Here is a 57671-nt window from a genome sequence, read left to right on the forward strand (position 1 = left end):
TTCTTCCCTGGCAACAGAGCTTTACGATCCGAAAACCTTCATCACTCACGCGGCGTTGCTCCGTCAGACTTTCGTCCATTGCGGAAGATTCCCTACTGCTGCCTCCCGTAGGAGTCTGGGCCGTGTCTCAGTCCCAGTGTGGCCGTTCACCCTCTCAGGTCGGCTACGCATCGTCGCCTTGGTGGGCCATTACCCCACCAACTAGCTAATGCGCCGCAGGCCCATCCTCAAGTGGCAGATTGCTCCGCCTTTCATTATTTCACCATGAGACAAAATAAATTATCCGGTATTAGCTACCGTTTCCGGTAGTTATCCCAGTCTTGAGGGCAGGTTGCCTACGTGTTACTCACCCGTCCGCCGCTAACCATCAGAGGAGCAAGCTCCTCATCAAGTCCGCTCGACTTGCATGTATTAGGCACGCCGCCAGCGTTCGTCCTGAGCCAGGATCAAACTCTCCATTAAAGGATTTTTCGAGCGGACACTTCCTGAATGACTTCAAGAAAATTTCCAACCTTCCAAATCAATTTAAAGAGCGATTCGCTCATTTAGAAAAACTGACGAGAATTAAAAATTCTCATTCATGATCTTACCGAAGTAAGATCGGTTTAACTCACTCGTTGTTCAGTTTTCAAAGGTCAACTTTTCAGTGTCACCAGCGAATCTCGTTCGCCTCAGCAACTTTTATATCATAACATGTTTCGTTTTGCTTTGCAAGAGTTTTTTTTAAAAGTTTTTTTGAAGTCTATCTCTTTTAAATTCCTCTTCCGCAGCCGCTCAATCTATCGTTTCGCGACTGGATTTATAATATACCATACGACGAAAAGTATAATCAACACATAAAATATTCCAATTATAAAATAAGACAAGCGTTTCCGCCTGCCTTATTTTATTTAGCTCAATGTGTATCTACCGTTTGATCCAAGGATTTTTCCGCTTCGGCTTGCTAATCTGTTTACGTGTTTTTTTAGTCACAGATTTAGCCTTTACTTTAATTTCTTCCTCGCGTGACACTTTTGCCTCAGCTTGAAAGCCCTCCAATCTATCTTCATTGGAATCCATGTTGGCAACATCTGCGCTGTTTATTGATATACCATTATCAAAGGCAGGTTCGGCTTTTAAGACATCAATAGATTTCTGTTCATCCTGCCTGCCGTGACAACCACAGTCTTTTTCCGGATATCCCATAGTATGCTCTTTCCAAGGCATTGGGTATCCCATACTTCCATAAGGCATTGGGAATTCCATAGCTCCATGAGGCATTGCTGAACTCCCCATCGTTTCTGCCGTACCCTCTGCCCCTTGGGACCAAGGATAAGACTGATGCGTCCCACCATAGCTAGGCATTGTTGGATAATGCCCATGGTCACCATGATGGTGATGATAGTGATGTGAATGATGATGCGGGTACATTGGATTCCAGTTTGGAGGGTCCGCCATAACCTGCTGTTCGCCATAAGGAGTCGGCATTTCAGTTCCACCATGACATCCGCAAGGCATTTTTTCAGGTTTATACCCCATTCCCATTACAGCTTCATAGGAGGTGTGGGGTTGCTGCATTTCAACTTGCGTTGGGTAAGTGGTATAGGATGGTGTCCCTGTCATATATGGCTCTGTTATAGAGATCTGAGAATATTCTACAGCCATCGGTTGTTCTGTGATTCCCGGGTAATGTGAAGTCGGTGCCATCCATCCTTTGTGAGTGTCATGCTCTGCTTTATGAGTATAGTGTGGATAGCTGTAGTGATGTTCAGGAACACACCAATCATGTTCCGGCTGTGCAGCTACGTTCTCATGGCAACCGCAAGGTGCTTCAGGGAACATATGCTGTGGAGCAGTTGGAAACATAAACTCTGGAGAGAAACAATCAAAAGGCTGAGGCATACAATGTACAGGATACTCCGGAAAAGGAGGACATGGCTCTATCACTGGTGCAATGGGTTTCTCCGGACAAATCGGCTCCATCATTTGAGGCTCAGGCTCATATACCGGCTCCATAGGTGGCAGCATTGGCTTTTCCATTACTTTTGGCAGTTCAGGCATTACGATTAATTCAGGCATAATTGTTATTTCCGGTTTTACAACGATTTCGGGGATGACTGTAACTTCCGGCATGACGTTAACTTCAGGCATAATCTCAACCTCTGGAAGTACAGGTACTTGTGGAATTTCAGGAAGAGTAGGCTGGGGGGCCGTCATTTCTTCCTTGGGCCCAGTATATGTTTTACTACCGGGAACCGTCTTATCCGCTACGTTTCCTGTGCCGCCGGTGTGATGAGAATCCCCTGTGTTCGTAAATGTTCCGGAAGAAGGTATGTTTACAACTTCTCCTACTAGCAGTGCATTCGGATTCTTGAGCTGGGGATTCGCATCAATAATCTCTTTTAATGAAACGCCCCACGCCTTAGAGAGCTTCCATAGCGAATCCCCTTGCTTCACGGCATGCTTATGAATAATGGGCTGAGTTCCGTCAGGTACAGGAACGGGCTCAGTTGGTACTTTTATTTTCATGCCGATATCGAGTTTATTGGGATCAACCAATTGTGGATTCGCATCCACGATTTTAACCAAAGGGACTCCATATTTTTTCGATAGCTCATATAGGGTGTCGCCTTTCTTGACGATGTGTATTTTCACGCCGCTAAAACCTCCTACACTCTTCTAGGCGCTTTGAAGCATTTCGCCCGCATTCGTTACTACATCCTATGCAGGAGATGGGCGATTGACATCCCTAGAAGCAAAAAAAAATCCTTTCATCGACATGAAAGGATTTTTCCTATATTCCGTTTGTTAGAGTCGTACAAGTCTATAAGCTTACGCTTCCCATACTTTATAACCGTCCTGATCAACAATTTTCCGGAACTCATCTAGCAATCGGAGGGTAATCGGACCTGCTTGGCCCTCTCCAATGATTCTACCGTCAATCTCACGTGCGGCGATAACTTCGGCAGCTGTCCCTGTGAAAAAGACCTCGTCTGCAATATACACGTCATGCATGCTGAATGGTTCTTCTTTAAGAGGGATATCCAGCTTCTCACACAGCTCGATGATAGCCTGACGGGTAATTCCTTCGAGTGCCCCTAAGTAACAAGGAGGCGTTGTGATAACACCATTTTTAACAATAAAAATGTTGTCGCCAGAGCCTTCCGTTACATAGCCCTGCGCATTCATCATAATGGCCTCATCTGCGCCCGCAAAGTTTGATTGAATCTTCACCAAAATATTATTCAGATAGTTCAGAGACTTAATCTTCGGATTAAGTGCATCCGGAATATTTCGTCGTTGCGCGACAGAAACAGCCTTCAAGCCATTCAGATAAGCCTCTTTCGAATAAATAGCAAGCTGCTCCACGATAATGATAACCGAAGGTTTGACACAACGGCGCGGGTCCAGTCCCAGATTACCCACACCCCGGGATACAATCAGACGAATATAACCGTCACGCATATCGTTACGGCGAATCGTCTCGGCCATTGCTTCCAGCATTTCATCTTGTGTAAGAGGAATTACCATATCAATCGATTTAGCTGAATCATATAAACGATCAATATGCTCTTTGCATTTGAAAATGTTACCGTTATAAATACGGATACCTTCAAATATACCGTCACCATACAGAAATCCGTGGTCAAAAACCGAGATTTTTGCGTTCTCTTTCGTAACATGTTCTCCATCTAAGTAGATCCATTGTTCAGCCATGTCTGCTATACCTCCGTTTTTTCTCTCTCGTATGCAAACCCCGGGTAAGATCCAAGTACGCGAACCTGACACCCCAAGGCTTCAATTTCGCCCATTGCTGCCGTTAATAGCACGGAATCTGCTGAATCCAGCACATCAATGTAAAAATAATAGTTGCCCAGCTTCTTTTTGGTTGGGCGGGACTCGATCCGAGACAGATTCAATCTTCGCCAAGCGAAGGTTGAAAGCACTTGGTGAAGAGCTCCCGGCACATCCTCTGGTAGTGTCACCAGTATACTAGTCTTCACATATTCTGGTGAACGCGGAACCTCGATAGGATGACGTCCGATCAGAACAAATCTCGTATAGTTGTTGTCATGATCCGTGATCTTTTCAGCTAAAATATTGAGTTCATGCGTTGAAGATCCCAAAGTTGTACCAATGGCCGCCCATCCTTTACCCGGATTTTCCTTGACGATCTTCACTCCCTCAGAAGTGCTACCGCAAGGTTCAAGCTCGGCCCCAGGAACATATTTGGACAGAAACTGCCGGCATTGAGCTGTAGCTACCGGGTGAGAGTAGATTTTTTTGATTTTCCCGAAATCAATACTACCATCCTCTGCACGAAATTCCGAAACGTTACCAATGAGGTTCTGTATGGAAGGATACACCCATTCCACCTGCATCGGTATATCCACTTCGTTTACCAACCAATCCATATGAAGACTAACTGAGCCTTCGATTGTATTTTCGATCGGAATCACGCTGTAATCGCTTCTCCCGTCTACGGTCGACATGAACACATCAGATATCAGTTTATGGTGTATGAACTGTGTAGACTCACCTTTTAACAAATATAAAATTGCCTCATGAGATACCGAGCCCGAGGGCAGCAATGCTATACGTTTCATGTTGTTACTTCCCCTCTAATCATATCCAAAAATGAAGTGCTCTGTATATTATCAAGCACCTTTACCCCTTCCACATCCGGTTGTAGCAATAAACTGGATGCAGAAATCCCTTCCTTTTTCATCGTTTCCATGAGATAGGATTTTAATGATTCGACACGTTCGTCTCCACGCTGAATCAGGGCAATTAAGGTAGGGCCTGCTCCGCTTAAAGCGATACCAAGTGCCCCTCTGTTAGGTGCTTCATCCAATATCTCGGCCATCCCCGGCACCAATGCGGCGCGATACGGTTGATGAATACGATCTCGCATAGCTGCTCCAATCAGGTCTAGTCGTCCAGATGCCAATGCAGCTGTCATTAAGGAGGAACGGCTGATATTGTAAACGGCATCAGATAATGAGAACTGCTCCGGCAGCGCTTCTCTCGCCTTAGCGGTCGATAGATGAAAGTCAGGAATCACAACCAGCGTGTCCAGATTAACCGGCGGTTCAATCCGAACATAATCCGCATGGCTACCATCCCAAGCTGCAGCAATGATGCCTCCGAACAAAGATGCACCTACATTGTCCGGATGTTTCTCAAGGTTTGTAGCCATATCAAACAGCTTGCTATCCGGCAAAGGCGATCCGATAAGAGCATTGGCTGCCGCCAGTGAACCAACAATGGCTGAAGCACTGCTTCCGAGTCCACGAGTCAACGGAATATCTGAGCACATGGAAATCGCGAGTTCCGGAACAGAAATGCCTGCCTCGTCAAAAACCATCTGGGCAACCTTATATATAAGATTGCTCTTATCCTCAGGCACACCTTTCATTTCATCTCCGTACAGATGAAAAGCGGTACGATCGTCTTGCTTCATTTCGATCCACGCATAAAGAGATAATGCCATTCCCAGTGTATCAAATCCCGGGCCAAGGTTAGCCGTGCTGGCTGGAACCTTAATTCGGACGCTTTCGGACAAACTCATACTTGAGCAGCCCCTTCAAGCTTTGCAATAGCATCCATAACGGCAGATTCCGTATCGGATACGACAAGCGGCTCCGAATTAACAGTTGTGATAGCGATGTTCGGATCCTTCAGTCCATGTCCGGTAAGAACACATACAACCGTTTCTCCGCCTTTGAAATATCCTTCGCGTTTCATTTTATACACACCGGCAATCGATGCCGCGGAACCTGGCTCAGCAAAAATCCCCTCTCGTGATGCAATAGTGCGGTAAGCCTCCAGGATTTCATCATCTGTTACGTAGTTAATCTGACCGCCTGATTCATCCGCCGCCGCAACAGCAGTTTTCCAGCTGGCTGGATTACCGATCCGGATCGCTGTGGCCACAGTTTCCGGGTTTGGAATCGGCTCGCCTTTTACAATAGCCATAGCCCCTTCCGCTTCAAAACCAAGCATAGTCGGTAGTGAAGAAGCTTTCCCTGCAGCGTGGTATTCTTTAAATCCTTTCCAATAAGCCGATATGTTTCCGGCATTACCTACAGGAATAGCCAGAACATCCGGTGCTTTGCCGAGCTGATCGACAACCTCAAACGCGGCGGTTTTTTGGCCTTCAATTCGATATGGATTTACGGAGTTCACTAATGTAATAGGATGTTTCGCTGTAATTTCACGCACAATCTCAAGCGCACGGTCAAAGTTGCCGTCAATCGCAATAACCTTTGCACCGTAAATCATTGCCTGCGCCAGCTTTCCAAGTGCGATATTATTGTTCGGTATAATGACTATACAATTCAGCCCGCCGCGAGCAGCATATGCAGCAGCGGCTGCAGAGGTGTTTCCTGTAGAGGCACACATGATCGTGCGACTCCCTTCCTCCATAGCTTTAGCTACCGCCATAACCATACCACGGTCTTTAAACGAACCCGTTGGGTTTAATCCCTCGAATTTGAAATGCAGATCAATGCCCAAATCCTTGGACAGATTCTCGGCACGGATCAACGGGGTATTTCCCTCTTTCAGCGTTAACAACGGTGTATTTTCGTTAACAGGCAAATATTCCTTATACGTCTGGATCAAACCTTCATATGGCATCTCTCTTATTCTCCTCTTCACATATAAAATTTATATATTATTTATGGATCATTACGGGTAACAGATTAGCCTTCTACACGGTACACACTCTTAATGCGGCGTATGACATCCAAGCTTTCAAAATGGTTAAGCACTTTATCTATGCTAGCTTTGCTGGCGTTATGGGTTACGATGATGATTTCCGCATCGGGATTTTGATCATTCGGCTGCTGCACCACGGACTCCAGGCTTACATCAAATTCAGCGAGCACTTGTGTGATTTTTGCAAGCACCCCTGCTTTATCGTCCACTTGGAGCAAAATAAAATTCTTAAACATGATCTGCTCATCGCTCTTCAGCTTTTTCGCTTTGTAAGGCACGATCGCTTTTAAACCATTCACGCCGAGCTTCAGGTTTTTGATAACAGCGACCAGATCTGCTACGACGGAAGTTGCCGTCGGCATTTCACCTGCACCTGGACCATAAAACATCGTCTCGCCAACCGCTTCTCCGTATACGTAAACAGCATTGTATACTCCGTTCACCGCAGCAATCGGATGACTCGTACGAACCATCGTTGGCTGGACACTGATGCTGACCTGCTCATCCTCACGGTCTGCGATACCGAGCAGTTTCATTTCGTAACCCAGCCGCTTCGCATATAGAATGTCTTCCTTGGACACCTGCGAGATTCCCTTTACACTTACATCCTTCAACTCAACATTCGTACGGAAACCCAATGTACCTAGAATGGCCATTTTACGTGCGGCGTCCAATCCTTCCACATCAGAGGTTGGATCTGCTTCCGCATAACCGAGCTGCTGGGCTTCTGCCAATACATCCTCGTACGAAGCACCTTCCTGACTCATTTTTGTCAGAATAAAGTTCGTTGTTCCGTTAACAATCCCCATAATTTTCATAATGCGGTCCGAAGAAAAACCTTCGATCAGGGTACGGATAATCGGAATACCACCGGCGACACTTGCCTCATAGAATACATCACACTGCTTCTCTTGAGCTTTCGCCATAATTTCTGCCCCATGAAGCGCCATCAGATCCTTATTCGCTGTGACGATATGTTTCCCCCGATCCAATGCTTCCAAAATGTAAGACTTCGTCTGCTCAATGCCGCCCATTACTTCCACAATTACATCAATTTCCGGATCGCGGATCACATCCCAAGGATCATCCGTCAGCTTACTGCTTTCCACCGTTACACTGCGATCTTTCTCTGTATTTTTAACTGCGATTTTTTCTATAACAATAGGTGACCCCACCTGACTGCTCAAATCTTCCTGATGTCCCTCGACGATACGGACAACCCCTGTACCTACAGTACCTAATCCCAACAATCCTACTTTAACCGGCTTCATATATGTCTCCTCCTATTTCCAACCATTCTTGTACTCTATTATAACTAACTATCCTTGCCCGATCATTTGGACTCTTCTTACGCCCGTTGCCCGGCGCAATCCATCAAGCAAATCATCCAGCTCTTCGTTGAGCCGTGATACTTCCACAGAAATAACAACATTCGCAATTCCTTGCAGCGGTATACTCTGGTGTATGGTAAGTACGTTACCGCCCTCTCCAGCCACCAGACCCAACACCTCGGACAGCATGCCGGAACGATGCTCCATATCAATGGAAATCGTGACGATCTCATCCCGCTCCAACTGATTGATGGGATGAATGCCATCTTTGTACTTATAAAAAGCACTCCGGCTCAGGCCAACCTGCTCAACGGCTTCATGAACTGTCTTCACATCACCGGACGCGAGCAGCCTTTTTACCTGCATGGTCTTCACCACGGCTTCTGGTAAAATATCCTCACGGACTAGATAATACCGTTCTTTCACAAACGTCCTCTCCTCAAAGACTCGTGTTTTTGTATAGTGGACATTATACTGGATAACCTGGTTGAGGGCAATACGTTTGAGTCTATTTTTTAAAAATCACTATGTTGTTGTCGTATAAATGTTTGTTTAAATAAAGCTGTATATAATAAAACCTCCCTACTCTTTTGGGAGGTTTTACGGATATTGAATTCCAAACCTGTGTTATGCGTAATTTACGGGGCCACCGCAATATTCACATTCCTTCGATTCATCAGGATTAAGCGACATCTTTGCTCCGCAGCCTGGACAATCCATAACCTTAGGCGGCTTGGTCTTTTGCTCCGGTGTTTCCGCGTTATTGTAAAACGTATTATTTTGTTCAAAATTAATTTGGTTTTGGCCAAAATTAATATTAATGATATTATCGCCTGTTTTGAAATTTCCCCCTCTGTGTCCTCCACGAGAAAAACCATCCAAAACCAAATATCCATCTTCAATCGTCCCGTATGGCAAGATTCGCTTCTCTATCATATATTCAATATCTTCGATAACACGCTCAGCAGGTTGTTTTACCTGTTCCGCTATTCTCGAGATATTAGAATTGTAATGCTTATATATCTCATCATAATATTTTGTCATTAGCCGGATGAATCGCTTCTTCGCGATCCATGTTATAAATTGAATGATACTTACGGGAATAAGAGCAATTAGGCCAAGAAGTACCGTAAATGTAAACATCGCTTCAATCCGTTCTTCCATCCCAAGATCAAGATATCCAATAAACGCGAATGCTAAAATAGCTATAAAAATCATGACTAACTGATTGTTTATAAAAAGAAAATTCACTGGTTTGCGGTAATTATGCCGATGAGTCTTAATTGCTCGTATCAGCCCCAGCGGGAAGAAAACCGGAAAGAAAATAAGGTTGCCAAAACAAATCTATGCATAAATCACCATACTCCCGCAGTAATCACATTCCTTAGCTTCACTAGGATTAATCGTCGTTTTGGCACCACAGCCGGGGCACTCCATTGTTTTCGGAAGTTTAGACTCGGATACTGTTGACTTATCCATATCATTCTCTAATCTATGGTTTTGACCAAAGTTGATATTAATAACATTCTTACTGGCACTAAACGGAGTTTGCACCTCTCTTTTAATTTTTGAAGGAAGCGGTTTCAGCTCCACTATTCCATTCCCAACCGTACCGAAAGGTAGAAGTTTATGATCGATCATGTACTGCAGATCATCGATAACGCGTTTCGGTTTTTGCCGGGACCTCTCAGCGATCTCATGAATCCGGATAATCTGATGATCAAGTATCAATTCCTTATACAGCTGCATCAATCGGACAAAGCGACTCTTTTCTTTTATTTCATAGAACACGAGCACCGCCACCGAAACCATAAATATAATGCCGAAAATGATCATATAATCTTGAACTGCTTGTACCCTCTCTTCAGGTGGCAGATCATTGTATCCGATCATTCCGAAGAACATAACAACAATAAAGCTGATGACCAGTTGAACGGACAGCATTCTAAAATTATATCCCCTCCGATAATTATGACGATGTGTCAATAATATACGGAGTACTCCCAGCGGAAGAAACACCGGGAAAAACAATAACGTTCCCATAAAGATTAGAGCATCCAGCTTAGTAACCGAATACTTATGATTTTCTATTGATTCCACCGGAGTTACGGTCTTCATTCTTTCAAACCCTCCTGTCAATCGCTTGTTATATGACTTATGAAGTACTGGCTTTTAACCGAACCAACTGAGTATTGCGTTCCATTAATATTGTTAGAGTCTCGTGTATTTGTTGAATGGTCTCTTCAGCTAATTTATCTTGAAGATCATGCTCGGCTCCTGTTATTAGTTTCACTTGATCCTCGAGTACACTGATTCTTTGCCGTATGATGTCCTCGATGGCATAAAGAGATTGGTGCGTTATCGGATCGCTGTAACGGAAGCTTTCTTCCAGCTCAAGCAGAAGCTTGTTTAAGACGCTACCCTGCTCCAATTCAAGTCCGGATAGTTGCTCGCGGATGGATGCAATCCATGCGACAGCCTCTTTCTGAGTGGACAGGGACGAACTTTCTTTATTTTCCTGAGACATGGCATACTTGCCGACTAGAGATACAAGACCAAGCACACCTACGGTTAAGAGGAATGTAATCAAGTGAATAGATAGATATGCATTCACCGTTAACCTAAACATATACCCGAAGAGCACAATTTCAAGGAGCACAGTAAGAGCATAAATACCGATTACGACACTAGAAGCAATATAAAAAGGTGCGCGAACAGCAAACCGATTCGTACCACTTACCATACGAAACATAAAAAATAGGATCATCCCCTCTGCGCACGCGGCTGCCGCTCCGGATATCCATGGATGCAGCGTTCTTGTTCCAGCTCCGTTTCCGATAAAACCAAACAGTAGTATTGTTATCAGCGGCAGTAGTACCCCGGCACCCAAAATCCAATTTCTTATATCAACCCTTTTAGTCAAACTGTTCCCTCGCTTTACGTCAGTTTATTTCCACATTCCATACAAAATTTTTGCCCTGGCTTAATTTCATGATCACAGCTACCACATTTGAGAACAGTACTGCTTCCGCAGCTTGGACAGAATTTTGCCTGTTCATTCAGCGATTCACCACATTCACGGCAAGGCCTAGGCATGAACTTCCCACAGCTACTGCATGATTCTGCATCAACGGCCACATCTTGTCCACAGGACGGACATGGATGATACGGATCACCATAGTGGAGGCAAAACTTTGAATTGGGGGGAATTGGATTGCCGCAATCACTGCACATCATCATAGCTGCAGTATCTTGCTGTCCTGTGCGGACGGGTTGACCACATCCGGAACAATAAACCGCTTCAGAATGATTTAGATTACCGCACTTGGAACAGGCTTTTTGCGCTACGGCCAAATCGCCCGATCCTTGAATATTTACTTCTCCGCTTATACGGTTCATTGCATCATACATGGGGTTAACCATTCCGAGGCCCATCCCTACGCCAAGTCCGGCACCGATGAATCCGGAGTTTGACCCGGGGTTTTTCGCTACACCTTCCAACGTGTCAAAGGATCGCTCCTGGTGATATGTATAACCGATAATGTCCATTTCCGCTTTTTTAGCTAATGCTTCTTTTAAACGGATTGCGGCTGGATCGTTATCCGGGATATTGATCGAATCCACATAAAAATTTAGTAAAGACAGCCCTATGTCTTGGAAAGCAGGAGCAATAGCCCCATGAATATGTTTGGATATTTCGGCGGCGTAGGCGTTGATTTCCACCACACTGATTTTTTTATGAACGATATACGAGGATATGATTTCATGAATGTTCGACATGAGCACGCCTCGAAAATATTTAACCAGAGTATTCTGATCAAATGATGGAAGCGTCCCCACCATTTTGAGCAGAAACTTGCGTGAATCTTCAATCTGCACACCAAATTGGCCGAAAGCCCGCAGCGATACAAGGATGTTGTATTTAGGATCCTGAAGCTGGATAGGTGAATTCGTTCCCCACTTTACATCCAGCGAACGAAGCTTATTAACGAACCAAACTTCAGCAGCAAAAGGCGACTTTCCGCCAAAAGGAAGATTCACAATGTTTGATAAAATCGGAATATTCGCCGTATTTAACGTATGGCGTCCTGCTGTAAACAAATCCAGAGCTTGACCACCTTTAAACAAAATGACTTCCTGTGATTCATTTACAATCAATTGGGTCCACGTGCCAAGCTCCTGATTGGGATAACACCAAGCGAAAACTCCCGGCGGTCCGTCGTATTTAATAACCTCAATGATAGCCATCTTTCGCACTCCTTTTACATCAGTTCAGCACATCTTAAGATCTATTTTAATTAGGTACTTATTTACTACATTATTGTATACGAAAATCGGGACATTTTGGGTCAAAAAATTGGAAAATAATAAAAATACCGCTTAACCCATGATTAGAGTTAAGCGGTATGGTCTTCTAGTAATAACTGCTGCCTTCTACAAACTCAAATTCAAAATCTCCAATGCGCACCAGAGTGCCTTCGGTCGCACCGCGACGGCGAAGTTCCTCATCGACTCCCATATGACGGAGAGTACGGGCAAGCTTCAGAATCGCATCATGCGAGTTCATCTGCATCCGCTTAAGCATACGCTCGATGCGTTCGCTATGCACGACATACATCTCGTTATCACGAGTAATCGTAAACGCATTGTCATCCTTTTTATCAAATTTATATACTTTACGTTCTGCAATCGCGGCGACATCTTCAACTACAGGCTCTTCTGGAATCTCGTCCAAAATAGCAGCTGCACGATACAAGAGTTCCTGAATGCCTTTGCGCGTCAGCGATGAAATTGGCATAATCTCAAGATCCGGCCGCACGGTCTTCACTTGTTCACGAAACGCTTTCAGGTTTTCTTCCGCATCAGGCATGTCCATTTTGTTAGCTGCAACGATTTGAGGTCGCTCTGCCAATATCGGGTTATACAGTCTGATCTCTTCGTTGATCTTCTGCCAGTCTTCGAATGGATCTCTTCCTTCGGAACCCGACATGTCCACAACATGGATGATGACACGTGTCCGTTCCACATGACGCAAAAATTCATGTCCGAGTCCTACTCCTTCATGTGCGCCTTCAATGAGACCTGGAAGATCTGCCATCACGAAGCTTCGTCCATCCCCAACATCAACCATGCCCAAATTAGGAGTTATCGTTGTAAAGTGATACGCACCAATCTTAGGCTGCGCTGCCGAAACGACCGACAACAGTGTAGATTTCCCGACGCTCGGAAAACCAACGAGTCCGATATCAGCCATCACCTTCAGCTCCATAACGACATAGCGTTCTTGGCCTTCTTCACCATTCTCGGCAAGCTCAGGCGCCGGATTATTCGGTGTGGCAAAACGAATATTTCCCCGTCCACCCCGTCCACCGCGAGCAACGACAACCTGTTGTCCGTGGCGGGTCATATCCGCAATTACTTCTCCTGTATCGTCATCAAGAAGCACCGTTCCCGGAGGAATTCTAACAACCATATTTTCGGCATTAGCCCCATGCTGGCTTTTGTTCCGGCCTTTCTCTCCCCGTTTCGCTTTAAAGTGCCGCTGGTAACGGAAATCCATTAGTGTACGGAGTCCTTCATCAACGCGGAAGATCACATCTCCACCCTTGCCGCCATCTCCTCCGCCAGGACCACCCTCAGGCACATATTTCTCACGGCGAAACGCAATAAGTCCATCTCCGCCGTCTCCGCCTTTGACAAAAATCTTTGCTTTATCTACAAACATGGATTCACCTTCCTCAAGTCACATACGGTAAACAAAGCCGATATGTCGTATTGTCCGTATGGATCTGCTCCATCCGGATACCTTTGTCATGTACTGCAAGTTGTATCTTCTGCTTTAAGCTGTCTTGATCACCGAAAAAACCTTCTCCATCGAATTCAGCAATCAATTCTTCTCCCTGTTCCATAAATGTCAGAGTCAACAGCCGGTCCTCTTCCCATGTTGAGTGCCCACCAATTTGGTATGCCTGCACAACTTCCATAATGGACTGCGTAAAATTCTCCTCAGCCTCGGTCGTCAACTTCCCATCCAATTGGACAAAATCCACAACATCAACATCCAATTGTAAGCCGGTGTTAAACGTTCGATATGAATGAAGATAAAGAACCAACGAAGGAATGCCCAGTTTCGAAATTTTACTGTCCTGCAGCATACGTTCCTTTATTCTTTCCACACATTGCACTGATTTATCAAGCTTCCCCAGTTGAATATATCCATATAAAATTTGAAGCTCATTCATCCAATCGTGACGGTGGTGGTTCAGTGTCTGAATGGCGTTCTGCTCCAAGCTTTTCTGGTTCGTTCGCTGTCTCTGTACTTCTGTACGCCGGGCATACCAAGCAGCACCGAACGAGGCGGCTGCAGACCAAATTGTCAATATTATTCCGGCTGCATACGTAGGATTCCATAACATCCAGGCTGCAGGCAGCACGGATGATAATCCAATACCAGCCGCTATCCATTTCCAGGAATTCATCGTTTCTCCCCGTTCCTCCACAACAATCGGTTACTTTCACCAAATCACAGTATACCATAGTCTTTAGCAGGGATTCATCACTCGTATTCAAGTTTATTGCTATTTTCTTCAAAAAAAAGAAGCCCCGGCATAGTTGCCGGAGACTTCTTAATCTGTAAGCCGTTTAAGAAACGATTTACGCTTCCACTGCAGCCGCTACAGGAGCGACCTCAACCGGGTAGACGCTCACTTTCTTGCGATCACGACCCCAACGTTCGAATTTCACAACGCCTTCGACTTTCGCAAACAAAGTATCGTCTTTACCGATGCCCACGTTTGTGCCTGGGTGAATTTTCGTTCCGCGTTGGCGAACCAAGATGCTGCCACCAGTCACGAGTTGACCGTCTGCACGTTTCACGCCCAAACGTTTCGCTTGGCTATCACGACCGTTCTTTGTGGAACCTACACCTTTTTTCGATGCGAATAACTGAAGATCCAATTTCAACATGTTGTCTACCTCCTTCTTTTAGTATTCTGTTCTTGTATTTGAATATACTCACGGTATGAATCTGCAATTCCTCGTAACATCAGAACCATAGATTCGAGAAGCAACTGCACCTGACCAGACACCGATTCGTCTTCCACAGGCGGAACAATACCGCTGAGAAAGCCGCCCTTCATCTTGGTCTCCATAACGGTACCGGTTAACGCCTCAATGGAGTTTACCGTTCCCACCGTAACACTGGATACACCAGCGCACACGATATCTTGTCCGCGGGGAGCATAACCTGCATGTCCCTTGACTTCAAAGCCATGGATTCGGCCGTTTTCCTTACGCGTAATCTGTACAGTAATCATTACCGCACCTTCTTACGCTTGGATTTTCTCGATGGTTACTTTTGTATAAGGTTGACGATGACCTTGCTTTTTGTGGTAGTTTTTCTTCGGTTTGTATTTGAATACAACGACCTTCTGGCCTTTACCGTGTTTCTCCACTTTCGCAGTTACAGTTGCACCAGAAACAACTGGTGTACCTGCTACCAAACCGTCCTCTTTAGAAACGGCCAGTACACGGTCGAAAGTCACGCTTTCTCCGTCACCTGCATTCAGCTTCTCGATGAACAATACATCGCCTTCTTGAACTTTGTATTGTTTACCACCTGTTTCGATAATAGCGTACATTTGCTTGCACCTCCTCATGTCTCAGACTCGCCTAATTCAGGTGTCCAATCATATAATGACCGTCCTTGTATACCCGATCGGAGCGGTTACAGCATGTGCAGCAATTGCTCACTAAACACATACCTGAAGATCATATCATATTGCCCATGATTCCGTCAATACCTACCACACTTACATTATGCCTGTCCCACCACAGGATGTACAAGTTCTAGAATAGGGGGCGGCCGAGCTTTCTCGTGCCTTCTTGCGAGTCATTTCAAGCAGTCCAAGCTTCGTCCAACCTACCACAAAACTTTTGGTCCGATCCTTACGGATGCCCGCTTCCATTGCGGCAATAACCTCATGTCTATGCTCTTCCTCTTCCATATCGATGAAATCTACAATAATAATACCACCAATGTCCCGAAGCCGGATGATTCTCGCAATTTCACGGGCAGCATGTAGATTGGTACGGGTGACTGTATCCTCAAAATTATCTCCGCCAATATACTTCGCTGTATTAACGTCAATAACGGTAAGTGCCTCGGTCTGATCAATAACGATCGTCCCTCCACCCGGGAGTGAGATTTGCCGGGAAAAACCCGACTTTAACTGTTCTTCTACACCGTATGCTTGAAAAATATGATTTTTCCCCTCGTATACCCGCATTTGAGGTTTAACTCCAGGTACCAAATCGGATAAATAACATTCCGCTTCTTTCGCATCCCGTTCACGGTCTATGATCAATTCATCATTCAGAGGATCAAAGGCATCCCGGAGAAACCTTTGAAGAATCCCCAAATCGCGATGCAGAAGATCAGGGGATTCCGATGTATGCGCGCGTTCCATAATCCGCTCCCACTCCATCCGCAGCATCTCCAAATCTCCCGCAACGGATTCAACAGGTTCATCCTCGGATACGGTACGCATAATAATACCCTCTTCCCCGCTCCTTAATCGCTCACCGATCATTTTGAGACGCATTCTTTCAGCTTCTCGCTGTATTTTCTTGGACACGGCCACATAATCGGACTTTGGCATAAACACCATACACCTGCCAGGCAGGGAGAAGTGGGTTGTTACCCTTGCTCCTTTGCCTCCCCTTGGTTCTTTCATAACCTGGACAACCAATTCTTGTCCCACAGAGAGCAGTTCCGCAATGGATGGTTTGTTCTTGGGCTGTTTCTCTAAATGTGGATGAAGAACATCATCCACATATAAAAAAGCATTCTTTTTCAATCCAATATCAACAAAGGCCGCCTGCATGCCTGGAAGCACATTGACCACTCTTCCTTTATAAAAACTTCCAACGACACTTTGTTCCCGACCTCGCTCTGCTGCATATTCTACGAGCCTGCCATCTTCGATGAGGGCCATCTGAATGGTATCCGGTTCACAGTGAACAATCATTTGTTTCATGGCTTCACCTCTTTATGGAAGACTAATCTACTGTACAATCCTATCACGAGTCAGCTCAGACGGGATATATTACATAGTGAATTCCTGTACAATATTTCTTTTGAACAAAATCAAGCATACCAAGGGGGCCTGTTAGACGCAAAAAAAGAGGCAATGACATGCTGCTCCGGTACGACAGCCATTAAACCTCCCCGGCGGTTCATAACGTAAATCAAATGATACTTCTCTCTTTTAAACAAACGCATAATATCATCCAAAGGTTTCGAAGAATCTGCAACTATTGGCTGAGCAGTTCCGATACTTTCCTGCTGATGTTCATATAATCCATTCCGGTTCACAAGAAAACGCATAAAACGGTAAGGGACATTACGGTGATCCTCAAAGTTCGAATAAGCCAAAAAAAGACCTATCAGTAACAGATTCAGCTTTATACCGCCGCCGGAAAGCAGTGGAGAAAGCCCATAGCCAATCATAAACAAACTGCAGATCATTCCGGCACGAGCAGTCCATAATAGCGTTGCATGATAGGGAAGGAGCAAACTGACAAGAGCCTGCATTACTTTCCCTCCATCCAAAGGCAGAACTGGAAGGAGATTAAACAGTGCAATAATCAAGTTCCCCTGTATCACATAGGACAAAAAGGGGCCGTCTCCCCAACCGGCCGCCTGACATAACCATGCAATTCCTATCATAATTCCATTCTGAAGAGGACCGGCCAATGCGATGATCAATTCTCGTGCGGCATTCATTCGTCCGTCATCCTCAATCACTGCAACACCGCCAAACGGCAGCATTTGAATAGACCGCACTTTAAAGCCCATAGCTATAGCAGCACCTGCATGACCCAGCTCATGTATGAACACGATAACAAATAAAGTAAGCAATTCCAAGAAACGCCCGGTTATAACGGAGGCCAGCATAACGATAACAAAAAGAGGATGTAGAGACAGAACAGTACCCCGGATGCTAATCAAATGAAATCACTTCCGTCGGATCCACGCTGCGGTCTCCGTCTTTTAACATAAAGTAAAGGGCAGACTGGTCTCCATCAGACTGTACTAGCGGCAATGTACCAACGACATCTCCGCCTTGAACCCAATCATTCACCTTCAAGTCAGATGCTGAAAGCCTACTGTATTGAGCGGTTCTTTCCCCTGTGTGCTGGATTGTAACCATAACGCTTGAATCCGGAAGTTTCTTAACTTCTAGAACTCGGCCCGTTTCTACGCTTTTAACCTCGCGAGAGGAGAACGAATCCCCTTCAGGCACTATGAGAATCCCTTTGAGGTCAATCGCAAAGGATTGCACAAGTTGTCCTTTCAACGGTGGTACCAATGTAGCCGATGCATTTACCTTTGTTGTATCCTGATCACTTTGGCCAAATATCGGAATAAATGAGGGTGGACCGCCAAAGTGTTCTTCATACCATACTTGAGCGGCCTGAAAGTCCATTTCTCGGCTTAAGCCTTCTACAATATACCCTTGTGCCCGCAAAGCCCAGGGTTCATGGACCGAGAAAATCCCCCAAACCGCTCCGAATAAAAGGACGCTCGCCGCGAAGCGCCGCATCAACCCTGCTGTAAAAGATGAATTACGAGGAGGAATCACAGGCTCCGTGACATTGTCATACCATCCGCGGTGACCTTGTTTCCACATTTTTTCGGGATCCCGTTCGATTTCCGGTCCGGTATGAACAGGCTCTTGAAATGTATTCTGCCGAAGAACAGGTTTACTGGAGGCGTTAGTAACCGGATTGGAACGGATAGTATTCAATCTCGTACTCTCTTCCGTCAGATTTTCATTCAATAGTTCACGGATTCGTGCTTCTCTCCTGTGTTTTACAGATGTTTTAATGTCCAAAATACTCTCCCCCTTGGGGCTTGTTTTACTCTATCTTATGAGGACAAGAAAGATGTTTAGAACAAGCCATCGCCAAGAGTGGATCTCGGTTTTCCTGCAAGAAAAAAGCCAGTGCAGTATTCTGCACCGGCCAGTCAAAAAAATAAGAATATACTATTACCCCATACCGAAAAATTTCTTGAACTTTGTAAACATCCCTTTTTTCTGATGAATCTGCATTAGTGGAACGGTATCCCCTAGAATACGGCGAGCAATGTTTCTATAAGCTATAGCCGCTGGAGAATCTGGGTTCATAACCGTCGGCTCTCCAAGGTTCGCTGCCTTGATCACCATCTCATCGTCTGGAACGATACCGATCAGATCAATATTCAGCACTTGCAGTACATCTTCGATCTCTAACATATCACCTGACTTAACCATGTTCGGACGAATCCGGTTAACCACTAGCTTCGGAGATTCCACATGGGAGCTCTCGAGCAATCCGATTATACGATCAGCGTCACGCACTGCAGCATTCTCCGGTGTGGTTACCACGATAGCCTTGTCCGCCCCGGCAATGGCGTTCTTAAATCCCTGCTCAATTCCTGCAGGACAATCGATAACAATGTATTCGTAGTCCTTCTTCAGTTCCAGGACAATATCCTTCACCTGATCAGGCGAAATGGCGTTCTTGTCCTTGGTTTGGGCAGCAGGCAGCATATAAAGCTCGTCAAAGCGTTTATCCTTGATAAGCGCCTGATTGAGACGGCAGCGCCCTTCGGCGACGTCGCACAGGTCATAAATGATTCGGTTTTCCAGACCCATAACTACGTCGAGATTACGAAGACCGATATCGGTGTCTACCAGACACACTTTTTTGCCCAGAAGTGCCAGAGCCGTGCCGATGTTCGCCGAAGTAGTCGTTTTTCCGACTCCGCCTTTGCCTGATGTTATGACGATTGCCTCTCCCATATTCTACACCCCTTTAAACACATTAAAATCCCGGCCCAATCGAACAATGTTACTGATCTTGTCTATCTGCATACTTCCGTTTTGCAAATACGCAAACTCCATGACCGTTTCCCGTGTTTCCCACTCATCCGGCGGTCTGCTGATCATATCTGAAATACGAAGCTGGGTGGGAGCTAGATACGAGGCAGCGATAATTGCATCCTCATTTCCCTCGATGCCGGCATGTGCCGTTCCACGAAGAGCACCCAGTATGTATATATCTCCAGTTGCCGTAATCGTCCCACCAGGGTTTACATCACCCAAGAAGAGCAAATCTCCTTTGTGGTGCAGAACTTGTCCGGATCGGACCATGCCAGTTTTAACGACCGGACCTGATACTACCTCATCTTCCGGCTCGGGGGGCGGCGATTCCACTGTGCGTATCAGCAGATTCCCCTTCTGCTTCAGTATGTCAAGAATAGACTGCTTCTCTTCTTCGGAAATACGCCGAGATCCCAGTTTAACATCCACATGAATAATAGGTCCGGTCAAAATATTTTGATGACTATGCTCAAGTTTATAGCGAAGCTCGCTGAGCAGTTCTTCTAACTCACATTGATCGTCAAGCAGGAATACCAGGCCATCTTTGATGCCCTTAATCGTTACATGATTGGATTTTACAGCCATAAGCCTGTCCCTCCCATCTTCATACATTTCGCGCTCGGACCTTCAAGTTCCTGCTAGTCTTCGTAAAATGTCGGATTGACGGTCAAGAAGCCTTGCTTCTCTTCGGAGCTTTGGCAAGCAGCTCAAACTGTTTCCGAAGAGGTACATAAATCATCAAGGCAAATGCAAAATGAATCAGAAGATTGGGAAGCATGTGATTCAGCAGGGCCCAGTTATAAGAATCCGGATTGATCCGGAATAACTTATAGATCCCAAATAGCGTGCTATCCAGCAGTAAGCTGCCCAATATGACTACCGTCATCATAACCGGCAATGGAGCCCTCGGCGTTTTAAATAAAAGTCCCATTATATATGCCGATACTCCCATTGCGAATGAGTACGTACCGATCATTTCACCGTAATAGACTACGTCATGGAGCATCCCGAACACGAGGCCAAGTACAAGGCCGGTGTGACGGTGATGGTATATGGTCGCAAACAGAATGGCAACATACATAAAGTTAGGCGTGATTTTGCCCTGCAGCGAGCTTGGCGTAAGCCAAAAACCTACCGTCCCCTGTAAAATAAACAAAAGAAACAACAGCAGAATCAAAACCTGATGGCGCTTCATCCTTTAGGCTCCTCAGGCGTGAACACGACAAGAAGTGTTTTCCAATCCTGGAAACTGGCAGCCGGTTTAATGGTGGCCGTTTTGTTCAGACCGAATTCCCCGACCTCGACACTCTCAACCGTACCGATAATCATCCCACGCGGGATAACCCCTCCGTTACCAGATGAAACGATCAAATCTTTTACTTTGACTGGATCGTCCTCCGGAATCCGGGTCATTTTCAGCATTTTCGTCTTCTTGTCGTAACTTTCAATAATTCCAAACGTGTCCTTGTTAGAGACGGTAGCTGCGATCTGCTGTCGCTTAGCGTCCTGTGGATCAAGCGTCGTCAGCAGTTTTACGGTAGAGGTGAAATTACCGACATGGCTTATAACCCCGACCATACCCTCGACAGAGGTAACGGACATGTTTAGGCGGGCTCCGTCCTTGGCTCCCAAATCGATGACCAACGTATGGTTGTTCGGATCCTGATTCACACTTAACACATTAGCCGGACGGTAATCATACTCGTACCTTTGCTTTTGAGCTTCTGTAAACTTAAGATTATCCTTTAAAACTTTATTATCATTCTTGATAAGATTGTACTCTGCGCTCTCACGCGCATACTGCGCCACAGCCTTCTTCAGACGTTCGTTCTCTTCATACACTTCTTTCATGTCACGCACATCTTCAAAGAAGCCCGCTATGTAAGAAGCGGGCTTGTAAAAAACACCTTGTACAAAACCTACTGTATCCCTCATAAACTTCTCTGGCCAGGATAACCCCATCCGTGGACCAAGCGTAAATCCCATAAGTGCAATAAACGTTACCAGCCCGATCAGCATAATAAACAATCGTTTGTTACCTAGCAGCTTAAACAGTTTTCAACACCCTCTAACGTTACTGTTTTCTCTCCCACATACCAGGGGTTGACACACATTGTCCTGACTACCGTTTCGAACGGACGGCAGAGCTGCTGCGGGATTTAAACAGATGAATATTATCGAGCGCTTTCCCCGTACCAATCGCTACACAATCCAGCGGATTTTCAGCTACAATGACAGGCATACCTGTCTCTTCAGCAAGCAGTTTGTCCAAGTTACGCAATAGCGCTCCGCCTCCGGTCAGTACAATTCCGCGGTCCATAATGTCGGCGGCCAGTTCCGGTGGACATTTCTCAAGCGTTACTTTCACAGCGTCCACAATGGCATTAATGGTATCTGCCAAAGCTTCGCTAATTTCATCGGAAGTGATTGTAATCGTCTTAGGCAAACCTGTTACCAGATCACGGCCCCGGATTTCCATCGTCTCCACCGTTTCAAGCGGCATCGCAGATCCCACTTCCATCTTCAATTGCTCAGAGGTACGCTCCCCGATCATCAGGTTGTACTGGCGCTTGATATAAGAAATGATGGAATCATCCATTTCATCTCCGGCCACACGTACGGAACGACTTGTAACGATTCCGCCAAGTGAAATTACGGCAACCTCTGTAGTACCACCGCCGATATCAACGACCATGCTGCCAGTCGGCTCCCAAACAGGAAGATCTGCACCGATTGCTGCTGCAAAAGGCTCCTCAATCGTGTATGCTTCACGAGCTCCCGCCTGCTTCGTAGCGTCCTCCACAGCGCGCTGCTCCACCGCAGTAATGCCTGATGGTACACATACCATTACGTTCGGATGACGTGGAAATACGGAACGCTGCTTCTGCGCCTGACGTAAAAAATATTTAATCATGGTTGCGGTTGTATCAAAGTCGGCAATAACGCCGTCCTTCATCGGACGAATCGCACGAATGTTGCCTGGTGTACGCCCAATCATCTTCTTCGCGGATTCACCAACCGCCTCAATCGTTTTTGTATCGGTACGCAGAGCTACCACAGAGGGCTCTCTAACGACAATTCCTTTTCCACGGACATAGACAAGTGTATTAGCCGTCCCCAAATCAATTCCTAAATCTTTCGTGAAACCACCAAACATGCTGCAAACTCCCTTTCCTTCTCAATCTGAACTATTATATTACATCAGGCCCCGTTCCTTCAAACTTACAAACGCTCCATCTCCAATAATCAAATGGTCCAATACATCAATTCCAATAATATCCCCAGCTTCTACCAAACGGGAGGTCAGGGATATGTCTTCTGGACTCGGTGTAGGATCACCGCTTGGGTGGTTGTGTGCACAAACCAAAGACGCACTACTGCATTTGATTGCGGCTCTAAACACCTCGCGAGGATGAACAATGGAGGCATTAAGGCTTCCCATGGAAAGCGTTTCTTGGGCTATGACGTGATTTTTCGTATTTAAAAAAAGACAAACAAAATGCTCTTTCTGGAGATAGCGCAGCTGTTCGCTCAACAGTTCCGCGGCATCACGCGGACTGCGTATAATCACCGGCTCCATATGTCTCGAACTGACCAATCGTCGTCCGAGTTCGATACCCGCCTTCAGCTGTACGGCTTTAGCGATTCCGATTCCTTTAATCTGTGTTAATTCTTCAATGCTGAGGTCAACGAGTTGACGGATACTGCCTACCTGCTTCAAGATCCGTTGTGCCACGTGAATGGCGGATTCTTGTCTAGTTCCCGTCCTTAATAATATCGCTAGCAGCTCAGCATGACTCAAGGCGCTCGCCCCATAAGACATCATGCGCTCTCTTGGTCGTTCTTCATGGGGGATGTCGCGCAGCAGAAGTGCGGGCGACTCCATATATTCCCCTCTTTTCCTGTGTCTAAATCATAAACACGGCCAAAATCTAAAATTAAGATAATACATCCATTCCCATCTCTGAAAGCATATCACTAAGCAAGGATATCGGCAGCCCTACGACATTGAAGTAGTCACCCTCAATGCTGTTCACAATAGCAGCACCGAGGCCTTGAATGGCATAAGCGCCGGCTTTGTCGGCAGGTTCGCCGCTCCGTACATAGGACATGATCTGTTCATCGTTTAACGGCTTCATGCTTACAGACGTTATCCGGTGGCGAACAATACTCTGTCCGGTCAAGGCATCCACGCAGGCTACGCCTGTATACACCTGATGAGTACGCCCCTGAAGCACGGAAAGCATTCGTACGGCATCTTTATCATCCATCGGTTTCCCAAGTATATCACCCTCTAGTACGACAATCGTGTCACTCCCCACGATGATTGCATTACTGTCCGATTCGGACAGCTTCCGGTACACTGCATCTGCCTTGCGCAGCGAAAGGGTCTCTACAACCATGCTGGGTTCCCAGCCGAAGGGTGTGTCTTCATTGGCATCACTCGGCATGATCTCAAATGGTAACCGAAGTGAAGCTATTAATTCTTGACGCCGTGGAGAAGTTGACGCCAGTATGATGTGCCCTAATGCCTTCTCTTTCACGAGGGAATGTCTCCTTTGTTGTTAGAGCCTGCGATACAGCCAAACCGCCGTAATCATTCCGATCAAGCCCAGCAGGCAAAGTTTGAATTCAATGTTAATGTCATAATTTATGATGTCCAAATTAGCTTCGGGCGACCACTTCAATGTTGTAGAAGTAGTTAGAAAAGAAAGAGCTTTGACAGGCAGCAGCAATTTTGCAATCCAAGTTCCGGTTAGCCACCCCAGCAGTATAAACAAGATAAGCACTCCTGCGTTTTTCTTCATTCGTCCTCTTCCCTCGCCATTTTTTGACACCCTAATTATTATACGGTGAATCGGTAAGCAATACAAACAGAAATCCGGCTTGGGGAACTATTTCCAGTTCTCCTGCCGGATTTCTGCGGTCGTTTGCGGTTTTAGGACTAGAAGCTTTCCACAAGCTTCCTTTGACTCATGATGTAGTTCATCATTCCTGCTTGAATTTCCCACAAATGCCCCTTGGATCGATTTTTGTTGTATTCTGTCAACGCTGTAATAGCTCCGCTCATTTCCTGCTCCATAGTTTTAAGGCTTGCCCCTGTCTCCAGACTCATTCCAGGAGATATAAGCTTTACTGCTTCTGTCCACTGAAGATGAAGACCAGTAATCGTCTTCATGGTCTCTTCGTCCACTGGTCCGGGGGTTTCCTGACCCAATAAGGATGCTGATAGAGAGCTGAGGTTAGCCGCCAGATCACCACTCACTTCAAAGAAAATGTCAAGCGCGGCAGCCTCCCCGGCAAATACAGCAGATTGAGCACCAGGTAATACGATCTCCCGGACATAAAGCTCAACACCTTCACCTTTTAACTGACTGCTAAGCAGTTTCGCCTGCTCTCGATCCGGTGACACACCGGCGTATACGCGATTCTCCGCAGAGGAATCTCCAAAGGCCGCAATACCGGATTGAGTCAGTTCACCCTTAGCCTGCTCTGCTCTTTCTGCTGTGCTGAAAACGCCATACTGTAGCATGTAGAAGGTCTGCTGAGGGATCGAAACAGATACAGATGCTGCTTTCTGATCGTTAATCTCCCCGTTTACAACTGCATTTTCTGGATGTAAAATTCCCGTCCCTTGGCTACTCTCTATGGTTGTGTAATTCTCACCGGAATCCCCGCCGTTAAACATCGACAATACAACCGTTCCAAACAGCAGTCCCGTGACAATCGCACCTGTAATAGACCCTGCAAGCTTCCACACAGAGTTTGGTTTCTTAGAGCGATAGTATCCGTAATCATTCCTGGTGTTAGAGGGAACTTGTTCAACTGACAGGTATGACTGATCTCTGTTCTTACCATCGAGCGAATCATGAATAAAATCATGTTCTGACGAATACTCATCGATCTCGGGATATTCTGAATTCACATTCTCAATGTAAGGCCGTTCCGGTCTACCGTAGCTCCACTCATCCTCATAACGCTCATGGTCGTACTGTTGCTCCATTCGCCGTTTCTCCGATGCCAAGCGACCATTAACACGGAAATTCTCAAAGCGATTGTTTTGATTAATATTAAGATTTGGATTACGATTATCCAGCAATTCAACAGGCAGCGGTATAACACGGAAATCCTCATCTCCTACCTCTTGGTATGAAGGTGACTGTACTTCTTCCCGGAAAAAGCCCTGCTCAAAGTCATCGCTTACACTCCCCTTACCAATGTCAGGCTGCAGGCGGGACCTGGTATGTACTTCTCTTTTATTTCCGCTGTCTTGTCCATTGGGAGTTTCACGGTCAAACCTTATTGTCATACGCGCTTTGTTCATTCCACTGCACACCTCACTTGTCTCCTTATCTATAACTACCTATATGATAGATTCAGGAAAGTTATGTACGGATGCGGACAAACTGAAAACAAACAACACCCGCACATCCTGTATACAATAACAGGACATGCGGGTATCGAATGAAATATGAACTCATTTTGTTATTAGACTTACTTGTTTTCTTTCAAGGATTGCGCCAATGCAGCCCCAACTTTCCAAATGTCCCCCGCACCCATAGTCAAGACAAGATCACCTGGTTTCACTCGTCCTTTTAGGTCATGAAGAACTTCTTCTTTGGAAGGAAGGTATCTTGCTCCTGCGTTGCTGTTCTCTACAATCAATTCCACCAATCTGGCAGAGCTTATGCCTTCAATCTGTTTCTCGCCAGCCGGTGAATAAATATCTGTGATAATTACTTCATCTGCCTCCCCGAAAGCACGGCTAAATGCATCAAGCAAGAAAAAGGTTCTGGAGTAACGCTGCGGCTGAAACACAGCAATGATGCGTTTTCCGGTCGCTTTAGCTGCACTGATTGTAGCTTCGATTTCAGTGGGATGATGGGCATAATCGTCAATCACGAGTATATCATCCGTTTCGCCCAGCACCTGAAAGCGGCGCTTGGCTCCGTTAAATTTGAAGATACCTTTTACGATATCTTCAAACGGTACGCCAGCCTTTAAACAGGTTATCACTGTAGCCATCGCGTTATACACGTTATGTTTCCCCGGAACCGACAGCTCAACTGTTCCCAAAACCTGCCCCTTATGAGACATCGTAAAGGAAACATGACGATCTCCAAGTACCAGATCGCTGGCCATATATTCCGCGTCGGCATGAATTCCATAAGTGGTCACTTCTACACGATTGAGCTCCGGCAGTATAGCTTGTATGTTCTGATCGTCCGCACATACAACCGCAGTGCCGTCTTCTCTGGTTTGAGTCAGGAACTGCACATAAGCTGCCTTTAAACGATCAAAATCACCATCATAGTTCTCCAAGTGATCGGCTTCTATGTTTAAAACGACACCAAGCCACGGGTGATATTGCAGGAATGAACCGTCACTCTCATCTGCTTCGGCTACCACATACTCGCCTTGGCCCGCCTTGGCATTCGTACCGACATTCATAATCTCTCCACCAATAATAAAGGTCGGATCGACTCCGCACTCCTCCATAACGAGCGCGATCATAGAAGAAGTCGTCGTTTTGCCATGGGCTCCCGCTACGGCAACACCCTTACCTTCATTCAGCAGTCTTGCTAGCATCTGAGCACGATGAAGAACCGGGATGTTCTGCTGTTCCGCAGCTACCCGCTCCACGTTATCTCTGGACAAGGCTGTCGAATATACGACCAGATCAGCCCCTTGTACCTGCTCTGCTGTGTGGCCAATATATATTTTGGCGCCTTTAGCCGCCAATTTCTCCGTCAATTCCTGGGATGCCACGTCAGAACCCGTGACCTTGTATCCCATTTCCAGCATAACTCTTGCAATAGCGCTCATACCGTAGCCGCCAATTCCTATAAAATGAACATGTTCTGAAGTATTCAACAGTTATCACCAACCTTTTTCAGAATCGGAAAGGCCCAGGAGGTTGGAACGCACGTCGGCAATCAGATATAACGTGCCCGACACCACCCCAAGATCCTCCGCTTCCGTCCGTGACTTCAACAATTCAAGTGCGTTTTTCCAGTCTGGTTCTATGATGATTTGCAGCGTATGTTTGGCGTGTTTCTCTTTTATCTGCTCTACGATGTCACCTAACGCCTTGGCGTCCATTTTTCTCCGAAAATCCGGTTCGGTCAGGATAAGCGTATCCACTATAGGCAGTATATGCTTCAAATACGTTTCATGATGCTTATTTGCCAGCATTCCCATCATTAAGTTCAGATTCTGGTATTTATAAATGTTCGGAAGGCTATTGGCCAAGGATTCGGCCCCCTCCGGGTTATGGGCCCCGTCGACAATAATCCGGGGAGAGGAGCTTACCTGCTCCAATCTTCCAGCCCACTTGGTATCATGAAATCCCTCTTGGATATGTTCATCCTCAATGACAAAAGCCATATAATGACGAAGCACTTCAAGACTCATTATTGCACAGGCTGCATTCGCACATTGATGCTCACCCTGCATACTAATGCCAATATCCAGATGGCGGAATGGTCCCGAGAAGTGGAAAGTCTGCCCCTCTTCATCGCCCCCCGTCCGCTCATAAGAGAATTGCTCGCCTGCCAGATACAGTGTCGAACGGTTCCGCTCAGCTGTGTCCTTCAACACTTTGATTGCTTCAGGCTGAGTCACCGTGCTGACAACAGGTACACCTGGCTTAATAATTCCCGCTTTTTCCGAGGCAATCTCTACGACGGTCTCTCCTAAAATATCCGTATGATCCATACCAATATTGGTGATTACTGAAATGACCGGATGTACAACATTTGTCACGTCCATCCTTCCACCAAGGCCCGTTTCCCACACGACAACATCCGGGATACTATCAACAGCATAATACAAAATGGCAAGGGCCGTAGATACCTCAAACATTGTCGGAGAACCAAGCTCCGTTTCTGCAATTTCCTGAACGAGCGGATGCAATCGGTTTGCCAGCTTAAGCAATGTCTCCTCAGAGATATCTTCCCCATTAAACTGAAACCGATTAGTAAATTTCGTAATGTAAGGAGACGTAAAGGTTCCAACATCGTATCCACTTTGCAGAAGAACCTTGGTCAAATAAGCACAGGTCGACCCTTTACCATTCGTGCCTGCAACATGAATGAACTTTAGACGTCGCTGCGGGTTTCCCAGCCGTTCAAGCAATGCTTGAATACGTGCCAAACCAGGCCGGATACCGAACGGTATCAGTCCGTTAATCCAATCTACTGCTTCTTCATAACTTAGTAGAGGGGCTGACTGAACAGCCCCATTATGGTTACCCATGCTTCTCACCTTCAGGTCTATATTAGTTATCTTAGCCTTTCAGTTCTTCAATGCGGGCAAGTACTTTGTTTCTCTTCTCGGAATAGTCCGCCTGCTTAGCCCGTTCTTCCTCAATCACTTTCGCTGGAGCCTTAGAAACGAAGCCTTGATTACTTAGCTTCTTCTCCACACGATCTACCTCGCTGGTCAAGTGTTGAACTTCTTTTTCAAGGCGAGCGATCTCTTGTTCAATATCGATCAGACCAGCTAGCGGGAGATACAATTCAACTCCTGTCACGATGGCTGTCATCGCTTTATCCGGGGCCTCAAGGCCAAGAGCAGCTTGGTATTCTGAGGTGTTGCAGAAGCGACGGATATAATCCGCATTACGTTCAACAATGCCCAGTACATTCGCATCGGCTGCACTGAGCATCAGCTCTATTTTTTTACTCATCGGTACATTTACTTCAGCACGGATATTACGAACGGCACGGATAACGTCCATCAGCAGATCCATTTCAGCCACAGCTTCTTTGTTCTCCAAGGAAGCGTCATAGGTCGGCCAAGAGGAGAGCATAATAGTCTCGCCTTCATGCGGCAAATGCTGCCAAATTTCTTCCGAAATAAATGGCATGAATGGATGAATCAAACGCATCGTACGATCGAGAACATAGGCAAGTACAGACTGGGTCTTTTTCTTTGCAGCTTGATCCTCGCCGTAAAGCGACAGCTTCGCAAACTCAATATACCAATCACACAAGTCGTCCCAGATGAAATTATAGAGCAGTCGACCTGTTTCGCCAAATTCATAGGCATCAATTAGACGCGTAATATCACGTGAAGTTTCGTTCAGACGGTGAAGAATCCAGCGATCCGCTGTTCCTAGGTCTCCACTGATGTCGATATCGCTATGTTTAAAGCCTTCCAGATTCATTAATGCAAAGCGGGAAGCGTTCCAAATTTTGTTAGCAAAATTCCGTGCCTGTTCCACCCGTTCCCAACGGAAACGAAGGTCTTGACCCGGTGTGCTGCTTGTCGAGATCATATAGCGCATTGCATCGGTACCATATTTCTCGATAACTTCCAGCGGGTCCACCCCGTTGCCAAGTGATTTCGACATTTTCTTACCATCGGCATCGCGAACCAACCCGTGCATAAGGACATCTTTAAAAGGTTTCTCATCTGTAAATTCGAGTGCCGTAAATATCATACGAGCTACCCAGAAGTAAATGATGTCATATCCAGTAACCAGGACACTTGTCGGATAATAACGCTTGAGATCCTCGGTGTCTTCTGGCCATCCCAAAGTCGAAAACGGCCAAAGCGCGGAACTGAACCAAGTATCAAGTACGTCCTCATCCTGCTTCATGTTCGTGCTTCCGCATATGGAGCAGGCTGCAACTTCATCATGAGCAACATGGATCTCTCCACATTGTCCGCAGTACCATGCCGGGATCCGATGACCCCACCATAGTTGACGGGAAATACACCAATCACGTACATTTTCAATCCACTGGAGATACGTTTTCTCGAAGCGTTCAGGTACAAAATTCACACCTTCACCTGACTTTTGCGCTTCAATCGCTCTTTCAGCCAAAGGCTGCATCTTCACGAACCACTGGGTTGACAAATAAGGCTCTACAACGGCGCCACTGCGCTCACTGTGACCTACTTGGTGGACGTGATCTTCAATTTTAATGAGTACACCGGACTCTTTCAAATCATTTACAATTTGTTTCCGGCACTCGCTACGGTCTAAACCTTCATATTTGCCGGCATGACTGTTCATCGTACCGGTTTCATCCATAACCGTTATTTGTGGCAGGTCATGGCGAAGACCCATTTCAAAGTCATTCGGATCATGGGCAGGCGTAATTTTCACGGCACCACTTCCGAAATCTTTTTCAACATATTCATCCGCAATAACCGGAATTTCACGTCCGATAATAGGAAGAATCAACGTTTTTCCGATCATATCCTTGTATCTTTCATCTTCAGGATGAACAGCTACAGCCGTATCACCAAGCATCGTTTCCGGACGGGTAGTCGCAACCGTAATGCTGCCACTTCCATCTTTCAACGGATAGGTCAAATGATACAGATGTCCCTGAACTTCCTTATATTCAACCTCAATGTCGGATAATGCAGTACGCGCTGCAGGATCCCAGTTAATAATACGCTTGCCGCGGTAGATGAGCCCTTTCTCATAGAACTTCACAAACACTTCGCGGACAGCCTTAGACAACCCTTCATCCAGTGTGAAACGCTCTCTGGAATAGTCGAGAGAAAGACCCATTTTAGCCCATTGATCACGAATCGTATTAGCATACTGCTCTTTCCATTCCCACACCTTTTCAAGAAACTTCTCGCGTCCAAGATCATAACGAGTGATGCCCTGCTCACGCAGCTTCTGTTCTACCTTTGTTTGTGTAGCGATTCCAGCATGATCGGAGCCTGGAAGCCACAATGCATCGTACCCCTGCATTCTTTTAACGCGGATCAAAATATCTTGCAATGTGAAGTCCAAAGCATGACCGATATGAAGCATACCGGTAACATTCGGTGGCGGAATAACAATCGTATAAGGATCTGCATCCGGACGCTGACCCGCGTTGAAAAATCCGCCTTCTTTCCAGTAGGTGTACCATTTTTGTTCTGCAGCTTTTGGATCATAAGTGGTCGGCATTTGTGCCGAGGTTTGATTGTCCTTTTGTTCCATAATTCTCGTACCTCCGTTACTTAGTCAGCATTGCCATACAGAATCGTTTTAGCCGTTTCTACTTCTAAGAACTTTTTCATTAAAAACAAAAAAAGTCCTTCGTCCTCAAAGGACGAAAGACTGTTGTTCTCTCGCGGTACCACCTTTGTTTCGCACCGTTGGTCATGACTGCCTAGGTACGGCAAATCCAAGCGTTGCGACACTTTACACAGGTAACGGCTGCAGCCGGCATGCTCTAGCTTTTGTACAGGATCATCCATGTACTAAAGTTCAAGCAGGCAACTCCGGGGCGACTTTTCGCAAGATGGTTCCTGCGGAATCTCTCAGCGCTACAATTCCGCTCTCTGAAGGCCATTTCTCTTCCTACTCTTCCCATTCACAGTTGTTTGTAATTTGCAAATGCTCTGTACAGTATTACCATATTGTATTCCAATATGCCTGAATTGACTATAGTCAACTATAACTTGCTTATTGTGTATAGTCAATATTTCAGGGTGTATATGCTTCAACTTATCTATCAAAAGATCTAGAAGATATTCCAGCGCCCTAGACCCCAAAACCAAGCAGGCCAACCCAGGATAAGTCCTCGATTGGCCTGCTTGTGATTTTTTAAGAAATGTCTCTGTTCATACAAAGTATTACGGGATATACAGGACTTGGCCTTCCTCTACGCTCTGTTCCGACAACCTGTTATAAAGCAATAGCTCGCGAGGGCTCAGTTGGTACCTCTCTGCAATAGCCTCTAATGTTTCCTCACGCTGTACGATGCATAATCGAACTTTGCGAAAAGAAGTATCCTCCTGCCGTTTTCCCAGAAACAACGACTTCCACTGAACATCATCCGATGCAAGCGGTTCTGCCTGATCCTCTACCTGCTCATCTTCCTCGCGTGCCGTGATTTCCTGTTCCTGAACGGTACGGCTTGACTGCAATAGCGAAGAAAAGCCAACACCTGATGAACTGCCCACCGTGCTGTTTTTACTCGTAAATGCCACTTTCAGTTCTGGCTTCGCTGGAGGTTCCTCTTGAACCGGAGACTCATTGGCAAGAAATACGGCCTCCTGAACAGAAGCAGCTGCTGAATCTTCCTTGTCCTCGGATGACTCATCCACCTCTTGATCTGAAGAAGCCAATACCGGTATTGAATCTTGCTCCCTATCATCTGTAATTTCTGAGAAACCGCTAGATGGACTCTGATCACTATTTTCCGATTGATCAGCCCGTTCAAAGTTCCATACATTCGGATTCGGATTCGATTCCGATATGCTCTGTGCCGACTGAATGCTTGAGTCCGCAAACGGCGGTTCAGCTGGTTGAGATGGAGCAAATTTCTGTGATGGCTGCTCTCTATGTAACTCCTGCCCTGTAGCTCCATCCGCTGTATACAAGTTAACGTATCCCTGATTGCCGAACCCAGAACCCTCCTGATGCTGCTCACTTTGGAACTCCTCATGGCGACCGCTAGTCTGCGCATTCAAATCAAAGCCCGTTACCTGCTCATCCTGTGCATAAACTTCCTGTACTTGAGGGAAATAAAATGGCGACGGGTCCTCCGACTGAATACTCTCATGCTGACGCACCGCCGTATCATACCCTAAACCATCTCCTGCAGATGAGTCAGGAGCATGTACCACTGTGATTTCCTCATTGTTCCAAGCACCGTCGTTTAGCCCCTGAACGGCAGCTTGAATACCTTTTAGTGAGAGTACTCCTGTGATATTCAGACTTCTAGTAGACAGCAGGTCGACATCGAAATTTTCAATCTCCACTGCAATATCGTCTAGCGAAGACACCCGATTCATAGGAACGGTGATTTCCACCGGAATCCAATGTTCCAACGGCTCGGACTCCCCCGCTTCGGTGTCACCTCTATACAGCCCCGCCAATAGCAGATGGCCGCGAAGTGTCGCCTGCTCCTCCTGACTGATTACCTGGATATGCGGTATTAATTCAACCTCTTCCAGTTCTTCAATTCCCGGCAGATCTTCCGATAAAATAATGCGTTCGTAAATATCAAACCGCAATCCGTAGGACTGGTCGAACACGGGAATGTCCTCCTTTCGGCATATACTATCCGCGGGCTGATCCCGCGGCATGAGCCCATTTTTGTCACTCAACTTATCTATATGCCAAAAATGGGGGAGCATGACTTTTTTGCGGACACTGTCCGGAAATCGCTTAAACGAAACCCTTACATATGTATTAAATCTTCATTTCGGAAATTAATATCCAAATAATAATGCCAAAGAAAAAAGGCCGTTCAAAACGGCCTTTATCTTAGAAAGGGTTTACTCGCTATTTCCGCCTTCAGCTGGAGAAGATCCTCAGGCCACGGGGCAGCAACCTCAATAATCTCTCCCGTAAACGGGTGAGAGAAGCTGAGCCGCGCACCATGGAGCGCTTGGCGGCCAAAGCTGACAGAATATCCACCATACAGCGAATCTCCGAGAATGGCATGTCCCATATGGCTTAAATGGACGCGAATCTGATGGGTCCTTCCTGTCTCCAGGCTTAAATACAGTAGACTGGCCTGTCTGTACACTTCGGATTCAATGATCCGTGTCACGGCTGTCTGTCCAGTTAGCGATACACGACGGCGCTGGGCATGATGTCGGTCTTTACCAATAGGCAAGTCAATGACCTTTAAATCCGGTGACACACGTCCCTGGACAATGGCCGCATAAATCCGGACAATCTCCTTCTGTCTCATCGCTTCATCGAGCTTGAGCTGAGCATACTCGTTTTTGGCATACAGCACAGGTCCCGTTGTATCTTTATCAAGCCGATGAATGTGGCGGACAGCCGCTTCCACTCCCGATGCTTCGTAATAAGCAGCTACAGTGTGGTTCAGTGTCGTCTCGGTTCCACGGTCATCCGGATGAACGGCCATACCGGCAGGCTTGTTCACGACGAGACAAAAATCATCCTCGTATAGAACCTCCAGCTCGCTCCACATCGGTTCGATGCCCGCCTCCCTCGCTGGGAAAAGAGACAGCCGCAGCCGATCGCCTCTCCACTGTATGCCTTCAGTATGCTGAAGCTTTCGCAAAAGCTTCTCCGGCATTCCAACGGTTTCAAGCAGCCACTTTGCCGTAGCTCCCTCACGATCAGACTGTCCAGTCAGAATTTTACCCGGCGTCAGTTCCAGCCACTCACCGCGCCGAACCCAGTTCCCTTGGTAGCTCACAGGCTTTTAAAGGCATTGTAATTAGCTTCGATCGTCGCATCAATGTCTTCCTTAGTGTGCGCCGCCGATATGAACATGCCTTCGAACTGAGATGGAGGTACGCTAACCCCCTCCTGAACCATCGCTGCAAAATAACGGCGGAACAAGTCCATATCACTGCTCTTGGCCGTATCAAAATTGATTACCTTCTGGTCTGTAAAGAATGGGCAGACCATCGATCCAATTCGATTAATGGATAATGGTATACCGAATTCACGAGCATTCCGTTCAAAGCCAGCCTGAAGCTGTGCTCCCCGCTCTTCAAGTTGATCATATATAGCCGGCGTCAGCAGCTTAAGCGTAGTATAGCCGGCTGCCATGGCCAGCGGATTACCACTCAGAGTTCCCGCTTGATAAATAGGTCCTGCTGGCGCAATCTGGTCCATAATCTCACGTTTACCGCCATAGGCACCAACAGGCAGACCTCCGCCGATCACTTTTCCAAGGCAAGTTAAGTCCGGTGTAACACCGAATCTTCCCTGGGCACAATTAATGTCCACACGGAAACCAGTCATAACCTCGTCAAAAATAAGCAGGCTACCGTAATCTTCCGTTACCTTGCGCAAACCTTCTAGGAATCCTTCATGTGGAATCACAACACCCATATTCCCTGCTACAGGCTCCACAATAACAGCCGCAATCTCGTTGCCAAAACGTTCAAATGCCAGTTGTACCGACTCCAAGTCGTTATACGGAACAGCAATCGTATTTGTTGCCACCGCTTCCGGAACACCCGGGCTATCAGGTAAACCAAGCGTTGCAATACCTGAACCCGCTTTAATGAGCAAGCTGTCAGCATGTCCATGATAAGAGCCTTCGAATTTAATAATTTTGCTGCGACCGGTATAACCACGAGCAAGACGAATCGCACTCATCGTCGCTTCCGTCCCGGAATTTACCATCCGGACAACTTCGACAGAAGGTACACGTTCACAGACAAGTTTCGCCATCTTAGTTTCGAGCACTGTCGGTGCTCCAAAGCTCGTGCCTTTGGCAGCCGTTTCACGCAGTGCATCTACAACTTCGGGATGTGCATGGCCCATAATAAGCGGACCCCATGATCCGACATAATCGATAAAGTTGTTGCCGTCAATATCATACACGCGGCTTCCTTCCCCGCGTTCCATATAAATCGGTGTTAATCCCACCGATTTGAATGCCCGTACCGGACTGTTGACGCCGCCCGGAATATAATGTTTCGCCTCTTCAAAGGCGGCACGTGACGCTTCTTCTTTTCGCATACCTTGACTCATTTCATGCCACTCCTATCTGTCGCAATGACAATACTATTTTCTAACGGTTCCGGATCCAGCGGGCTGCATCTTTGGAGAAATACGTAATAATAATGTCTGCTCCGGCTCGCTTCATTCCTGTGAGCATTTCCATCACGATTGCCTGTTCATTAATCCATCCTTGATTAGCAGCTGCTTTGACCATCGAGTATTCACCACTGACGTTATAGGCTACAAGCGGCAGATCAAACTGATCCCGCAGCAATCTCACAATATCCAGATATGCGAGAGCCGGCTTGACCATAAGCATGTCAGCACCTTCGAGCACATCACTTTCAGCTTCACGTAGCGCTTCCCGTACATTTGCAGGATCCATCTGATATGTTTTACGGTCGCCGAACTGCGGAGCAGAATCAGCCGCTTCACGGAATGGTCCGTAAAAGGCAGAGGCATATTTAACCGAATAAGACATGATCGGAATATGCTGAAAGCCCTCTTCATCCAGCGCTGTCCGAATTGCTTGCACGAACCCGTCCATCATGTTGGAAGGAGCAATGATATCAGCACCGGCTTTTGCTTGGGAAACCGCTGTACGTGCCAGAAGTTCCAAAGATTCGTCATTCATAACGTCCCCATGGACATGCCCGTCACGTTCAAACGTATGAACCATACCGCAATGTCCGTGATCTGTAAATTCGCACAGGCAAGTATCAGCGATTACCAACAGATCAGGATACCATTCCTTAATGAGCCGTGTTGCTTCCTGAACGATACCATTATCCACAAAACCGGATGTTCCCACGCTATCTTTGCTTTCAGGTATACCAAACAGCAGCACAGCTGGAATTCCAAGAGCAGCAATTTCGTCCACTTCTTCTTTCAGCGTATCCAAGGAGAAATGAAACACTCCCGGCATGGATGAAATCTCAGTCTTTACTCCGGTTCCATAGGTTACAAAGATGGGTTGCACCAAATCTTCGATGTTCAGTACTGTCTCACGGACCATGTTGCGAATACCGGCACTTTGACGCAACCGGCGGTGGCGTACAATCGGAAAACTCATGTTCAATCCCTCCAGGTTAAAAAGTATAATGTCGAATGTCTCTATATAGATTTGTAACGTATTTTAAATTTATAAGTCCTTGTAAATTAACTCCGGTGGCGGCGCGGCTCATCCTTGTTCCATTCACACAAAGCTTCGACCAGGCTATCGATTGTCGCTTCCTCAGCCATAATCGATACGTTTAGCCCCGCCTCCCTGGCCGTTTCCGCTGTCAGCGGACCGATGCAGGCAACAGTACTATCGCGAAGCAGCTCCAGTGGTGTGTGTGCGTCTCCACCCATCCGTTCCAGGACACGCAGCAAGTTCGTAACAGTCGAGGAGCTAGTGAATGTAACGGCATGAACGCCGCCTTCCTCAAACAGTTTGAGCAGCTCGTCGTCATCCTCACCACACAGGACCGTTTCATATGTCTTGATGTCTGTCACATGCAGTCCCATCCGTGTCAGTTCCTCTGGAAGCCAGCTCCGGCCGAGATCTCCACGTGGAAGCAGTATTTGCTGGCCTGCCTTCAACTCCGATCCGAATGCATCCACAAGTCCTTCTGCCTGGTAGCGTTCCTTCAGCATTTCAGCAGCGATCCCCCGTTCACGTAAAGCACCCGCTGTTGCAGGCCCAACCGCTGCGATTCTGGCCCCTGCCAGAGCACGTATATCCTTGCCTGACTCATTCAGGTGACGGAAGAAAAAATCCACTCCGTTCACACTCGTAAAAAATACCCAGTCATATTGATTAAGCTTATCCAGTGCTTGATGAATCTCCGATATGTCCAGGCTCGAGGTCGGCATAACGGTCTCGATGACCGGGAATTCATATGGCTCACCGCCCAAATCCTCAATCCGACTCACAAGCTGACTCGCCTGGCTGCGGGCCCGGGTCACAAGGATCCGCTTGCCAAACAAAGGCAGCTGTTCGGCCCACTTCAGATGCTCACGCTGCAGAACAACCTCACCAACGACAATAACCGCCGGAGGTTGAAAATTGGCCGCCTTTACAATCTCTTCAATATCGGCAAGCGTCCCGGTAATCGTATCCTGCTCAGCACGCGTTCCCCAGCGCACAAGAGCCACCGGGGTCTCCGGCGGCCTTCCGTGAGCAATTAATTGGCGGCTAATATATCCAATTTTGGCTACCCCCATCATAAAGATCAATGTACCCGTTGCATTCGTTACCTTATCCCACTGGATCATCCGGTCCAGCTTGTCTGGACTCTCATGGCCTGTAATGATAGACAACGAGGACGCGAGATCACGATGAGTTACCGGAATACCCGCATATGTAGGAACACTGATCGACGAGGTTATGCCTGGAACAATTTCAAAAGCGATACCGTGGCGGTACAAAAGCTCCGCCTCTTCCCCTACCCTACCGAAGATCGTAGGGTCACCGCCCTTGAGCCGGACAACCGTCTTTCCCGTAAGCGCCAGGTCAACTAACAGTTGATTGATTTCTTCCTGCTTCATCGTATGCCTGTCAGGAAGCTTTCCAACATACACTTTCTCGGCTCCCGGCTTCATCCATCTCAACAAGCGGGGAGATGCCAAGCGGTCATATACTACAGCATCCGCTTTTTCGATGCATTCCTTCCCCTTAATCGTAATCAGCCTTGCATCGCCAGGCCCTGCTCCAACTAAGTAAACCTTACCTATCATCCGATCATCCCCTAACTTGCGCCAGAATCTGCTCCGCTCCCTTAGCTTTCAGCTTATCGGAAACCTCTACGCCCAAAGCCTCTGGATCTGTTCCTTCAGCACTTTCCTTCAATACAAGCTCTCCGTCCGGTGAGCCCACCATGCCGGTTAATTGAATAATGCTCTGTCCTTCCAGGGAATGACCTGCTGGAGCCTCGGTCAACACCGCATATGCACCTATCGGTACCTGACAGCCACCGTTGAGCTCATTCAAATACTTACGTTCAGCGGCTACCGTCCGGGCTGTTTCTTCATCATTGTAAAGAGAAAGAAGCGATAAGAGCTCTGTATCATCTTCCCGGCATTCAATGCCGAGCGCACCTTGTCCTACAGCAGGCAGACACGTCTCAATAGACAAGTACGATGTGATCCGGTCCTCCCATCCCATCCGCTGAAGACCCGCTGCTGCCAGAATGATAGCCTGATATTCTCCGTTCTCCAGCTTGCGAAGACGAGAATCGATATTACCCCGAATCCATTCAAGCTGCAAATCCGGACGGTATGCCTTCAGCTGGCTGGAACGGCGCAGACTGCTCGTCCCTACCTTCGCTCCTTGTGGCAGACTGTCCAAACTGTTAGCTTCCAGTGATATGAGACAATCCCGGGGATCTTTTCTGCGCGGAACGGCTCCCGTCCTGAGGCCTTCAGGCAAAACAGAGGGCATATCCTTCATGCTGTGGACGGCCATATCAATTTCACCATCGATCATCGCCTGCTCGATTTCTTTGACAAACAGTCCCTTGCCGCCAACCTTGGACAGCGTAACATCCAGAATGCGGTCACCTTTTGTAATGATTTTTTTAACTTCAAAATCAAATTCCATTCCGTTCTCGCGGGCCAATCGTCTCAAATCATCGATAACCTGGCCTGTCTGGGTAAGCGCAAGTGCGCTTTGTCTGCTGCCAACCACAATTTTACGCATACTTATTCCTCCTGATTGTGACTGATCCATTGTTGGATCTGTTCCGGACTCCATGGAGTATAGCTTCCCCGCCGTATGTCCTGTAGTATATCGATTTCATGTATTTTTCGCAAAAGCTTCCGCCGTACGGAAACTGATGACACCTCTTTCTTGACCGCGCAACGCATGGTGTACAAAAACTCAAGGTACGGCTCAAATTCGTCCCCCAGCTGTTTCTCCAGGCGGCTGCATATATCCACCGCTGCAAGCGGACCCGCACCGGACGTAGACACCGCAACCGTGAGCCTTCCTCTCTTCATAACAGCCGGATTAATAAAGTTACCAGATTCCCCGCTGCTTGCAACGTTAACCATTACCCCAAGCTGGCGGGCCTCCGCGGCGATTGCTTCATTAACTGTCGGGACATCGGTAGCAGCATGCACCAAAAATGCTCCCTTAAGGTCGCCGTCTCTATATTCTCTAGAGGTCCATTCAATCTGATCTGAATCAACCAGTTGAAGAAGACTCTCACTTATGAGAGGACTTATAATATGTACCAAGGCACCGGCAGCCAGCAACATGTCAACTTTTCGCTCAGCCACCAGCCCCCCACCTATAATCATGCAGGTCTGACCCTCGCAGTTCAACATAACCGGAACATAATGAACCATATTTACTAATCACACTCCCGACCAGCGGTGAAACTCAGACCAAGCATTTAGAAAGAAATTCAACACGATAAATCCAAATCCGATCAATGCCCACACTGCAGTCTCCAACCCAGACCGACGATGCAAATGCCGCCGCACGAAGTAATATATATAAATGCCAAGTGCAACTGCGGTTGACAGCACCTTCAGATCCGCCAGAAGCGTCCATCGCCCCTCAGTGGCAATGGACAACACTGCAATGACCAATGACAATATCAGCACCGGTGTACCCGTTAATAGGGCAAAATATGAATATTTATCTAATATCTCAAGGCTGGGAAGCCTTCGGATTATATCATTCCACTTCTTGTGCTTCAGCTTGCGGTGCAGAAACATGTACATTCCCGCAAAGACCGCTCCAACGGTTAACGCCGTAAAGCTGACACTTGCAAGTGCGATATGCAGCATTAACAGCCCATGAACCGTCTGCCAGCTCTCCAAGGGATTATATCCTGCCGTAAGCAACAACCCATTGAGCAGCATAACGCAAAAACCGATTATATTCATAAGGAGTGCGGCAAATTCCGCCCGTCTCGTAAAAATAATGACAATGGATGTCACTGTTACACTGAACGAACTGAGTAGCAAAAAATCAAAAGAAGTAAAGACGGGGAATGTTCCTGTTTCCCCTACCCGTATTCCAATGGCACCACACTGGAAAAGAGCTGCAACAACAAGAAGCCCTGTGCCTATCCGCTTCGCTGCCCGATTGCGTTTCACGCAATCCGAGATATAAAACAGAAGGCTCAGGGCATAGATACAAATGCCAGCATCATAGATTAGATTTAATAACATGAGTTACGTCACCTGCCTTAAAGAGCGGCAGGGGTCAGAGAAATCCGGACCGATTTCTGCTCAGCAGATGGATCCACCGATTTGACCAAAGACTCAACCTCAGATGGGTTTGCATTGTTCAGAGCCTTACTGTCTGCTCCTTGTTCATTCTCTTCCATCAAACTTTCCAAAGCGAAAATTTGAGTGAAATAATCAAGTGCTTCACCGCCATGCTTTCCGCCCGTCATTTCTTTGATCCGGTTGATCGGATCATGCATCATCTGATTCACAATACTCTTCGTCAGACGACGAATGACTTTGCGCTGGCGCTCATCCAGCTCAGGAAGTTTGTTAAACAAGCTTTCGAGCGTTTCCTCATGAATGTTGTTCGATTTATCCTGCAATGCCCGGATTGCGGGTCTGACGCCAAGCGTCTTCAACCACTGATGGAATGCATCCATCTCCTCTTCGATCATAATTTCGATTTTGGCTGCTTCTGCACGCCGCATCTCCATATTGCTCTCCACAATACCTTCCAGATCATCAATATCATACAAGAATACGTTGGATACTTCGCCCACCGCAGGATCAATGTCCCGAGGGACGGCAATGTCGATCATAAAGAGAGGCCGGGACTGGCGTTTCTTCATACTTTCTTTGACTCGTGACGGACTCAGTACATAATCGTTCGCACCCGTGGAGCTGATGACGATATCCACTTCGTGAAGGCGCTCCATCGCTTCCAGCATGCCGCATGGAGTTCCCCGGAATTTACGCGCAAGCTCCTCTGCACGAACTATCGTGCGGTTGGCTACAATGACTTCAGCTGCACCGTTGGCATACAAGTGCTTGACGGTCAGCTCACTCATTTTTCCGGCGCCCAGAATAAGTACTTTTTTATCGTTAAATGTTCCAAATATTCGTTTGCCCAATTCAACAGCCGCATAACTTACAGAAACTGCGCTTTCTCCGATAGAAGTTTCGGAATGAGCCCGTTTACCCAGGGTAACAGACTGCTTAAACAACATATTAAACCAGGTGCCTGTCGCCTTCTCCTCCTGAGACTTCAAGAAGGCACTACGTACCTGTCCTAGAATCTGCGTCTCACCAATAACCATGGAATCCAGACCACAGGTCACTTTGAACAAGTGCGAAATCGCCTGCTCATCTTCATATATATATAGATGCTGTGTAAATTCTTCACGTTTAATGTCAAACCACTGCTCCATAAAACTACGGATAAAATAGCCGCACATATGAAGGCGGTCAACCACCACATAAATCTCAGTACGGTTGCAGGTAGCGACAATGACGCCCTCTAATACGCTCTTGGTTGACTTCAGCTGGTTCAACGCCTCGGGCAAATCTTGCTCCGCAAATGTAAAACGTTCTCTGACTTCCACAGGCGCCGTGCGATAGTTCAACCCAACAACGACGATGTGCATTGCGTGTTCACCTGCCTAATGGTTTTTAATGCGCTCCGTATAGTACATTACACTTACAATAAGATAACTTGTTTGACCATGATAATTATATCACAGGTTGTCGAAATTCCTTGTCCATTTTATGAAATGTTTATGAAATCCCCTTACTATTGTGGTATGTTTCAGCTGGAGATATACGGAGCAATTCCCTGTGTTACTCTATTCGTATAAAATAAATAACCATGGAGAATTCCATGGTTATCAGTATACACATTTGGGAGGCCTACTTACACCAATTCGGCCTGTTTCATCTCGGGCGTTTCGACAGTCATTTCGCCTAAACCGCGTACGAGCTTTTTCGCAAAGCATTTTTCAGGTTTCAAAACGGATACCAGGTAATCAATAGCCAATTGCGGATCTACCGTTTCCCCGCAGGTATAACAGTCAATCGCAGCAAAACCTCTCTCAGGATAAGTATGAATAGAGAGATGGCTTTCCGACAGTAGCACAAGAACTGTAGCGCCTTGTGGTTCAAATTGCTTGGACTGGACGGACATTACCGTTGCTCCGCAGGCTTCAGCGGCTTCCACCATCTGAGCTTGCAAAAATTCAGCACTGTTCAGTAGTTCAAAGTCGACTCCCCAAGTATCAACAGCAACGTGTCTTCCGAAAGTTGAGTATTCCATCTTCCGGTTTCCCCCTTCCTAGGAATAAAATGTTTGAAAAATTTCATCCGCTAGGACCTACGTCATTCACTTCCCGAGGGAATAATCTCTCGCAACATTACATGTCCTGAGTGAATCCTGGTTCCTATATTCTTTTCAACGAGATTAAAAATAACATCAATGAGGTTGAAATGCAATACATTTTTGAAAATTGATGATTTTTATTTTACAGATCAGCATATGAAAATGAATAAAGGTTTGCTCATCATAGACAAGTTGTATTTTTAGCTTGTTAAATGTCTTTGTTTGCGATGTAGGCCTAATAAAAAAAGCCCCCGGATAAAAACGGGTAGCTTTTCGTTATTACAATATAGTTACTTAAGCCTCTAGTACGAACAGTCGCTGATTAAATTTCCGAAGCTGCTCGTCGATACTTTCAATCCTCGACATGGTAACCGCAGCTATCCTCTGATCCAGAAGATCGTTAATGCGAAGGTGAATGGACTCGATCTCTTTCTCTGTTTCATTGCTGTTATACAGGCGCTGCAGTTCACCCGCCGTATTCTTGTACTCATAAATTAGACTGCAGTCATCTTCTGCCAGCTGTTCAATGCGCTCTACTGTTCCATCATGGTAGTCATAGCTCATAATGAATCCACGGTAAATCCGATTTACCTTGCCTGATCCTTTGAAAGCCGAAAAAAGCTTACGCACGGCATTGGTCAGTTGAGGGGTTACCAATCGGCAGGACAGCTCACAGACATAAAAGCCATCTTTGCGTTCAAAAGGCAAATGAACTTCTTCCCCGCTTTCGTCTTCGAGCACGATCTCCTGCCCTCCGCCGTCCATCACCTTAACCCGAAAATTAATCTGGGAAGTTATGGTACTCTGCAGAAATTGATTCATTTGAACGTCCGTCATTTGCATGGTGGCATTAACATATTCTGTGGCTAACCTATGAGCCATAAAAATCTCCTCAATTCTTTTAACAATCCTTACAACCATTATAACGCAGGATACAAGGTTTTTTCTTGTCAACGGATTGAGATTATTCAGCAAATTTCATAAAAAAACGGTTTAAGACGGAATTTCCCTAACAATTTCGATGGGATTCTCACTTTCACACAGAAAATGCACCGTATCTCTACGGTATATGATGAAAAAATGATTTCACAGGAAATAAGCAGGCAACCTCTTATTCCTGTCCCTTTTCTATAGAGAAAGTATCGTCCTCATTGGCCTCATCCGCTTCTAATCCATAGTTTGTATAAGACTGAATAATACTCCATAATTCATCCTTACCCAAACCACTTTCGGATGAAAACATGACCATCGAATGATGCGGCCGAAAACCTAACGTTTCCTTCACCATTTTGATATGTTTAGACCACCGACTTCGCGGGATTTTATCGGCCTTTGTTGCTACGACACAGACATCACGATCATAATACTGAAGCCAATCGTACATGATGATATCATCTTTTGATGGCGGATGACGCAGATCTACAACGAGCAGAACAAGTTTTAGCTCCTCGCGGTTCAGCAAATATCTCTCAATCATTTCACCAAATGCAGCACGTTGTGTTTTGGATACTTTCGCATAACCGTAACCCGGAAAATCCACTAAATATAAATCATCATTCGCACGGTAATAGTTCAACTGCTGTGTTTTACCTGGAGTCGAGCTTGTACGGGCCAAATTTTTACGGGATAGCATCCTGTTGATAAGCGAAGATTTACCCACATTGGAACGCCCTGCCAGAGCAATCTCTGGCAAGGCGTCTACAGGGTATTGGTCGGGACCTACAGCGCTGATAACAAATTCTGATTTTGTTACTTTCATATTCAGTATTCCTCTCTAGTGCACTCCCGCTTGCTCCACCAGCGCGTGCTGGAGCACTTGATCCATATGAGATACGGGAACAAATTCAACATCGTTCTTTACGCTGTCTGGTATATCGCGCAAGTCCCGTTCGTTGTCTTTCGGTAGCAGAATTTTTTTGTAACCTGCACGGTGGGCCGCAAGGGATTTCTCTTTCAAGCCGCCAATCGGCAGTACCCGGCCGCGCAAAGTAATTTCTCCAGTCATGGCAACATCGCGTGCTACGTGGCGCTTCGTCAATGATGATATGAGCGCGGTAGCAATGGTTATTCCAGCGGAAGGTCCATCTTTCGGAATAGCGCCCTCTGGAATATGAATGTGCACATCCATCTTCTCATGGAAATCCGGTTCAATCCCAAGCTCCATGGCTTTGGACCGCGTGTAGCTGAATGCGGCTTGGGCAGATTCCTTCATGACATCACCAAGTTTTCCTGTGAGCGTTAGCTTGCCCGTACCCGGGACAACGGTGACTTCGATGGTGAGAGTATCACCGCCGACTTCGGTCCAGGCCAAACCGGTCACACTGCCCACCTGATCCTCAAGCTCAGCCATACCGTAACGGAACTTCGAAACGCCCAGATAGTCCTTGATGTCTTCTTCACCGATGATGATTTTTTCGGAGTTATCCGTTACGATTCTTTTGGCCGTTTTACGGCATAATGCTGCAATTTGCTGTTCCAGATTCCGCACACCCGACTCGCGTGTATATTCCCGGATCACCTTTAAAATAGCATTCTCATCCAGCTGCAACTGTTCTGCTTCCAGCCCGTGCTCGCTCTTCTGCTTCGGAAGCAAATAGCGTGAGGCGATCTGAAGCTTCTCCAGCTCCGTGTAACCTGGAATATAAAGAACCTCCATACGATCCAATAGCGGACGCGGAATATTGTGCAGCGCATTTGCTGTCGTTACAAACATAACCTGTGACAGATCAAACGGAATTTCAATAAAATGATCGCTGAATGTATTGTTCTGCTCCGGATCCAGTACTTCGAGCAGAGCAGATGACGGATCCCCCCGGAAGTCGGAAGCCATCTTATCGATTTCATCAAGCAGGAATACTGGATTCTTCGATCCCGCTGTCTTCATGCCCTGAATAATTCTTCCTGGCATGGCACCGACATAGGTACGCCGGTGACCGCGGATTTCCGCCTCATCCCGCACACCGCCTAGTGAAATACGTACGAATTTGCGTTCTAGGGAACGGGCTATGGACCGGGCCAAGGAAGTCTTACCTACCCCTGGTGGGCCAACAAGACAAAGAATCGGACCCTTCAGCTTCTTTACCAGCTTCTGAACCGCCAAGTATTCCAGAACACGCTCTTTCGGTTTTTCCAGACCATAATGGTCTTCATCCAGAATCTGTTCCGCTTTCAAAATATCCAGATCGTCCTCGGTCTGTTTTGTCCAAGGCAGTGCTAGCAACCAATCCACATAATTACGAATGACACCGCCTTCAGCTGAGCTGGCCGGCATCTTCTCCAGACGGTCGATCTCTTTCTCAACTTTCTCGTTGACACGCTCCGGGAGTTCAAGTTCCTTCAGCTGATTGCGGAGTTCTTCAACTTCGCCGGTGCGTCCTTCTTTCTCCCCCAGTTCTTTCTGGATCGCTTTCATTTGCTCACGCAAATAATATTCCTTCTGGGTTTTTTCCATCTGTTTCTTGACACGCTGATTGATCTTACGTTCAAGCTCCAGCACTTCGCGCTCATTGTTCAGGATATCAAGTAGCTTCTCCAGACGCTTCTGGACATCAATCGTCTCCAAAATCTCCTGCTTATCCTTGATCTTCAGGGACAGATGACTTGTAATCACATCCGCAAGCCGGCCCGGCTCTTCGATATCGGATACCGCGGCCAGTGTCTCGGGCGTCACTTTTTTGGATAGATTAATGTAATTCTCGAATTGCCCCAGAACCGTTCTCATGAGAGCGGCTACTTCGGAATCGCTGTTCTCCTCTTCAGGAAGTTCACGCGCGAGGACTTCATAATAATCCTCGTTATCCGTATATTGAATAATTTCCGCCCGTTCCATACCTTCCACAAGCACTCGTATGGTACCGTTCGGAAGTTTGAGCATTTGTCTTACATTCGCAACTGTACCGATCCGAAAAATATCTTCTTGCGTCGGTTCTTCAATGTTCACTTCCGATTGAGAACATAGGAGAATCAAATTGTCTTCAACCATCGCCTTTTCTAATGCCTTAACCGATTTCTCCCGCCCTACGTCCAAATGCAATACCATGCTTGGATAGACGAGAAGTCCTCTTAAAGGCAGTAAAGGAAAACGACGACCTTTTGATTTACTGGGTCCCATCGCTTTCACACCTCCAATGGCTCTCAATGTTGACACTATTCCTATTTTATCAAATCTTCTTATAAAAACCAACAAAGTAGGTGTTAACAGCTGCCTGCATCTGTAATCTTCCCATTGCGCGGCGGAGTCGCCTGCAGCAATGAGGGCGAAGCCGCTGGAAATGTCTCCGTTTGAGGCATTTGAACGACTCCCGGGGCGACGGCTCCCCCAAACACTTGAGCAAACACTTCATCAACAGATTCAACCGGGATAACTCGCAGGCCGTTCAGATCCTGAAACAGACTTTGCCAGTTGTCCTTCGGAATAATAACCGTGGTCGCTCCCGCTTGGAATGCAGCCTCTACCTTAGCAATAACACCGCCAATCGGCTTCACTTTACCGTGAATGCTAATCTCACCGGTCATGGCGATTTTGTTGTCTACTTCAAGCTCCTTAATGGCTGACACTATCGCTGTCGCCATCGCAATGCCCGCAGAAGGACCATCGATTGGCGTCCCTCCCGGAAAATTGATATGCAGGTCAAAATCCTTCGGTCTATATCCCATAGATCCAAGCACAGTGAGTACGTTTTCTATGGAGCCTTTGGCCATACTCTTGCGTCGGAGCTTCCGGGAACCGCCTCCGAACTCCTCCTCATCCACCACTCCTGTAATATTATAGGTACCTTGGCCCTTCTCCGCCGGAACAGCTGAAACCTCAATCTCAAGCAGCGCTCCCATGTTCGGCCCATAGACGGCTAAGCCGTTGACGAGACCGACCTGCGGTCTTTCCGGAATTTTACGGTCCGGACGCGGCTGCAGCTGACTGCTGCTCGCTACCCACTCCACATCGGCTGCCCGAAGCGTCTCCCGTTTCTCTGTAAGGGCCAGACCTGCCGCAAGCTGAATCATGTTAACAGCCTCACGCCCGTTGGTAGAATACCGTTTTACAACCTCCACTGCTTCAGGACACGGAAGTAAGCCAATTTTTTGTATTGCATCTTCCGCAATTTGTCCAATTTCCTCTGGAAGTAGAGGACGAAAAAATATTTCCATACAGCGTGATCGCAAAGCAGGCGTAATCTCTTCTGGCGATCGTGTTGTCGCACCTACCAATCGGAAGTCGGCAGGCAGACCGTTTTGGAAAATATCATGGATATACGCCGGCGTGTTGGCATCTTCCGAGTTGTAATACGCACTTTCGAGAAGCACCTTGCGGTCTTCCAGCACTTTTAACAGCTTATTCATCTGAATGGGGTGCAATTCACCGATTTCATCAACAAATAAGATTCCTCCATGCGCTTTTGTTACAGCACCTGGCTTCGGTTGAGGAACTCCGGCTACTCCCATGGCTCCTGCTCCTTGATAAATCGGGTCATGAACGGAACCGATCAGCGGATCGGCGATACCCCGTTCGTCAAATCGCGCTGTTGTCGCATCAATTTCGGTAAACTTGGCGTCGAACTTAAAAGGAGACTGCGGGTTTTTCTTCGCTTCTTCCATAATCACACGCGCCGCTGCCGTCTTGCCTACTCCGGGAGGCCCATACACAATAACATGCTGGGGATTTCCACTACACAGAGCCGCCTTCAAAGCACGGAGCCCATCCTTCTGACCTACGATATCATCCATCGTCTGTGGCCGGGTTTTCTCTGCAAGAGGCTTGGTCAGCGATATCGATCGAAGCTTCCGGAGCTTATCGAGCTCCTTGCGGGACTCCCGATCCACCGCCGTTTTGCTCGTTTTTTGTCCCCGTAACAAGTTCCAAAAATAAATGCCGATAATCACTGCAAAGAACAGGTTAACCAGCATGATCACAACATTCAGATTCACAAGTCATTCCTCCCGTTTTTCCATTATGTCAATTATCAAACGTTATTACATGGTAGTATTGCCTGTTAATCGGATGGTAAAACGGCTCATTGAAAGGAAATGCAAAGAATCTGAAAATAATGTGTGTTGAGACGCTACAAGTACGAATCGTTCCTACTATCGCTCTTGCCCTCGAATATCTTGAATTATTTCTTAGAGGATGAAATTCGGGGACAAGAGCGTATGCTTACGAAGTAGCTTTCCTTTGGAAAGCTTTTAGCCGACCGCTTCGCTTCTCCGGAATCGCTTCGTCCTTTTCGCTGCTCCGTGGGTGTCCATCGAAATGGATTAATAGCTTACGCCAACTCAAGACTTTCGTCGAGAGTGGCTTAAAATAAATATGCGATATTTTGAGGGACACCCGTTCCGTTATATGGAGCAATTTCGTCTATTCAAGTGAGGTCACGGACTGAGAAGCCGTTATTTATGCCTATTCATGCGAAACCAGGTATGTTTTAAGAAAATAACGGAATCACAGGCCGGAACAATTGCAAAACTCGTCGATTGCAACAAATAGTGGAATGTGAGTCCGAATCCGTAGCGCGCTTTATGTGGTCAACCACATCAGTCTGCTAGTGAAACGTAGCATAGACCGCGGAGCCACAAAAAGGCCACCCAAGGATAAATCCTCAGGCAGCCTGGCTTGTTTTGTCTAAGTTATAGTTATTTCGAGTGTTTACACACCCGTTTTATGCTTACGACCAGGAATTTCTCCGGTCTCTTCGTATACTTTAACGATATGATCGATCTCTTTTTTCAGTTCCTCAACCATCGTGGCTTCAGGCACCTTACGTATCATTTCTCCATAGCGGAACAACAGTCCCTCACCCCGTGCTCCGGCAATGCCGATGTCAGCTTCTCTAGCTTCGCCGGGACCGTTCACGGCACACCCGAGGACAGATACTTTAATCGGTACCTTAATGTTCGCAATATATTCTTCCACTTCATTAGCAATGGAGAATAGATCAATGTCTAGTCTGCCGCATGTCGGACATGATACGAGAGTTGCAGCATCGGAGATCAAGCCGAATGTTTTCAACAATTCACGACCAACCTTGATTTCCTCAACCGGATCTGCACTGAGTGAAATCCGCATTGTACTGCCGATTCCCGTGGATAATAGGACACCAAGTCCAGCTGCGCTTTTTACTGTTCCAGAGAACAAAGTTCCGGCTTCAGTGATGCCAAGATGCAACGGATATGGAATGACCTCCGCAGCTTTTGTATAAGCGGCAATAGCCATAGGCACATCAGAGGCCTTAAGCGACACAATGATATCATGGAAATCCAGTTCTTCGAGAATGCCAATATGGAACAAGGCACTCTCCACCATAGCTTCGGGCGTCGGGTAACCATACTTCTCCAGCAAGTGATTCTCCAAAGAGCCTGCGTTTACCCCGATGCGAATCGGAATCCCCTTTTCTTTGCACGCCTTCACGACAGCTTCGACTTTCTCACGTTTACCGATATTGCCGGGATTAATGCGGACTTTATCGATTCCATTCTCAATGGCGGCGAGTGCCAATTTATAATTGAAATGAATATCTGCGACCAGAGGAATATGAATTCGTTTCTTAATTTCCTTAATGGCTGCAGCAGCCTCGTCATTGTTTACCGTAACCCGTACAAGCTGACATCCGGCTTCTTCCAATCGCAGTATCTCAGCAACTGTAGCTTCAACATCTGCGGTTTTGGTTGTGCACATGCTTTGAATAATGACTTCATTGCTTCCGCCGATCGTGAGATTCCCCACTTTTACGGGCCGTGTGTCTTGTCTCAAAAACATGGTTATATCTCTCCCATATAACGCCAAAGCTCCACCTCTACCCAGATGAATAAACAGAGGGTAGGGGTGGAGAATCGGCATTGATTTATTTCAAAAGCGCTTTATCAGGCGCTCTCTTCCTGTTTCTTGTCATTATCGCCATTTCCTTGAAGTTCAGGGATGGCTTTATCCTGAACAACTTTCTCGGTAATGACGCAATCTGTTATATCATCACGGGACGGAACTTCATACATCACATCCAGCATAATGCCTTCGATGATGGAGCGAAGACCGCGCGCACCAGTATTACGCTTAATCGCTTCGCGAGCAATAGCTTCCAGCGCATCCGGTTCAAACTTCAGATTAACGTTGTCGAGTTCAAGCATCTTCTGATACTGCTTCGTAAGAGCGTTCTTCGGCTCGGACAAGATCCGAACGAGCGTCTTCTCATCCAGCGGCTCCAGCGTGGAGATGACTGGCAAACGTCCTACGAATTCCGGAATCAGACCGAATTTCAGAAGGTCTTCCGGCAGTACCATTGTCAGGTACTCACCCGGTTTAAGGTCTTTTTGACCTTCACCGGAAGCGTTAAAACCGATAACCTTTTTGCCGATCCGTCGCTTGATGTACTGCTCCAGACCGTCAAACGCTCCGCCGCAAATGAACAGAATGTTGGTTGTGTCGATCTGTATGAATTCTTGATGCGGATGCTTTCGTCCTCCTTGAGGTGGAACCGAAGCTACAGTTCCCTCCAAAATCTTCAGAAGAGCCTGTTGAACACCCTCACCGGAAACGTCACGTGTAATAGACGGGTTCTCGGATTTACGGGCCACTTTATCAATCTCATCGATGTAGATAATGCCGCGTTCCGCTTTTTCCACATCAAAATCTGCAGCTTGAATGAGTTTCAGCAAAATATTCTCAACGTCTTCGCCCACATATCCGGCCTCTGTCAAGGAAGTCGCATCTGCAATAGCAAAAGGAACGTTAAGGATTTTAGCCATGGTTTGCGCAAGCAGTGTTTTACCGGAACCCGTTGGTCCAAGCAGCAAAATGTTGCTCTTTTGCAATTCAACGTCATCAATTTTGTTCTGCGTATTGATACGCTTATAGTGGTTATAAACGGCTACAGAAAGCGATTTTTTCGCCTGATCCTGTCCGATAACGTACTGATCCAGAATGTCACGGATATCCCGTGGCTTCGGAATATCTTTCAGATCCACTTCTTCCTCGTGGCCAAGTTCCTCTTCCACGATTTCGGAGCACAAGTCAATGCACTCGTCACATATATAAACGCCGGGCCCTGCAACTAACTTGCGAACCTGCTCCTGCGATTTGCCGCAGAAAGAGCATTTCAGCTGCCCTTTGTCGTCGTTAAATTTAAACATACTATACCACCTCTTAAGATTTGATCGGTGAAGACAGGACCTCGTCAATAATCCGGTAAGACTTCGCTTCCTCCGCGCTCAAGAAATAGTCGCGGTCCGTATCACGTTCGATTTTTTCAAGGGATTGACCCGTACGTTCCACATAGATACGGTTAAGCTTCTGTCTAGTCTTGATGATCCAATCTGCGTGGATTTGAATATCAGTAGCCTGGCCTTGAACACCACCGAGCGGTTGGTGAATCATTACTTCACTGTTCTCCAGCGCATAACGTTTACCCGGCGCTCCAGCAGTCAACAGCAGCGAACCCATACTTGCGGCCATACCGACGCAAATGGTGGACACATCTGGCTTGATAAGCTGCATCGTATCATATATACCCATCCCGGCTGTTACAGAACCACCAGGAGAATTAATGTACAAATGGATGTCTTTTTCCGGATCTTCCGCAGCCAAGAAAAGCAGCTGGGCAATGACAAGATTGGCGACATCGTCATCGATCGCACCGCTGAGGAAAATAATGCGATCTTTCAGTAATCGGGAATAGATATCATAAGATCTCTCGCCTCGATTGGTTTGTTCCACAACCATAGGTACCAGACTCATGCGACCAACCTCTTTTCCTTGAAAATTATACTTTTGCGTTACAAAAGTTATTCTAACATGTTCAACGCCCTATGTCATTTTTTAACCATGTTTACATTCTATGAACTTCTCAAAAATTATATCCTGCCAACTTGTCTCATTATGTATTTCCGCAAAAAACACCCATTTCATGTCATATTTAGTAATAAATTGGGTATTTTTAGGTAAAAATAAGGCACGTCATAAAATACGTGCCTTATCCAATGTAATGGCAGCTTCTGCAGCAGCCTTATTTATTATTCTTCTGTTGCTGTTTCTTCTTTTGCAGCCGGTGCACCTTCTACACTGTTTTCCAGCAAGAAGTCGATTGTTTTGCGAAGAACAAGTTCTTCACGCAGGCTGTCAAGGGAACCATTGGAAGCCAAAATGTTACGGATTTCGTCAACAGGACGCTTGTACTGTTCTGCCATGTTGCTAAGCTCTTGATTGATTTCCTCTTCGGTCGCTTCGAGCTTCTCTTCTTTCCCGATTTGCTCAAGAACCAGGTTGTTGCGAACGCGCTTCATAGCATCGTCCTTCATTTGACCTTCCAGGTCAGCTTGAGACTGGCCGGAGAAGCTGAGGAACATTTCAAGGTTCATGCCTTGCTGGCGAAGACGATTGTCAAAATCGCGCATCATGTTTTGAACTTCGGATTGAACCATCGCTTCAGGAATTTCAATTTCAGCGTTTGCTGCCGCTTTTTCGACAACTTCGTTTTCACGAACGCCTTGAGCTTCCTGCTCTTTACGGTTCAACAGTTGCTTCTTCAGGTCTTCTTTGTACTCGTCAAGAGTATCGAATTCGCTCACGTCTTTAGCAAACTCGTCATCCAGCTCAGGAAGCTGTTTACGCTTGATCTCATGTACTTTTACTTTGAAGACTGCTTTTTTGTTAGCGAGCTCTTCCGCATGATACGTTTCAGGGAATGTTACTTCAACATCTTTGAAGTCTCCAGTTCCCATTCCGATAACCTGCTCTTCAAATCCTGGAATGAACGTGTTGCTTCCAAGTTCGAGGGAATAGCGCTCAGCTTGTCCACCTTCAAAAGGAACTCCGTCAACCGAACCGTCAAAATCAATGACTGCGATGTCACCGGAAGCTGCTGTTCCCTCATCGATTACAGCGAGCTCGGCATGACGCTCTTGCAGACGCTCCAGCTCTTGGCTCAGTTCTTCATCGGAAACTTCGGCAGCAACTGCTGCTACTTCAATACCTTTGTAGTCTCCAAGCTTCACTTCAGGTTTAACTATTACTTTTGCTTTAAACTTGAATGCTTCCCCTTTGGAGAACTGCTCGATATCGATTTCCGGACGATCTACAGGGAAGATTTCCGCTTGTTCAACAGCTTCGCCATATACTTCAGGAAGCAGGATGTCGATAGCATCTTGGTAGAGGCTTTCTACCCCATAACGTGTTTCAAAGATTGAACGAGGTACCTTACCTTTACGGAAACCAGGTACATTTACTTTTTTAACTACTTTATTAAAAGCTTTGTCGAGGGCAGCCGCTACGCGGTCCGCTTCAACCTCAACGTCAAGAACGCCAAGGTTCTTCTCTATTTTTTCCCAAGTTGCTTTCATTTATGCTTTCCCCTCCAAAAAAATTCACGTGGTCGGCGCAGATAATATATCACGTACCGAATAACCATTATAGTATAAACAACATTAAATCCTTTTTCAAGGGCGAACCCTTATGGCTCCAGATCGAAAGCGTTTCCCCGCTTTATCAATCCTCTACGCCTGCCGAGACAAATTGCTTGAGAGAACGATATGCCCCCTCGTATCGGAATCGCATCGTATCGGTAATCTCATAATAAGACCGGACTTCTTCTTCAGCGCGGATGCCTTTCAAACTTTCGGAGACGATATCATGCAGAGCCGCAGCCCATATATCCAGAGTAGATTCTTCGCCATCCAGCATGGAACGGTAATCCGTTGTGCCATAAATCGCCATAACAAACTGTGTCCACAGCTCCTGGGCAAAGTAATACAGCGTTGGTTCATGGATTTCGGTCTTTTCAGCCACACGCTCCAATATTTGCAGAATGGCATTCGGAAATTCGCTATGACTCAAAGGCACATGCTCAACCTCGATCTCTACCGTTTCCGCGCCTCTCTGAAGTGTTACAAAACCGGTCATCTCTCGGCGGCGTAAAGTTTGCAGTACACGGAACTGCAGCAGCGGATGAAGAGACTGTTCCTTAAGCCATGTAGTCAGAGCCACATCGACCTCCGGCCGATCGAGATAAGCCAGTTGTTCCAGCGCTAGTACCGTTTGCTCCGTTAGAGGTCCGTTCATGACCGTGTCCAGCAATTTATCCGCATAACCAGCGTCCTGAGCAAGTTTGTCCTGAACCATGCGGCGGGCCATATCCGCCTCGTCCTCGTCACTCTCGCTATCTGCTTCCTCTTGACTGGCGGGACCGGATACAGCTTGTGGAAAAGCAGCTTCCAGCCACTCCAGCAGCGCCTGCCATTCTTCGTAATTCCGTTCGTTCTGTCCTTGGCACTGAAGCAGAAATCGGAGGAGCTCCATGGCCTCCCCGTAGCGTTCGTTTTCGAGCATGACGGTGAGTTGAATCTGGTAGTAATCCAATGTCTTCGGAAACAGGATGATATTTTTGTCTTCTTTGTCTGGGGAGTAGGAGTCCTTTATAAGGACACCTCCTTTCTTTTCCGTTTTCATATTTGTAGATTATAGCATATCCCCCGCCAAGTTAAAAAAACGGAAAAACTTAAGGAAAAATGCCGCTTCTTCATAAACGTTAGCTGTTATATAATGCGTGATTATATAGTATGTCTTAAATATATAACACGATGCGGTTATGTTTAATCGTTATTTTTTTGAATTTAACTCTTGAATTTATTTTTATCACATGGTATGATATTCCCTGCTTGAAAAATATGTCCCAGTAGCTCAGCTGGATAGAGCAACGGCCTTCTAAGCCGTCGGTCAGGGGTTCGAATCCCTTCTGGGACGTTCTAAGTAAAGCCGCCTTTAAAGGGCGGTTTTTTTGCGTATTCCAGAAGGGTGAGAACCCCTTGGGGGCGTCGGAGCATTATACTTCGTTAGCATAGCTTCGCAGTCGGCCTGGAAGGCCGTATCCCGACCTGGGACGCTTATGAGAAAACCGCTTATGGCGGTTTTTTTGTGCCTACAATTCGTTATTTTAGTATTTCTAATAATGCTCTATACTACTAAGTGCAAATATTAATACATATACCGCCATTTCATTATGTGTTAAAACCAACTTATCTGTTCTAAAGGAGGAACGGTCATGCCTTTATGGCTTACATATGCCCTGCTCTCAGCGGTAATGGCTTCACTCGTGGCCATTTTCGGAAAAATCGGGCTCCAAAACATTGACGCGAACTCCGCAACTGCGATCCGCTCGGTTATCATGGCTTTATTTTTACTCGGTGTCGTAGCGGTTCAAGGCAAGTTCGCTCAACTGGGCGAAATTTTGGTCCAGAAAAAAGCTCTCAGTTTTATCGTATTAAGCGGCGTAGCAGGTGCGTTGTCGTGGCTATTTTATTTTTTAGCATTAAAATACGGCAAAGTATCACAAGTTGGTCCTATTGATAAACTAAGTGTCGTCATTGCGGTCATCCTAGCATTTGTATTCCTCGGCGAAAAAATATCGTGGATCAACGCAGCTGGTGTAGCTATGATCGCTATTGGAGCTCTTTTGGTAGCCGTAAAATAAAATCTCCCTAGAAAAGACCGCCAAAGAGCGGTCTTTTCTGTTCATCTCACTCCTATTAATAGGTAAAAACTATAAGTTCCATAATAACTATATATTTCTATTTATAACCTCGTATATGCCACAATAAGAGCACTAATAGTCAAGGAGTGGTGTTATGAGCTCAGATCAAGTGTGGAAGCCTGAAGACTATGACCGCCAGCTGTCTTTTGTATCAACGTACGGAAGAGGATTAATTGAGCTTTTGGCCCCTCAGCAAGGAGAACGAATTCTGGATCTTGGCTGCGGTACCGGGGATTTGGCAAACGAAATCGCTGCGTCCGGGTCCTCTGTCGTTGGAATGGATTTCTCTGAAGAGATGATCAGAAGAGCCAAGGTCAAGTATCCGCATCTGACATTCGTTGTTGGTAATGGTGAGGATTTCAACACAGACACTCTCTATGATGCCGTATTCTCCAATGCAGCGCTGCACTGGATGACCAAGGCAGCAGATGCTGCCTCTTCTGTATACCGGGCACTAAACCCGGGCGGCCGCTTTGTCGC

Annotated in this window: 52 protein-coding genes, 1 tRNA gene and 2 other annotated features (1 of these 55 cut by a window edge); of the genes, 3 read left to right on the forward strand and 50 right to left on the reverse strand. The window is 46.6% G+C overall.

Annotated elements, in window-relative coordinates:
- Positions 1-49: 49 nt before the first annotated feature.
- Positions 50-424, reverse strand: a sequence feature (16S ribosomal RNA rRNA prediction is too short).
- 482 nt (positions 425-906) lie between these two features.
- From B9N86_RS22105 to B9N86_RS22350, 50 genes are all read right to left on the reverse strand, one after another.
- The gene (locus B9N86_RS22105; RefSeq protein WP_208915282.1) at positions 907-2634 is read right to left on the reverse strand and encodes a LysM peptidoglycan-binding domain-containing protein; all 1728 of its coding nucleotides are present in this window, start codon (positions 2632-2634) and stop codon (positions 907-909) included.
- Positions 2635-2811: 177 nt separating this feature from the next.
- Positions 2812-3696, reverse strand: coding sequence for a branched-chain-amino-acid transaminase (ilvE, locus tag B9N86_RS22110; protein ID WP_208915283.1), 885 nt, complete (start codon positions 3694-3696; stop codon positions 2812-2814).
- A gap of 5 nt (positions 3697-3701) precedes the next feature.
- On the reverse strand, positions 3702-4586 hold the full coding sequence (gene pheA, locus B9N86_RS22115; RefSeq protein WP_208915284.1) for a prephenate dehydratase: 885 nt from the start codon (positions 4584-4586) through the stop codon (positions 3702-3704).
- Positions 4583-5551, reverse strand: a complete 969-nt coding sequence (thrB, locus tag B9N86_RS22120; protein WP_208915285.1) for a homoserine kinase — start codon at positions 5549-5551, stop codon at positions 4583-4585. The genes pheA and thrB overlap by 4 nt, the downstream gene beginning before the upstream one ends.
- Positions 5548-6621: a threonine synthase gene (gene thrC / locus B9N86_RS22125; protein WP_208915286.1), complete on the reverse strand. Its 1074-nt coding sequence runs from the start codon at positions 6619-6621 to the stop codon at positions 5548-5550. Before thrC ends, thrB begins: the two co-directional genes overlap by 4 nt.
- Positions 6622-6686: 65 nt before the next feature.
- Positions 6687-7973 carry a homoserine dehydrogenase gene (locus B9N86_RS22130; RefSeq protein ID WP_208915287.1) on the reverse strand — a complete coding sequence of 429 codons (1287 nt, stop codon included), beginning with the start codon at positions 7971-7973 and terminating at the stop codon, positions 6687-6689.
- Positions 7974-8021: 48 nt separating this feature from the next.
- Complete coding sequence (locus B9N86_RS22135) at positions 8022-8459, reverse strand: ACT domain-containing protein (RefSeq protein ID WP_208915288.1); 438 nt, start codon at positions 8457-8459, stop codon at positions 8022-8024.
- 201 nt (positions 8460-8660) lie between these two features.
- Positions 8661-9251: a hypothetical protein gene (locus B9N86_RS22140; RefSeq protein WP_208915289.1), complete on the reverse strand. Its 591-nt coding sequence runs from the start codon at positions 9249-9251 to the stop codon at positions 8661-8663.
- Positions 9252-9377: 126 nt separating this feature from the next.
- Positions 9378-10151: a hypothetical protein gene (locus tag B9N86_RS22145; protein ID WP_208915290.1), complete on the reverse strand. Its 774-nt coding sequence runs from the start codon at positions 10149-10151 to the stop codon at positions 9378-9380.
- Positions 10152-10188: 37 nt separating this feature from the next.
- Positions 10189-10956 (reverse strand): hypothetical protein, encoded by a 768-nt coding sequence (locus B9N86_RS22150; protein WP_208915291.1) that lies wholly within the window; start codon positions 10954-10956, stop codon positions 10189-10191.
- 14 nt (positions 10957-10970) lie between these two features.
- Positions 10971-12281: an SPFH domain-containing protein gene (locus B9N86_RS22155; RefSeq protein WP_208915292.1), complete on the reverse strand. Its 1311-nt coding sequence runs from the start codon at positions 12279-12281 to the stop codon at positions 10971-10973.
- A 166-nt stretch (positions 12282-12447) separates the two neighbouring features.
- Positions 12448-13758: a GTPase ObgE gene (gene obgE / locus B9N86_RS22160; RefSeq protein WP_208915293.1), complete on the reverse strand. Its 1311-nt coding sequence runs from the start codon at positions 13756-13758 to the stop codon at positions 12448-12450.
- A gap of 13 nt (positions 13759-13771) precedes the next feature.
- Positions 13772-14512, reverse strand: coding sequence for a Spo0B domain-containing protein (locus tag B9N86_RS22165; protein ID WP_208920631.1), 741 nt, complete (start codon positions 14510-14512; stop codon positions 13772-13774).
- 175 nt (positions 14513-14687) lie between these two features.
- Positions 14688-14999 carry a 50S ribosomal protein L27 gene (rpmA, locus tag B9N86_RS22170; RefSeq protein ID WP_208915294.1) on the reverse strand — a complete coding sequence of 104 codons (312 nt, stop codon included), beginning with the start codon at positions 14997-14999 and terminating at the stop codon, positions 14688-14690.
- Between the two features lie 5 nt (positions 15000-15004).
- A complete protein-coding gene (locus tag B9N86_RS22175) occupies positions 15005-15349 on the reverse strand; it encodes a ribosomal-processing cysteine protease Prp (RefSeq protein WP_208915295.1) in 345 nt (114 codons plus the stop codon).
- 12 nt (positions 15350-15361) lie between these two features.
- Positions 15362-15673, reverse strand: coding sequence for a 50S ribosomal protein L21 (rplU, locus tag B9N86_RS22180; protein WP_208915296.1), 312 nt, complete (start codon positions 15671-15673; stop codon positions 15362-15364).
- A 171-nt stretch (positions 15674-15844) separates the two neighbouring features.
- Positions 15845-17071 (reverse strand): Rne/Rng family ribonuclease, encoded by a 1227-nt coding sequence (locus B9N86_RS22185; protein ID WP_208915297.1) that lies wholly within the window; start codon positions 17069-17071, stop codon positions 15845-15847.
- Positions 17072-17181: 110 nt separating this feature from the next.
- Positions 17182-18045, reverse strand: coding sequence for a M50 family metallopeptidase (locus B9N86_RS22190; protein ID WP_208915298.1), 864 nt, complete (start codon positions 18043-18045; stop codon positions 17182-17184).
- On the reverse strand, positions 18038-18931 hold the full coding sequence (locus B9N86_RS22195; RefSeq protein ID WP_208915299.1) for a M23 family metallopeptidase: 894 nt from the start codon (positions 18929-18931) through the stop codon (positions 18038-18040). Before B9N86_RS22195 ends, B9N86_RS22190 begins: the two co-directional genes overlap by 8 nt.
- A 156-nt stretch (positions 18932-19087) precedes the next feature.
- Positions 19088-19882, reverse strand: coding sequence for a septum site-determining protein MinD (gene minD / locus B9N86_RS22200; RefSeq protein ID WP_208915300.1), 795 nt, complete (start codon positions 19880-19882; stop codon positions 19088-19090).
- Between the two features lie 3 nt (positions 19883-19885).
- The gene (minC, locus tag B9N86_RS22205; protein WP_208915301.1) at positions 19886-20548 is read right to left on the reverse strand and encodes a septum site-determining protein MinC; all 663 of its coding nucleotides are present in this window, start codon (positions 20546-20548) and stop codon (positions 19886-19888) included.
- An 82-nt stretch (positions 20549-20630) separates the two neighbouring features.
- Positions 20631-21158, reverse strand: coding sequence for a rod shape-determining protein MreD (mreD, locus tag B9N86_RS22210; RefSeq protein ID WP_208915302.1), 528 nt, complete (start codon positions 21156-21158; stop codon positions 20631-20633).
- Positions 21155-21982, reverse strand: a complete 828-nt coding sequence (gene mreC, locus B9N86_RS22215; RefSeq protein WP_208915303.1) for a rod shape-determining protein MreC — start codon at positions 21980-21982, stop codon at positions 21155-21157. Before mreC ends, mreD begins: the two co-directional genes overlap by 4 nt.
- 103 nt (positions 21983-22085) lie before the next feature.
- The gene (locus B9N86_RS22220) at positions 22086-23120 is read right to left on the reverse strand and encodes a rod shape-determining protein (protein ID WP_208915304.1); all 1035 of its coding nucleotides are present in this window, start codon (positions 23118-23120) and stop codon (positions 22086-22088) included.
- A gap of 39 nt (positions 23121-23159) precedes the next feature.
- Entirely contained in the window at positions 23160-23849 is a 690-nt protein-coding gene (gene radC / locus B9N86_RS22225; protein ID WP_208915305.1) for a RadC family protein, read from the reverse strand.
- Positions 23850-23901: 52 nt separating this feature from the next.
- Positions 23902-24507, reverse strand: coding sequence for a Maf family protein (locus tag B9N86_RS22230; protein WP_208915306.1), 606 nt, complete (start codon positions 24505-24507; stop codon positions 23902-23904).
- Positions 24508-24528: 21 nt separating this feature from the next.
- Positions 24529-24771, reverse strand: a complete 243-nt coding sequence (locus tag B9N86_RS22235; RefSeq protein WP_208915307.1) for a DUF4321 domain-containing protein — start codon at positions 24769-24771, stop codon at positions 24529-24531.
- A gap of 137 nt (positions 24772-24908) precedes the next feature.
- Entirely contained in the window at positions 24909-26288 is a 1380-nt protein-coding gene (locus tag B9N86_RS22240) for an SPOR domain-containing protein (RefSeq protein ID WP_208915308.1), read from the reverse strand.
- A 170-nt stretch (positions 26289-26458) separates the two neighbouring features.
- On the reverse strand, positions 26459-27838 hold the full coding sequence (murC, locus tag B9N86_RS22245) for a UDP-N-acetylmuramate--L-alanine ligase (RefSeq protein WP_208915309.1): 1380 nt from the start codon (positions 27836-27838) through the stop codon (positions 26459-26461).
- Between the two features lie 6 nt (positions 27839-27844).
- Entirely contained in the window at positions 27845-29221 is a 1377-nt protein-coding gene (locus tag B9N86_RS22250; RefSeq protein ID WP_208915310.1) for a bifunctional folylpolyglutamate synthase/dihydrofolate synthase, read from the reverse strand.
- Positions 29222-29252: 31 nt separating this feature from the next.
- Complete coding sequence (locus B9N86_RS22255; protein ID WP_208915311.1) at positions 29253-31919, reverse strand: valine--tRNA ligase; 2667 nt, start codon at positions 31917-31919, stop codon at positions 29253-29255.
- Positions 31920-32024: 105 nt separating this feature from the next.
- Positions 32025-32308 (reverse strand) — a binding site (T-box leader).
- Positions 32309-32557: 249 nt separating this feature from the next.
- Positions 32558-33964 carry a LysM peptidoglycan-binding domain-containing protein gene (locus tag B9N86_RS22260; protein ID WP_208915312.1) on the reverse strand — a complete coding sequence of 469 codons (1407 nt, stop codon included), beginning with the start codon at positions 33962-33964 and terminating at the stop codon, positions 32558-32560.
- A 227-nt stretch (positions 33965-34191) separates the two neighbouring features.
- Positions 34192-35106, reverse strand: coding sequence for an RluA family pseudouridine synthase (locus tag B9N86_RS22265; RefSeq protein WP_208915313.1), 915 nt, complete (start codon positions 35104-35106; stop codon positions 34192-34194).
- Positions 35103-36398, reverse strand: a complete 1296-nt coding sequence (gene hemL, locus B9N86_RS22270) for a glutamate-1-semialdehyde 2,1-aminomutase (protein ID WP_208915314.1) — start codon at positions 36396-36398, stop codon at positions 35103-35105. Before hemL ends, B9N86_RS22265 begins: the two co-directional genes overlap by 4 nt.
- A gap of 40 nt (positions 36399-36438) precedes the next feature.
- Entirely contained in the window at positions 36439-37440 is a 1002-nt protein-coding gene (gene hemB, locus B9N86_RS22275; RefSeq protein WP_208915315.1) for a porphobilinogen synthase, read from the reverse strand.
- An 86-nt stretch (positions 37441-37526) separates the two neighbouring features.
- A complete protein-coding gene (gene cobA, locus B9N86_RS22280) occupies positions 37527-39089 on the reverse strand; it encodes a uroporphyrinogen-III C-methyltransferase (protein ID WP_208915316.1) in 1563 nt (520 codons plus the stop codon).
- A 4-nt stretch (positions 39090-39093) separates the two neighbouring features.
- Positions 39094-40050, reverse strand: a complete 957-nt coding sequence (gene hemC, locus B9N86_RS22285; RefSeq protein WP_208915317.1) for a hydroxymethylbilane synthase — start codon at positions 40048-40050, stop codon at positions 39094-39096.
- Positions 40051-40052: 2 nt separating this feature from the next.
- Complete coding sequence (locus tag B9N86_RS22290; RefSeq protein WP_208915318.1) at positions 40053-40700, reverse strand: precorrin-2 dehydrogenase/sirohydrochlorin ferrochelatase family protein; 648 nt, start codon at positions 40698-40700, stop codon at positions 40053-40055.
- Between the two features lie 9 nt (positions 40701-40709).
- Entirely contained in the window at positions 40710-41534 is an 825-nt protein-coding gene (ccsA, locus tag B9N86_RS22295; RefSeq protein ID WP_208915319.1) for a cytochrome c biogenesis protein CcsA, read from the reverse strand.
- A gap of 17 nt (positions 41535-41551) precedes the next feature.
- Entirely contained in the window at positions 41552-42958 is a 1407-nt protein-coding gene (gene hemA / locus B9N86_RS22300) for a glutamyl-tRNA reductase (RefSeq protein ID WP_208915320.1), read from the reverse strand.
- Positions 42959-43224: 266 nt separating this feature from the next.
- Entirely contained in the window at positions 43225-43623 is a 399-nt protein-coding gene (gene speD / locus B9N86_RS22305; protein WP_208915321.1) for an adenosylmethionine decarboxylase, read from the reverse strand.
- A gap of 357 nt (positions 43624-43980) precedes the next feature.
- Positions 43981-44568, reverse strand: a complete 588-nt coding sequence (locus B9N86_RS22310; RefSeq protein ID WP_208915322.1) for a non-ribosomal peptide synthetase module — start codon at positions 44566-44568, stop codon at positions 43981-43983.
- 229 nt (positions 44569-44797) lie between these two features.
- Complete coding sequence (gene yihA, locus B9N86_RS22315) at positions 44798-45445, reverse strand: ribosome biogenesis GTP-binding protein YihA/YsxC (RefSeq protein WP_208915323.1); 648 nt, start codon at positions 45443-45445, stop codon at positions 44798-44800.
- A 15-nt stretch (positions 45446-45460) separates the two neighbouring features.
- Positions 45461-47797 (reverse strand): endopeptidase La, encoded by a 2337-nt coding sequence (lon, locus tag B9N86_RS22320; RefSeq protein ID WP_208920633.1) that lies wholly within the window; start codon positions 47795-47797, stop codon positions 45461-45463.
- 83 nt (positions 47798-47880) lie between these two features.
- Positions 47881-49608 carry an ATP-dependent protease LonB gene (lonB, locus tag B9N86_RS22325; RefSeq protein ID WP_208915324.1) on the reverse strand — a complete coding sequence of 576 codons (1728 nt, stop codon included), beginning with the start codon at positions 49606-49608 and terminating at the stop codon, positions 47881-47883.
- Positions 49609-50323: 715 nt separating this feature from the next.
- Positions 50324-51433 (reverse strand): flavodoxin-dependent (E)-4-hydroxy-3-methylbut-2-enyl-diphosphate synthase, encoded by a 1110-nt coding sequence (gene ispG / locus B9N86_RS22330; RefSeq protein ID WP_208915325.1) that lies wholly within the window; start codon positions 51431-51433, stop codon positions 50324-50326.
- A gap of 104 nt (positions 51434-51537) precedes the next feature.
- Positions 51538-52800 (reverse strand): ATP-dependent protease ATP-binding subunit ClpX, encoded by a 1263-nt coding sequence (gene clpX / locus B9N86_RS22335; RefSeq protein ID WP_208915326.1) that lies wholly within the window; start codon positions 52798-52800, stop codon positions 51538-51540.
- Between the two features lie 13 nt (positions 52801-52813).
- A complete protein-coding gene (gene clpP, locus B9N86_RS22340) occupies positions 52814-53404 on the reverse strand; it encodes an ATP-dependent Clp endopeptidase proteolytic subunit ClpP (protein WP_208915327.1) in 591 nt (196 codons plus the stop codon).
- A 275-nt stretch (positions 53405-53679) separates the two neighbouring features.
- Positions 53680-55005 (reverse strand): trigger factor, encoded by a 1326-nt coding sequence (gene tig / locus B9N86_RS22345; RefSeq protein ID WP_208915328.1) that lies wholly within the window; start codon positions 55003-55005, stop codon positions 53680-53682.
- Positions 55006-55150: 145 nt separating this feature from the next.
- Complete coding sequence (locus B9N86_RS22350) at positions 55151-56110, reverse strand: hypothetical protein (protein ID WP_425298552.1); 960 nt, start codon at positions 56108-56110, stop codon at positions 55151-55153.
- Positions 56111-56330: 220 nt separating this feature from the next.
- On the opposite strand from B9N86_RS22350, the gene B9N86_RS22355 reads away from it, so the two are divergent.
- The 3 genes from B9N86_RS22355 to B9N86_RS22365 form a co-directional block, all read left to right on the forward strand.
- A tRNA-Arg gene (locus B9N86_RS22355) sits at positions 56331-56404 on the forward strand.
- Between the two features lie 298 nt (positions 56405-56702).
- Positions 56703-57131: an EamA family transporter gene (locus B9N86_RS22360; RefSeq protein ID WP_208915329.1), complete on the forward strand. Its 429-nt coding sequence runs from the start codon at positions 56703-56705 to the stop codon at positions 57129-57131.
- Between the two features lie 154 nt (positions 57132-57285).
- Positions 57286-57671: the 5' portion of a class I SAM-dependent methyltransferase gene (locus B9N86_RS22365; RefSeq protein WP_208915330.1), read on the forward strand. The gene runs 379 nt beyond the window's last position; the window shows 386 of its 765 coding nt (coding positions 1-386); the start codon lies at positions 57286-57288; its stop codon lies beyond the right edge, outside the window.

This window comes from Paenibacillus uliginis N3/975, assembly GCF_900177425.1.
Taxonomy (GTDB): domain Bacteria; phylum Bacillota; class Bacilli; order Paenibacillales; family Paenibacillaceae; genus Paenibacillus_AQ; species Paenibacillus_AQ uliginis.

Excerpts from the sequence above, each read along its gene's own strand:
- mreD (WP_208915302.1), bottom strand. The coding sequence starts at position 21,158 with ATGAAGCGCCATCAGGTTTTGATTCTGCTGTTGTTTCTTTTGTTTATT.
- pheA (WP_208915284.1), bottom strand. The coding sequence starts at position 4,586 with ATGAAACGTATAGCATTGCTGCCCTCGGGCTCGGTATCTCATGAGGCA.
- rpmA (WP_208915294.1), bottom strand. The coding sequence starts at position 14,999 with ATGTTGAAATTGGATCTTCAGTTATTCGCATCGAAAAAAGGTGTAGGT.
- ccsA (WP_208915319.1), bottom strand. The coding sequence starts at position 41,534 with ATGTTATTAAATCTAATCTATGATGCTGGCATTTGTATCTATGCCCTG.
- hemC (WP_208915317.1), bottom strand. The coding sequence starts at position 40,050 with ATGCGTAAAATTGTGGTTGGCAGCAGACAAAGCGCACTTGCGCTTACC.
- B9N86_RS22360 (WP_208915329.1), top strand. The coding sequence starts at position 56,703 with ATGCCTTTATGGCTTACATATGCCCTGCTCTCAGCGGTAATGGCTTCA.
- B9N86_RS22155 (WP_208915292.1), bottom strand. The coding sequence starts at position 12,281 with ATGGCTATCATTGAGGTTATTAAATACGACGGACCGCCGGGAGTTTTC.
- B9N86_RS22250 (WP_208915310.1), bottom strand. The coding sequence starts at position 29,221 with ATGGGTAACCATAATGGGGCTGTTCAGTCAGCCCCTCTACTAAGTTAT.
- B9N86_RS22310 (WP_208915322.1), bottom strand. The coding sequence starts at position 44,568 with ATGGCTCATAGGTTAGCCACAGAATATGTTAATGCCACCATGCAAATG.
- B9N86_RS22220 (WP_208915304.1), bottom strand. The coding sequence starts at position 23,120 with ATGTTTGGTGGTTTCACGAAAGATTTAGGAATTGATTTGGGGACGGCT.
- B9N86_RS22130 (WP_208915287.1), bottom strand. The coding sequence starts at position 7,973 with ATGAAGCCGGTTAAAGTAGGATTGTTGGGATTAGGTACTGTAGGTACA.
- B9N86_RS22145 (WP_208915290.1), bottom strand. The coding sequence starts at position 10,151 with ATGAAGACCGTAACTCCGGTGGAATCAATAGAAAATCATAAGTATTCG.
- B9N86_RS22240 (WP_208915308.1), bottom strand. The coding sequence starts at position 26,288 with ATGAACAAAGCGCGTATGACAATAAGGTTTGACCGTGAAACTCCCAAT.
- clpP (WP_208915327.1), bottom strand. The coding sequence starts at position 53,404 with ATGAGTCTGGTACCTATGGTTGTGGAACAAACCAATCGAGGCGAGAGA.
- B9N86_RS22165 (WP_208920631.1), bottom strand. The coding sequence starts at position 14,512 with ATGAATTCCTGGAAATGGATAGCGGCTGGTATTGGATTATCATCCGTG.
- B9N86_RS22175 (WP_208915295.1), bottom strand. The coding sequence starts at position 15,349 with ATGATTACTGTACAGATTACGCGTAAGGAAAACGGCCGAATCCATGGC.
- tig (WP_208915328.1), bottom strand. The coding sequence starts at position 55,005 with ATGAAAGCAACTTGGGAAAAAATAGAGAAGAACCTTGGCGTTCTTGAC.
- B9N86_RS22255 (WP_208915311.1), bottom strand. The coding sequence starts at position 31,919 with ATGGAACAAAAGGACAATCAAACCTCGGCACAAATGCCGACCACTTAT.
- lon (WP_208920633.1), bottom strand. The coding sequence starts at position 47,797 with ATGGGACCCAGTAAATCAAAAGGTCGTCGTTTTCCTTTACTGCCTTTA.
- B9N86_RS22235 (WP_208915307.1), bottom strand. The coding sequence starts at position 24,771 with ATGAAGAAAAACGCAGGAGTGCTTATCTTGTTTATACTGCTGGGGTGG.
- B9N86_RS22185 (WP_208915297.1), bottom strand. The coding sequence starts at position 17,071 with ATGAAACAAATGATTGTTCACTGTGAACCGGATACCATTCAGATGGCC.
- yihA (WP_208915323.1), bottom strand. The coding sequence starts at position 45,445 with ATGAAAGTAACAAAATCAGAATTTGTTATCAGCGCTGTAGGTCCCGAC.
- minC (WP_208915301.1), bottom strand. The coding sequence starts at position 20,548 with ATGGCTGTAAAATCCAATCATGTAACGATTAAGGGCATCAAAGATGGC.
- clpX (WP_208915326.1), bottom strand. The coding sequence starts at position 52,800 with ATGTTTAAATTTAACGACGACAAAGGGCAGCTGAAATGCTCTTTCTGC.
- minD (WP_208915300.1), bottom strand. The coding sequence starts at position 19,882 with ATGGGAGAGGCAATCGTCATAACATCAGGCAAAGGCGGAGTCGGAAAA.
- speD (WP_208915321.1), bottom strand. The coding sequence starts at position 43,623 with ATGGAATACTCAACTTTCGGAAGACACGTTGCTGTTGATACTTGGGGA.
- B9N86_RS22350 (WP_425298552.1), bottom strand. The coding sequence starts at position 56,110 with ATGAAAACGGAAAAGAAAGGAGGTGTCCTTATAAAGGACTCCTACTCC.
- B9N86_RS22290 (WP_208915318.1), bottom strand. The coding sequence starts at position 40,700 with ATGGTTCATTATGTTCCGGTTATGTTGAACTGCGAGGGTCAGACCTGC.
- radC (WP_208915305.1), bottom strand. The coding sequence starts at position 23,849 with ATGGAGTCGCCCGCACTTCTGCTGCGCGACATCCCCCATGAAGAACGA.
- ispG (WP_208915325.1), bottom strand. The coding sequence starts at position 51,433 with ATGTTTTTGAGACAAGACACACGGCCCGTAAAAGTGGGGAATCTCACG.
- hemL (WP_208915314.1), bottom strand. The coding sequence starts at position 36,398 with ATGAGTCAAGGTATGCGAAAAGAAGAAGCGTCACGTGCCGCCTTTGAA.
- B9N86_RS22140 (WP_208915289.1), bottom strand. The coding sequence starts at position 9,251 with ATGATTTTTATAGCTATTTTAGCATTCGCGTTTATTGGATATCTTGAT.
- hemA (WP_208915320.1), bottom strand. The coding sequence starts at position 42,958 with ATGCACATCGTCGTTGTTGGGTTGAACTATCGCACGGCGCCTGTGGAA.
- rplU (WP_208915296.1), bottom strand. The coding sequence starts at position 15,673 with ATGTACGCTATTATCGAAACAGGTGGTAAACAATACAAAGTTCAAGAA.
- cobA (WP_208915316.1), bottom strand. The coding sequence starts at position 39,089 with ATGATAGGTAAGGTTTACTTAGTTGGAGCAGGGCCTGGCGATGCAAGG.
- thrB (WP_208915285.1), bottom strand. The coding sequence starts at position 5,551 with ATGAGTTTGTCCGAAAGCGTCCGAATTAAGGTTCCAGCCAGCACGGCT.
- obgE (WP_208915293.1), bottom strand. The coding sequence starts at position 13,758 with ATGTTTGTAGATAAAGCAAAGATTTTTGTCAAAGGCGGAGACGGCGGA.
- mreC (WP_208915303.1), bottom strand. The coding sequence starts at position 21,982 with ATGCTGATCGGGCTGGTAACGTTTATTGCACTTATGGGATTTACGCTT.
- ilvE (WP_208915283.1), bottom strand. The coding sequence starts at position 3,696 with ATGGCTGAACAATGGATCTACTTAGATGGAGAACATGTTACGAAAGAG.
- hemB (WP_208915315.1), bottom strand. The coding sequence starts at position 37,440 with ATGAGTTTTCCGATTGTACGCCACCGCCGGTTGCGTCAAAGTGCCGGT.
- thrC (WP_208915286.1), bottom strand. The coding sequence starts at position 6,621 with ATGCCATATGAAGGTTTGATCCAGACGTATAAGGAATATTTGCCTGTT.